Genomic DNA, 54,184 nt, shown 5'->3' with positions numbered 1-54,184 from the left:
CCGCGTAGTTGAGCGCGTCCTGCAGATTGGTGGCGCCCTGGTCGACCATCTGGTCGCGCGTGATGACGGTCACGGCCTGGGGCGTCTCGGACAGCGGCGTGTCGGTCTTGGTGGCAGTGACCGCGTTCTTCGCGCGGTAGCCGATCACCGGCGTGGTGGCCGTCTCGGCCTCGGCATTCGCGTCGACCCGCACTTCCGGCAGCGAGACTGCATTCGTCGTCTGGGCCAGCACCTGATGCTGCGTGTAGATCGCCAGGCATCCCGCCAGTACCGATGCAGCCTTGCGCCGCGCCACCAAACTCTTCATCCCGCTCCACTCCATTGAAATTAATAAGAACGATTCGCATTTTAGGCGTGACAAATTTCCGCTTCCGCGAATCACCGCCCTCGCCGAAGGGCGTTGCGTTGCGAAATTGCGTCTTCGCGCCCGAGGTGAACCGGCTACGATGCCGCCCGCACGCTCCCCCTGCGTTGGCAGCCCTCATGCTCAAGCTCATTGCCTTCCTGTTTCCCGCGCTGCGCGGTCCGGCTCTGCGGCTGATGGCCCTCCTGGCTGCCGCTGCGCTCACCGGCTGCGCCGGCCTTCCGCCGCGAACGCCCGAACCGCCCACCCTGGCCATCGCGGGCTCGCCGGCCACCGAGCTCGGCCGTGCGGCCATCAGCCTCAACTCCCCGCCCGATGGCCTGACCAGCATGCGGCCGCTGATCGAGGCCTCCTTCGCGCTCGACGCCCGGCTGGAGCTGATGCGGCGCGCCAGGTCGTCGCTGGACATCCAGACCTACCAGCTGGGCAACGACAAGACCGGCCGCCTGCTACTGCGCGAGATGCGCAACGCCGCCCGCCGCGGCGTGCGCGTGCGGCTGCTGCTCGACGACTTCTACACGGCCGGCATGGACCGCCTGCTGCTCGGCCTGGCCGCAGAGCCCAACGCCGAGGTGCGGCTCTTCAACCCCTTCGTGAATGCGCGCGACCACTCCTCGGGCCGATGGCTGGAGTTCTTCTCCGACTTCCGGCGCCTCAACCACCGCATGCACAACAAGCTGTTCGTGGCCGACGGCGCCATGGCCATTGCGGGCGGCCGCAACCTCGCGGACGAATACTTCCTGCGCAGCGAAAGCGCGAACTTCATCGACTTCGAGCTGCTGCTGGCCGGCCCGGTGGTGCCCGAGTCCGCCGCCATCTTCGACACCTACTGGAACAGCGACGTGGTCTACCCCCTGCAGCGGGTGGCCAGCACCAGCCGCTCGCCGCAGGCGCTGAAGGACGACTTCGAGGAAGCGACCTCCCCCGCCCACGCGCCCGCGCCCGACCCGCTGCCCGTCACCGACCTGCTCGGCGACCCGCCCCTGGCCACCCAGCTCGCCGACATCGACGAAGCCAAGTGGATGCGCGCCGAGGCCCATGCCTCCGCCGACAGCCCCAACAAGGCATTGGGCGTGATGACGCACCCCGTCCCGTCGCTGGCGCAGCGCTTCCACCAGATGCTGGCCACCGCGCAGTCGAACGTGGTGGTGATCTCGCCCTACTTCATTCCCGGCGACGAAGGCATGGAGCGCATCCGGATGGGCCGCGAGCACGGCGTGAACATCACCGTCATCACCAACTCGCTGGCCGACAGCGACGAGCCGCTGGTCAACATCAACTACAACCGCTACCGCGTCGACATGCTCAAGCTGGGCGTGAACCTGTACGAAGTGAGCACGCAGCAGCTCAAGCGCAGCGACCAGTTCCGCACCCTGCTCAAGAAGGCGCGCGGCCGCCTGCACGCCAAGCTGGCGCTGGTCGACCGGCAATGGGTGCTGCTCGGCTCGATGAACCTCGACCCGCGCTCCGCGCGGCTGAACACCGAGTTCGGCGTGCAGGTGCGCAGCTTCGACCTGACGCAGGCGCTGCTCTTCGCCTACCAGCTCGACGACATCGAAGGCGTCTACCGCGTCACGCTCAAGCCCGACGGCCAGAACGTGCAATGGGTGGGCACCGGTGACGTCAACAACGAAGTGCTAGACAGCGAACCCGATTCGAGCATGCTGACGCGGCTGCAGTTGCTGCTGTTCTCGTGGTTCGTGCCGACGGACCAGCTCTAGCCGGCCGGCGGCTCAGAGCAACCGCAGCAAGAGCCTGTAGCCCTCCGGCCAGTCGCCAAGTCCGCTCGCGCCGTTGATGTGCCCGCGCGCACCCACCTCGACGAATTCGCTGCCCCAAGCGTTTGCGCGCTCCCTGGCGTAGGCCGCGCTGCCGTACGGGTCGTCGCTGCTGGCGACCACGATGCTCGGAAACGGCAGCCGTGCGGACGGCAGCGGCTCGAACCCCAGCGAAGTCTCCGCGGGATAGGCAGCGGCCCGAGGGTCGGGAACGGCGACGAGCAAGGCGCCGCGGATCCGCGGCGAACACCGCACGGCCCAGTGCGCGACGGCCAGGCAGCCCAGGCTGTGCGCAACGACCACCAGGTCGCTGCCCATCGCGCCTGCCTGCCGGTCCAGCGCCGAGACCCATTCGTCGCAGACCGCAAGCTCCCAGTCGTCGACCTGCAGCCGGCGCCATTCAGGACGGGTCGACTGCCAGATGCTCTGCCAGTGCGCAGCGCCCGAGTTGCCGTGCCCCGGCACGATGAAGACTGGATTTCCCATTCGCTGGACTTTCTCTCTGAACGATGCGAGCCAGTCTATGAAGCAGGGCTGCCTGGGCGGAATGGCAAGGCATTCGAAGACGCCTGTGAAAACCTTCAACTCATCGGCCGGGCGAACGCCCCCGAGCTGGCGGCCCTGCCTAGCCCGAGGCGCCTTCGCCGTGCAGCCCCACGATCAGCGAGCGCAGCCAGCTGATCGCCGGATCCTTGTGGAAGCGCCCGTGCCAGAACAGGTTGATCGCGATCTCGGGCAGCTTCGCGGGATGGCGGACGTAGGAAAGATCGAAGGGCCCGGCCAATGCCTGCGCGAGCTTCTCGGGTACGGTCGCGACGAGGTCCGAGTCGTGCAGGATGTGACCGACCGCCACGTAATGCGGCACCGTCAGCACCACCTTGCGCACGATCTTCTTGCGGTCGAGGAACTCGTCCGCGTTGCCGTGGCCGGTGCCCGCCGAGATCACCACCACATGCTCGGCGGCCGAGAACTCCTCGAGCGAGACCCGCCCCCTCTTCCTGTCGAGCGGATGGCCTCGTCTGAACACGCACACATAGTCCTGATTGAACAGCCTGCGCTGGAAGTACCCCGCCTTCAGCTGCGGCAGCAGCCCGATCGCCAGGTTGACGTGGCCCGCCTCCATCTCGTCCTGCAGGTTGACCGCGGTGTTGCGCACGGTGCTCAGCGAGACGTTGGGCGCGACCCTCGCGATCTCCTTCATCAGCCTGGGCAGGAAGTAGATCTCGCCGATGTCCGTCATGCCGACGGTGAATGCGCGCTTCGATGTGGCCGGGTCGAACGAGGCCTTGCTGTTGATCGCCGCGTGGATCACCTGCAGCGCGCGCGCCGTGGGCTCGGCGAGCTGCTGCGCGTAGGGCGTGGGCTCCATGCCGTTGGGCGTGCGCAGGAAGAGCGGATCGTCGGTGAGCTTGCGCAGGCGCGCCAGCGCGTTGCTCACGCCCGGCTGCGAAAGGCCGAGGCTGCTCGCCACCTTGGACACCCTGCGGTCGACGAGCAGCTGCTGGAAGACGACCAGCAGGTTGAGATCGATGTCCTTGAGCTCCATGCGCGTCGTCTCACATTCTTGAAATCAATATGAACTATTGATCACATTCTATTGAGCGATGGCGTTCGAATGGGGATCATCGATGCACCCACGAGACGCAGCCCTCCACGGGCGGCACAGGAGACAAGAACATGGACGACACATCGGCGGTCTTCCCCCGGAAGATCCATTGGGAAAGCCAGGGCACCAGCCGCATTCCCTTCATGGCCTACACCGAGGCCGACCAGCACCGCCAGGAGCTGGAGCGCTTCTTCTATCGCGGCCACTGGAGCTACGTCGGTCTCGAGGCCGAGATCCCGCAGGTCGGCGACTTCAAGCGGACCGCGGTCGGCGAGCGCTCGGTGATCATGGTGCGCGACGCGGAAGACTCCATCAGCGTCGTCGAGAACGTGTGCGCCCATCGCGGCATGCAGTTCTGCCGAGAGCGGCACGGCAACCGCAAGGAAGGCGGCTTCACCTGCCCCTATCACCAGTGGAACTACACGCTCACGGGCGACCTGCAGGGCGTGCCCTTCCGCCGCGGCGTGAAGCAGGACGGCAAGGTCAATGGCGGCATGCCCGCCGACTTCAAGACCGCCGACCATGGCCTCAACAAGCTCAAGGTGGCCAGGCGCGGCGGCGTGGTCTTCGCTTCTTTCGACCCCGAGGTCGAATCGCTCGAGGACTTCATGGGGCCGGAAATCCTCGGTTACTTCGACCGGCTCTTCAACGGTCGCAAGCTCACCATCCTCGGCTACAACCGCCAGCGCATTCCGGGCAACTGGAAGCTCATGCAGGAGAACATCAAGGACCCGTACCACCCGGGCCTGCTGCACACCTGGTTCGTGACCTTCGGGCTCTGGCGCGCGGACAACAAGTCGGAGCTGAAGATGGACCGACACCACCGGCACGCCGCCATGATCTCCACGCGCGGCGCGAGCGGCAAGGCCGACCAGGTGACCCAGGTGTCGAGCTTCAAGGAGAGCATGAAGCTCAACGACGACCGCTTCCTCGACATCGTGCCCGAGCCCTGGTGGGGCGGCCCGACGGCGGTGATGATGACGCTCTTTCCCAGCGTGATCCTGCAGCAGCAGGTCAACAGCGTCTCGACGCGCCACATCCAGCCCAGCGGCCCCGGCGCCTTCGATTTCGTGTGGACGCACTTCGGCTTCGAGGACGACACCGAGGCCATGACGCAGCGCCGCCTGCGGCAGGCCAATCTCTTCGGCCCCGCGGGCTTCGTCTCGGCCGACGACGGCGAGGTGATCGAGCTCTCGCAGAAGGGCTTCGAGCAGAAGCCCTTCCACCGCACGCTGGCCGAGCTCGGCGGCCGCGAGGTCGGCGACACGGACCACATGGTCACCGAGACGCTGATCCGCGGCATGTACGAGTACTGGCGCAAGGTGATGGAGGCTTGAGATGGACTTCCAGGACTACTTCGAGCTCTCGCAGCTCTACGCCAGCTACGCCCATGCGGTGAGCTCCAGCCAGTGGGAGCTCTGGCCCGAGTTCTTCACCGAGGATTGCAGCTACCGCCTGCAGCCGCGCGAGAACCACGAGCGAGGCTTTCCGCTCGCCACGCTTTCGTTCGAGAGCAAGGGCATGCTGAAGGACCGCGTCTACGGCATCCGCGAGACCCTGTTCCACGACCCCTACTACCAGCGCCACGTTGTGGGCTCGCCGGTGGTGCGGAAGGTCGAGGCGGGCCGCATCGAGTCGGAGGCCAACTACGCCGTCTTCCGCACCAAGCTCTCTGAACTCTCGACGGTGTTCAGCGTGGGCCGCTACATCGACGTCGTCGTGCGCACCGAACAGGGCCTGAAGTTCGCCTCGCGCCAGGTCATCTACGACAGCGAGATGATCCCCAACTCCGTCATCTACCCCTTGTGAAGCGAAGAGAAAAACCATGAGCGATGGATCCAACACCGGCTGGACGAATGCCGCGAATTTCGACGACGTGCCCGCCGACGACGTCATCGGCCTGGTCGTCGAAGGCCGCGACCTGGCCCTCTACAACGTGGACGGCAGCATCTACGCGACCGACAACATCTGCACGCACGGCCACGCCCGCCTGTGCGAAGGCTTTCTCGAAGGCCACGAGATCGAGTGCCCGCTGCACCAGGGCAGGTTCGACGTGCGCAACGGCGCGTCCACCTGCGCGCCGGTGACCGAGGCGATCCGCTCCTACCCCGTGAAGATCGAGGGCGGGCGGGTGTTTCTCTCGCTGGGCTGAGCTGCCGCGGAGAAGCCATGAGCAAGCAAGACGGCACGATCGCGATCGTCGGCGCCGGCCAGGCCGGCGGATGGGCGGCGCAGACGCTGCGCGCCGAGGGCTTCGGCGGCAGGATCGTGCTGATCGGCGACGAAAGCCATCGCCCGTACGAACGCCCTCCTCTGTCGAAGTCGGTGCTCGCCGGAGAGGCCCCTGCCGAGACCACGCGCCTGCAGAAGCCCGAAGCCTTCGATGCGCTGAACGTCGACTGGCGCCCCGACGTGAGCGCGACGCGCATCGACCGGACAACGAAGCAGCTGCACCTGAGCCACGGCGAGCCCGTCCGCTACGACAAGCTGATCCTGTGCACCGGTGGCCGGGCACGGCGGCTGGCCATTCCGGGCGCGGACCTGCCCGGCGTGTTCACGCTGCGAAGCATCGACGATGCCGCCGCGCTGGGTGCGGCGCTCGTCGCCGGCAAGCGGCTGCTGGTCATCGGCGGAGGGTGGATCGGCCTGGAAGTCGCGGCGACCGCCCGCGGGAAAGGACTCGACGTCACGGTTGCGGAGGCCATGGACCGGCTGTGCGAGCGCACCGTGCCGCCGGAAATCTCCGGCTACCTGCTGCGGCTCCATGCCTCGCACGGCGTTCGCCTCGAGCTGGGCACGGGCATCGAGCGGCTGGAGCAAGGAGCGGATGGCGAGAGCCTGAAGGCGACGCTGAACGATGGGCGGACGCTTGCCTGCGACGTGGTTCTCGCCGGCATCGGCCTGGTCGCCAACGACGAGCTGGCACGAGAAGCGGGCCTCGCGTGCGAGAGCGGCATCGTGGTCGATTCGCGATGCCGGTCTTCCGACCCCGACATCCTTGCAGCAGGCGACGTGGCTGTCTGGCATTGCGAGCGCGCCGGGCGCCGGATGCGGCTGGAATCGTGGCAGAACGCCCAGGAGCAAGGCATCGCGGCCGCGCGCTCCGCCCTCGGCATCGAGGTGAACCACCAGCCGCTTCCGTGGTTCTGGTCCGACCAGTACGGCATCAACCTCCAGATATTCGGCATGCCGGCGCCGCGGCACCAGACAGTGGTGCGCGGCAACCCGGAGAGCGACAGCTTCGTCATGTTCTTCCTCGACGGCGACAAGGTGGCCGCCGCGCTCGGGCCGAACTCGGCGCGCGACCTGCGCTTCGCGCGGCGGCTGATCGAGCGCGGCACCGGCGTCGATCCGCTGCAGCTCGCCGACGTCGAGCTTCCGCTTTCCAGACTTTGAACGGTCGAAGGACCGGGCCGATCGCACGAAAGACGCGCCACGGCTCGCGGCGTCTCCTCAACGCGGCGGGCTCTGCACCGTCGCCGCGACGATGCGGCGCACGACCGGCAGCACCACCAGCAGCGACGGAAACGCGACCAGCCACGAAACGCCCCAGGCCGACATCCACATCCGCAGCAGCCCCTCGGCGAAGCCCATGCTCCTGAGCGTGGCGATGCCGGCCACGATGCACGACATGAAGATCGACAGCAGCAGCGGCATGACGATGGCCGCGTAGCGCGCGGGCAGCTTTCCGATGTTGCGGCTCATGATGCGGCCAGCTCGCCGATGTATTGCGCCAGCGTGCGCGGCGTCCGGCCGAGGATGGCCTCCAGCACGAGGGCGTTGCCGCCCAGCCCGTGCGTCGCATAGTGCGCGTGCACCTTGGACAGCAGCTGCAGCTGGCGCGCGTCGTAGGGCGGGCGCGTCAGCTCGACCCAGTCGTCGAAATCGATCTCCCGCGCCGCCACTGGCCGGCCGAGCACCTCGCCCGCCATCGCGACGATCTCCCGGCGGTTGAAACGCCCGGGCGCGCACAGCTCGAACGAGCCGTAGGCGAGCCGGTCTTCGGTCAGCGCAATGGCCGCGACCTCGGCGACGTCGCGGTAGTCCACGCGCGCGATCCGCGTGTCGACCGGATAGGGCTCGGCGAAGACGCCGTCACGCACGATGCCAGGCCACGCTCCGCGCAGGTTCTGGAAGAAGTTGGCCGGATGCAGCAGCGTGTATTCGAGCTCGGACTCGAACAGCGCGGTCTCCACCGGCACCTTGCTCGCATGGTTCGCGAGCGTGCCGTGCGTCGGCTGGATCACCGACGAGAACACGAACTTGCGCACGCCCGCCTCCTGCGCTGCGGCGACGAGGTTGCAGCCCATCCGTGCCTCGTCCGGCTGGAAGGCGGGGCCGATGTGGAATACGCCGTCCGCGCCTTCAGCCGCGCGACGCAGGCTCGCCGGATCGCGCAGGTCCGCGACGACGGCCTCGGCCGCGCCGTTGTCGATCGCCTTTTGCCGGCCTCGCTCGTCGCGCACCAGTGCGCGCACCGTGGCGCCGCGCCTGGCCAGCTCGGGCACCACGAGCCCGGCAACGCGGCCGGTGGCGCCGACCACCAGCACCGTGGGTCTATGTTCTTCCATGGATGATTCCTCGATCAATCAGTGAGTGAGCGGCACCGGGCCGCGGTGTCCCAAAGATACGAACGGACCCGGCGCGCGTGAATGCGCGGCCGCCGCCAAAGACCTTCATCCAGATCGGAAGAATCCATGGACCAGATTCAGGACATCCGCGCCTTCGTCGCCATCGTCGAGCTCGGCAGCCAGAGCGCGGCGGCGCGCCAGCTGGGGCGCTCGGTGCAGTCCATCAACCGCTCGCTGAACGAGCTCGAGCGAAGCCTCGGCGTGCAGCTGATCCGGCGGACCACGCGGCAGTCGTCCACCACCGAGGTAGGCCTGGCCTACCACCGGCGCGTACAGGCCGCGCTGGCGGAATTCGACGCGGCCGCGGAGGACGCGAGCAGCCAGTCGAGCGCGCCCCGCGGCCTGCTGCGCGTGGCCGCGCCCGTGCAGTTCGCGCCGGCCTTCGTGGTGCCGCTGATCGGCGCGTTCATGCAGCGCTATCCGGGCATGGAGGTGGAGCTCACCGCCTCCGACCGCTTCGTCGACCTGATCGAGGGCGACATCGATCTCGCGATCCGCATCGGCGAACTGCCCGACTCCGAACTGGCGGCTCGGCGGCTCGGCGAACTGCGGCTCGTGGTGTTCGGTGCGACCGGCTACTTCGAGCGACACGGCCGCCCGCAACGACCCGAGGACCTGGCCGAACACCAGTGCCTGGTGCGCACGACGCACGGCAACGATGCCAACTGGCCGTTCACCATCGAAGGCCGGCTGCGGCGTGTGAAGGTGTCTGGGCGCTTCAGGTCCGACAACACGGCCGCGCTCTATGCGGCGGCCACCGGCGGCCTGGGACTCTGCTTCACGCCGCTGTGGCAGATCCGCCATCTGCTCGACGGCGGCGGTGTCGAGCTGGTGCTGACGGAGTTCGAGTCACCGAAGACTCCGGTTCACGCGGTGTGGCCCTCGGCCCGGGGCAGCTTCGCCCGCGCGAAACTGTTCGCGGATTTCGCGGCCGAGAACCTGCCGTCGCTGGGACTCGCGGCCTAGGGCAATGCGACTCGCGCATCACCTGCCGGTGCGCGCTCGCCGCCGGCCGGCCTGCAGCTCCCTCTCGGTGAGCACGTACTCCGAGCGATCGCCGAGTCGCTGGACCGCAAGGTCGATGAACGCGCGTGCGCGCATCGGCTGCGAAGACCTGCTGCCGAAGTACACGAAGTAGTTGGCGTAGTTGGGCATGTGGTCGACGAGTACAGGAACCAGCTGGCCCGAGCGGATATAGGGCGCGGCCGTAACGCCTGCGAGCTGGCCGAGCACCTTGCCCGCCAGGACGGCCTGCAGTTCGAACAACTCGTCGTTGCTGCAGATCGCCGGCACGACGGGCTGGTCGGCAGCCTGGTCGCCGATCCTCACGCGCCATGGAAGAACCTTCCCCGTGCTCGGATGCCGATAGGCGCTGCAGCGGTGCGAGGCGAGGTCAGCCAGGGAGTCCGGCACGCCGTGCCGCTGGAAGTACGACGGTGCCCCGCAGATCGGCAACTGCACGGGAAACAGCCGCCGCGCGATGACCCCTTCATGGGGTGACGGCCCGAGCCGGAAACCCACGTCGACACGGTCCTCCACCCAGTTGCCGATCCGGTCCTCCAGCAGCACGTCGGGCTGTATGCCCGGATGCAGGTCGCAGAACTCCTCCACCAGACGCCAGAGAATCGGCTGGAACGTCGTGCGCGGCCCCGTGATCCGGAGGGGGCCGGCGAACTCGTCCTTCGCGGTCCTGGCCGTCTGCAGCGCCCGCTGCATCCCCAGCACCGAAGGCTGCACGTCTTCGAACAGACGTTGCCCCGCATCGGTCAGCGACATCACGCGCGTCGTGCGATGGAACAGGCGCGCATCCAGATGCGCCTCCAGCTGGGCCAGCGCCTTGCTCGCCGCCTGGGGGCTGATGCCCAGCGCGAGCGCCGCCTTGCGCAGGCTGCCCAGCTCCGCCGCCTTGATGAAGGTCGTGATGGACCGAAGTTCGTTGATTGCCATGAAGGGGTTCCTCTTCCGCGGCATTGTCATCATTCGGATGCCAATCAATCAACCTGGATGTCACTATTCAGATGCCAGTGGCCTACCTAAAGTTCGACCCAGCGAACTATCGAAGGCAGCCACTCATGCAACACGTCACCCTGAACAACGGACTCCGGATGCCCATCGTCGGCTACGGCGTCTTCCAGATTGCGGACGCCGACGAGTGCCAGCGCAGCGTCGTCGACGCCATCGAAGCAGGCTACCGGCTGATCGACACCGCCGCCTCCTACATGAACGAAGAGGCGGTAGGCAAAGGGTTGCGCTCCAGCGGCATCGCGCGCGAACAGCTCTTCGTCACCAGCAAGCTCTGGGTCCAGGAGACCGGCTACGAACGCACCCGGCAGGCCATCGAGAAGTCCCTGCGCCGGTTGCAACTCGACTACCTGGACCTCTACCTGATCCACCAGCCCTTCGGTGACGTCCACGGTTCATGGCGCGCCATGGAAGAGGCCTGCCGTGCCGGCAAGCTGCGCGCCATCGGCGTCAGCAACTTCCACCCGGACCGCCTGATGGACATCAAGGCGTTCAACGAGATCGCGCCGGCAGTCAACCAGATCGAAGTGAACCCTTTCCAGCAGCAGCTGGAAAGCATCCCCTTCATGAACGACATCGGCGTTCAGGCCGAAGCCTGGGCTCCGTTCGCCGAAGGGCGCAACGGCCTCTTCCAGAACGAGGCGCTGCTGGCCATTGCCGAGCGGTACGGCAAGTCGGTCGGGCAGGTCGTGCTGCGGTGGCTGGTGCAAAGAGGTGTCGTCGCCCTGGCGAAGTCGGTGCGCAAGGAACGCATGGCCGAGAACATCGCCATCTTCGACTTCGCGCTCGACGACACGGACATGGCTCGCATCGAGGCGCTCGACACCGACACGAGCAGCTTCTTCTCGCACCGCGATCCGGCCATCGTCAAGTGGATGTCCGAACGCAAGCTGGACATCTGAGCAAGGGCCATGAACGTCGTCGACACCCCCACCCCTCTGCCGGGCCGGAAGGCCGGCACCGTGCTGGCGATCATCGTGGCCAGCTACCTGATGATCGTGGTGGACATCTCCATCGTCATCACGGGCCTGCCTCGCATCCAGGCAAGCCTCGGCTTCAGTGCCGCACAGCTTTCGTGGGTGACCAATGCCTACACCCTGGCCTTCGGCGGCCTGCTGTTGCTGGGCGCGCGCGCGGGCGACATCATGGGCCGACGGCGCATGTTCGTCGTCGGGCTCTCGTTGTTCACGCTGGCATCGCTGGCGATCGGCGTGGCCCCGTCGGCAGCCTGGCTGCTCACGGCCCGCGCCATCCAGGGCGCCGGTGCCGCCGTCCTGGCCCCTTCGACCCTGGCGCTGCTGTCGACGCATTTCGCCGAAGGCCCCGCGCGCAACCGCGCCCTGTCCATGTACGCCGCGGCGGCCGGCGTGGGGGCCACGCTGGGACTGGTGCTGGGAGGCCTGTTCGCAGACCTGGTTTCGTGGCGCGCCGGCTTCTTCATCAACCTGCCCATCGGCCTGCTGCTGATCGTCGCGGCCTGCCGGCACATCTCGGAGACGCCAAGGCAGGCAGGCCGTTTCGACCTGGGCGGAGCGGTCAGCTCCACCCTGGGAATGACGGCGCTGGTCTACGGGCTGGTGCGCGCGGCCGACGCTGGATGGGCCGACGCCGGGCACAGGCAGCACTGGTCGGCGGGGTCCTGATGATTGCCACATTCGTGTGGATCGAGCGCCGCGTCCGCCAGCCGATCCTGCCCCTGCGCCTGCTGGCGAGCCGCGCACGCGCGGGTGCCTATCTCGCCCGCATGCTCTTCCTTGGCGGTGCCGTCGGCTTCTGGTTCTTCTCCACGCAGTTCCTGCAGGGCGTGCTGCACCTGCGGCCCCTGCAGGCAGGCCTCGCTTTCCTGCCCGTCACGCTGCCCAACTTCGCTTCGGCCATGGCCGTTCCCAGGCTGGCCCGGCGCTTCGGCAACGAGAAGCTGCTTCTCGTGGGCTTGCTGCTGGGTGTCCTTGGCCTGCTGTGGCTGGGGCTGGCCGATGCCCACTCGAGCTACTGGATGCACGTTGCGCCACCTATGCTCCTCATCGGCCTGGGCCAGGGCCTGCTGCTGGCACCGCTGACCGCTGCAGGCGTGGCGGGGGTCGCTCCAGAAGACGCCGGTGCGGCATCGGGAATGGTCAACGTCGCACATCAGCTGGGCGGGGCCCTGGGGCTGGGCTTGCTGGTGCTCGTCTTCGCGAGCGCGGCGCCCCCCGCCGCACACGACAGTGCCGCGGCTCTTGCCCACCGGATTTCAGCGGTCATGAACACAGGCGCCTTGCTGCTCGGGCTGGCGCTGCTCGTGTCCTGGGCCTTCATCGTCTTGCCGCGCCGCGGCGCTCAACCAAAGCCACAGGAGGCGCTCTCGTGAAATCACTGCTTTGCATGGCCATCAGCGGCGCGGCAGCTGCCGCCGGAGCGCAGGCTCCCGCCGATGCCGTCGCGCCGCCGGTCGTGGAGGTGCGCAGGGCGTCGTCCTCGCCGGTCGCCACAGGCGCAACGGAGAACTTCACCGGCATCGCGCGCATCAGCTCGCCGTTCCAGGCGCTGCCGCCCGGAAGAGCCAGCGGCGCAACGGTGAGCTTCGAGGCGGGGTCTCGCACGGCATGGCACACCCACCCGCTGGGACAGACGCTGATCGTCACGGCCGGGCTGGGCATGGTGCAGCAGCAGGGGCAAGCCGCCCAGGCCATCCGTCCCGGCGACGTCGTCACCATTCCCGCCAATGTGCGCCACTGGCATGGTGCCGGCCCCGACGGCGCGATGACCCATGTCGCCATCGCGGAGAAGGAAGATGGCATCTCGGTGACCTGGCAGGACAAGGTCTCCGATCAGGACTACCGGGCCGCCCTGGCCAGCGCCGGTATTGGTGCTGCCGCCGGCGACACGCCACGGGCGGCGGCACGTGCATATCCCCGGTCCGAAACGCTGTCCGCCAGGCAACAAGCCCTTCCGCTGATTGCCGCGTTCACTGCAACCAGCGACATGCCCAGGCTCAACGCCGCGTTGAATCGCGGCCTGGATGCGGGGTTGACCATCAGCGAGGCCAAGGAAGTCCTGGTGCAGCTGTATGCCTACGCGGGTTTCCCCAGAAGCCTCAACGCGCTTGGCGAACTGCTGAAGGTCGTGGAGGCGCGCAAGCAGCGAGGCATTCACGACGCGTGGGGCCGGGAAGCCGCTCGGGTGGTTGCCGCGGGCAATGAACTGGTCTCGGTGGGACGGGCGAACCAGACCGAGATTTCCGGCGGGCCGGTTCAGGGCGCCGTGTTCGAGTTCGCGCCCGTCATCAACCAGTTCCTGCAAGCTCACTTGTTCGGCGACATCTTCGAGCGCGACAACCTCGACTGGCAAAGCCGCGAGCTGGCCACTGTCGGCGCGCTCGCTGCAACTCCGGGCGCGCAGGCGCAGTTGCGCTCGCATATGCGGGCGAGTCTGCGCGTGGGCTTGAGCGCCGCGCAGTTGCGGCAACTGACACAAGCGCTGGCCGACGGGGTCGGTCCCGAAGTCGCCGGTCGCGCGAACGAAGCGCTCGTGCAGGCACTTGCTGCCGCATCGAAGGATGGAACATGAGCGCCATCCGCACCCTGTTGAGCGCAAGCATCGCCACGACGTGCCTGCTGACCGGTTGTGCCATGCATCGCGGCAACGTCTCGGGCCCGCTGACGATCCAGGCCCAGGGGAGCTTCGCCGTCGGCGGCACGGTCCTGAAGACTCCCGGCAGCTACGACAACAACAAGCCGGCTGCCGCGGGCCAGAGCTTCCACGGCGATCATCTCTACGCCTTCTATCAAGTCCCGCAGAACCCGAAGGCGTTGCCCATCGTGATGCTGCACGGCGCCTTCCAGTCGGCACGCAGCTGGGAGAGCACCTCGGACGGCCGCGAGGGATTCCAGACCTTGTTCCTGCGCCGCGGCTTCCCGGTGTATCTGGTCGATCAGCCGCGCCGCGGGCGCGCCGGCAACAGCACCATCCCGACAACGATCGAGCCGACGCCCAACGATCAGCTGTTCTTCGACCAGTTCCGTATCGGCAAATGGCCGAGCTACTTCGACAACGCGCAGTTCGACCGCAAGCCGGAGACCCTGGAGCAGTTCTTCCGCTCGGTCACGCCCAACACCGGCCCCTACGACGCCGCCGTGATTTCCGACGCCATGTCGGCACTGTTCGCGAAGACCGGCCCGGCGATCCTGTTCACGCACTCCCAGGGCGGTGGGCCAGGCTGGCTGACGGCGATCAGGAGCCCCAACGTCAAGGCCATCGTCGCGTTCGAACCTGGCAGCGGCTTCATCTTTCCGCAGGGCGAATTGCCGCCGGCAATGCCCAGCGCTGCCGGCACGCTGACGCCCGAGGCGGTGTCGCAGGCGGAGTTCGAGAAGCTCACCCGCATTCCCATCGTCATCTACTACGGCGACAACTTCCCCGTGGAGCCGACCCCGGAGCGCGGCCAAGACAACTGGCGCGTGCGGCTGGCCATGGCACGGCTCTGGGTGGACGCCATCAACAGGCACGGCGGCGATGCACGCCTGGTGCATCTCCCGGAGATCGGGGTTCGCGGCAACACCCACTTCCTGATGTCCGATCTGAACAACGTCGAGATTGCCGACCTGGTGTCGAAGTTTCTGGCCGAGAAGAAGCTGGATTGATTGCTCTTGCCCAGCCGCACGGTGCGGCGAGGCTGCATGAAGAACTGGAGTTTGAATGAATCACGAAACCGTCGACGAAAAGAGGCGCGAGTTCCTCGGAACCTCTGCGCTCGTCCTCTCGATCGCAACCGCTGGAGTCTCCGCAATGACCATGCCCCTTTCCGCAGTCGCTGCCGACTACAGGAAGAATCCCTTCACGCTGGTGTACGACGGCGCCATCACGGCCAACGAACCCGGCAAGGTCAACATCCACCCGGTGAAGTACAAGCTCGACGGCCTGGACATCGTCGCCAACGTCTACACGCCTGCGAACTTCGATCCGAAGAAGAAGTACGCCGCGGTCGTCGTCGCGCACCCGAACGGCGGCGTGAAGGAGCAGACGGCCGGCCTGTATGCGCAGCGGCTGGCGGAGTCGGGCTACGTCACCATTGCCGCCGATGCCGCATACCAGGGCGGAAGCGGCGGGCAGCCGCGTTCGGTGGACAAGCCGGCGAACCGCATCGAGGACATCCATGGCATGGCGGACTTCATCACCGCCTATCCGGGCGTCGATGCCGAACGTCTCGGCCTGCTGGGGATCTGCGGCGGTGGCGGCTATTCGCTGTCCGCGGCAAAGACCGACAAGCGATTCAAGTCGGTCGCGACGCTCAGCATGTTCAATTCGGGGCGCGTTCGTCGCAACGGCTTCGCCGATTCGCAACTTGCCACGATCCAGCAGCGCCTCAGGCAGGCTTCCGACGCGCGCGCCCGGCAAATGGCAGGGGGAACGCCTCTTTACTCAGGCGATGCCGACATGACCGACGCGCAGATCGCTGCACTGCCCTTCGAGATGTACCGTCAGGGCTACGAGTACTACTGGCGGACGCACGCCCATCCCGGCTCCACCTTCAGGTACACCACGAGCAGCCTGCTGGACCTGATGCGTTGGGACGCGACCGACCAGATCGAACTGATAGAGCAGCCGCTGCTGATGATTGCCGGCAGCAAGGCCGACAGTCTCTACATGACCGAGGAAGCGTTTGCGAAGGCGACGGGTGCGAAGAGCAAGGAACTGTTCAAGGTCGAGGGCGCCACGCACATCGAGACCTACTGGGTTCCCAGGTATGTGGACACCGTGGTTGGCAAGCTGGCGCCGTTCTACGCCAAGAACCTCTGACGACCGGCGGCGAATGAGGGCCGCATGGCTCCCCTGGCACCTCAGGGGGCCATCTTTCCGCCGGCCCGTCGGACTCTTTTCGATCGCATTTCTTATCCGGGTGAACTCTCCGGCTGGCGCTCGGCCCTTCTCGTCGCTGTGGCCTTGAAGTGCTGAAGAAAGCAAGAGTCAACGCTTCGGAGAGTCCGACGGTCCGAGGGAAGCATCCGCTCAAGTGCGCAGCCCATACTTGAGTGCTCGTGTGCTAGCCCTTCCTGGCCCAGGCGCTGCACCAGCCTTTGGCACTCACCTGTTTCCCCGCGAACAGCGCGCAATTTCCCTGCGCCTCCGTTGGCTTGGATTGCCAGAGTGCGCAGCCGTTGCACAGCTGCGCGTTGTCGTGCTTCGGGTATTTCCTTGCGTCGGCCTTGGCCGAGTCTGCGACATATCCGAGGGCTGCGGCCTGCGGGTCCTTTTCATCTAGCAGTGCCTGCGCAAACGAACTGGAAGCGCAAGCGACCGCCCCCGTCGCTGCAAGCGTCAGCATGAAAATGCGACGATCGGATTTCATCGTGGATCTTTCATCGTGTGTGTGAGATGGGCGCCGAGTTCTCCGGCGCTGCATTGCGCTCGCTCAGACCTGCCAGTACGAGAACACCGGTTGCCAGGAGTGTCGCGATGCAGAACCCGAGAACTTGCAGAGCTGTGTTCAACGTGATGTTCATTGGAGCCTCGTGACAGGTAATTGATGGAGCCTGCGGTCATTCTTGAATGAGCGGCTGTACGCGGCCTTGCGCAAGATCAATTGCGCAAGGGCCGGGAGGTGATCCGGGCGCCGCATCGACGGGCCCGACTTCGTACGACAACTGCCCGTGGATGCCGGCCAGCGAAAGCGCCTGCGTCAGTACCGCGACAAGGCTGGGTGCGCAAAGCTGCGGCAACTGTTCGAATGCGGCCCAGCGGAATCCGTCCACCTCGGGACGCCGTCGCCCGTGGCGATCCGTATAGAAGCTGGAGCAGACGCAGGACTTCGCCTCGAAATGACGCACCAGCACCGCAAAGAGCCAGAGATCCTTGCCCCTGCGATAGGGAAGAAGTCCGATCTCCCTCAGCTGCGCGGGCAACAGCCGCAGGCCGCACTCCTCGAACGCCTCGCGCGCGGCAGCCTGTGCGCCCTGCTCCTGCCCTTCCCGGATGCCCTTGGGGATGTCCCAGTACCGGCTGTCGCTCGCATGGCAGAGCAGCAGCCGGCCCGCCGGATCGAGCACGAGAACGCCGCAGCTGATCGATCTTTCCATCGCGAGAGCCTCAGGGGGTCGACACTGCGCCGTCGCTCGCGTGCCGTGCAATCGGGGCATGCGGCGAGCTGCGCGGAAGGATCGGCACGTAGCTTCTTGCCGACCCGCGCACGACCAGCAGCGCGACAGTGTCGCTGTCGCGGACGGTCCGTATCGCCGCGTCGAAGTCCGCGAGGTCGGCCACTTCCACGTCGTTGACCGCGACCAGCATGTCGCCATAACGCAGCCCCGCAAGCTGGGCCGAGCCCGACACCGATTGCACGTAGAGCCCGGGCGGCGGCAGGCTGATGCCGAGCACGCCCTTGCGCTGCGCGAGCTCAAGCCCGAAACGCGTTTCCTGCATGACGGCAGGCCCGGCCGGCCGAGGCCTGACGTCCGGCTGGTTTTCCGCCACGCCCACCTGCACCGTCAACGCAGCCCTGTGGCGCCAGATCTTCAGCGCAATCCGGCTGCCCTTGCGCGCTGCCGCCACGCGATTCTGGATGTCGGCGTAGCTCATAGCGACATCGCCCCCGACGGCCAGCACCACGTCGCCGCTGCGAAGCCCCGCTTCCGCGGCCGGGCTGTCCGCGTCGACCCGCACCACCAGCGCGCCCAGCGCGGCGCCGAGGCCGAAGGCCGGCGCCAGTTCGGCGGTCAGCGGCTGGGTGCGCGCGCCGATGTGCCCTCGCCTCACGTACCCGGCAGTGCGAAGCTGGTCCGCGACCTGCATCGCCGTGTCGATGGGCAGGCTGAACGACACGCCGAAGTACCCGCCGCCGGGGGAATAGATCATCGAGTTCAGGCCCACCACCTCACCCCGTTCGTCGAAGAGCGGCCCACCCGAGTTGCCTGGATTCAGCGCGACGTCGGTCTGTATCAGCGGCACCCCGCTTCCCCCGGGCACGTAGCGCGGATTGGCGCTCACCACGCCCGCGGTCACGCTGCGCTCGAAGCCGAACGGGGCACCCATCGCTGCGACCCACTCGCCCGGGCACAGTTCGCTGCCGCGGCCGAGGACGACGACCGGCAGGCCCGTGGCGGCAACTTTCAGCAGGGCCACGTCGGAGAGACGGTCGGTCCCCACCACTTCGGCATCGAAGCGGCGCTGGTCGGCGGTGGCGATGGAGATCGACCGGGCGCCGCTCACCGCATGCGCACTGGTCAGGATGTATCCGTCGCTGTCCACGATGAACCCCGACGCGAAGCCGCGCCCCCAGCCCCTTTCCCACGGCGTCGAGGGCCGCGTGTCGCCGGCAACCGGCCGCTCGCCGCCGTTCTCCGTGACCATGATGCTCACCACCGCGGGCGACTGCCGCGCCGCGGCCGCCGCGAAATCGACCGCCTGCGACTGCGGCCTCCCGCGCTCCAGGCACGATCGCGCCTGCGACCACGCACTCGTCTGGCCCGTCAGCACGAATGCGGCGACGGCAGCGACGATCAAGCCTTTCGCGACGGTCGCGGCGCTCATTCAGCGCACCAGCAGGATGGGCACCGTGCACGCGGCCAGCACCTTGGTGGCGACCGAGCCCAGCACCAGGTTCGTCAGGGCGCCATGTCCCCGCGAGCCCATGATCACGAGATCGAACTGGCCCTTCTGCGCGAACGCGGCGATCTCCTCCGCGGGGTGCCCGATCCGGTGCTCGAAGCGCGCCTCGATGCCGCTGCCGGCCAGCAGTGCACGCACGGGTTCGAGCACGATGCGCGCATCGTCCTCGTAGTAGCCGTGCACGATCTCCGGCCCCGCGAAGGCAGCGGCGCGATGCGGCACGGGCAGCACCACATGGAAGACCGTGAAGGCATGGCCCGCGTTCGCCCACTCCTTGTGCCTGGCCAGGTAGGAGAGCATGCGGGTCGTGTAGTCGCTGCCGTCCACGGCGAGCAGGATTTTCATGATGGTTCCTTCGGCGGGATATGTCCCGGTGCCCCGATGGTCCTCGCGCCCCCGGCCCCGGGCCTTGCGCTGCATCAAGGATCGAAGGCCCGCGGCGCGCCGGCACGCCGTGGGCGGCCCTTGATGCAGCGCAAGCCCGTGCCGCCCTGCGCTGCCTACATTGGTTGCCATCAACCCAGCAGAGGCAGCCATGAACAACGTCCTTGTGATCGTCTATTCCTACACCGGCACTTCGCGCCGGGTCGCGGAACTCCTGTGCAGCCAGCAGAACTGGCAGCTCGCGACCGTCACCGAGGTGCGTCCCCGCAGCGGCGCCATGGGCAGCCTGCGCTGCGTGCTCGATTCCATCCTTCGCCGCCAGCCCGCCATCGGCTACGACGGCCCTCCTCCCGGCGACTTCGACGCAGTGGTGCTCGTCTCGCCGATCTGGATGCTGAGGCTCGCCGGCCCCATGCGCAGCTTCGTCGCCCGCCAGCGCGGCAGGCTGCCCGACATCGCCGTGCTCTCGGTCATGGGAGGCCAGGGGGCACCGAACGCGGCGGCCGAGATCGCCGACATCCTGGGCCGCGCTCCCATCCTGAGTTCCTCCGTCACGATGCGCGAGGTCGACGACGGCAGCTGTGCCGCGCGACTGCAGGCCTTCGGCACGGCCGTCGGAAACGCCAGGAACCCGCAGGCAGTGGCCCGCCCGGCCACGCTGTCGCCGCAGTCGATCTGAGAACGCCGCAACCGGGATCGACGTGACCGTTCCTCTGCTCCAGGCTGGTGCGATGCACCGCACCGCCCTCACCGCTCGCTTCGCCTGTGCACTCGTCGCCGGCGCCTGCCTGCTCGGCGCCTGCGCCGCGCCGGGGTCCACGCCGACTCCGGCGCCCCCGGTCACGGCCGGAAGTGCAGGGCCGACGCCACCGCCTGGCTTTTCATCGCTGGTCGCAAGCCGCGGCGCATCGGTGGTCGACATCGCCACGCTGCGCGTCGGGCGCGACGAGAACCCGCAGGACATCGAGCTCGAGATAGCACCGGAGCGCGACTTCGCCGACCGGCTGGCCTGGCCCCTGCCGGCGAGCGCACGAATCAGCCAGATCCGCGACCTCGCCTCGGGCGTGATCATCCGCGACGACGGGCTGATCCTCACGAGCGCCCACGTGGTCACGAACATCGACGAGGTCCAGGTCCGGCTCGACGACGGCCGCCGCTTCACCGCGCGCGTGGTGGGCGTCGACAGGCGCACCGACGTGGGCCTGCTGAAGATCGACGCGACGGCCCTGCCGGTGGCCGTCATCGGCGATTCCTCGACGCTCGGCCCCGGCGACTGGGTGGCCGCCATCAGCTCGCCCTTCGGCTTCCATGGCAGCGTGACGGCGGGCGTGGTCAGCGCCATCGACCGCGTGATGGGCGGCGCGGGCGAGATCCCGTTCATCCAGACCGATGTCGCCATCAACCCGGGCAGCTCGGGCAGCCCCCTGTTCAACAGCCGGGGCGAAGTCGTGGGCATCAACTCGATGATCTACAGCGGCAGCGGCGGCTACATGGGCCTTTCGTTCGCGGTACCGATCAACCTGTCGATGCGCATCGCCGACGAGCTGCAGGCGCACGGCACGGTGCGACGGTCCTACCTCGGCGCGGAGTTCCAGGAAATGACACCCGCGCTGGCACAGTCGTTCGGCCTGCCGGCGGCCACGGGGGCGCTGGTCGTGCGCGTCGAGGCCGGCAGCCCGGCGGAGGCGGCCGGCCTGGCGCAGGGCGACGCCGTGCTGGCCCTGGACCGCAAGCCGCTCGCGCGCTTCATCGATCTTCCGCGGCAGATCACGCAACGCCCTCCCGGCAGCCGCCTGCGGCTCGAGGTGTGGCGTGAAGGCGCCGCGCGCATCCTGCAGGCGACGCTGACGGCCCAGCCGGCCTCCGCAGCGACGACCTTCGCGGCCGCGCCAGCCGAGTGGAAGGACGGCCTGGGCCTGAGCCTGGCCGACATCTCCCCCGCGCAGCGACTGCAGCTGCGCATGGAAAGCGGGCTGATGGTGCGCGAGGCCGAGGGCCTCGCGCGCAGCGAAGGCATTCGTGCAGGCGACGTGGTCGTTGCCCTGAACACCACCAGGCTGTACCGCGCGGACGACTTCAGGCGGGCCCTGGGCCGGGTGCCGGCGGGAAACACCGTGGCGCTGCTGGTGATGCGCGACCAACGGCTCGCCTACGTGGCAATCCGGCTTCCGGCCTCGCGCCGAGGCCGCTCCTGATCGGCAAGCGAAAACGACACCCACCAGCAGTTTCCCCATCGCAAGGACAACACGCCATGAGACACCTCGACACCGCAGACCGCCGCGCACTCGGCCAGCAGCTCGAACTGATGAAGCGGCAGGTTCTGGAAGAACTCCGCGCCTCGGCCCCCACGGCCGAACTCCTCTCGGCAGGGGCCGACCGCGAAGTCACCACGCATGCCGACGAAGCCGAGACCGAACGCGCCGCCGACGTGCACCTGGCCGAGATCGAGATCGACCGCACCAGGCTGGAGGAAATCGAACTCGCGCTCGCACGCCTTTCGGACGGACGCTACGGGGTCTGCGAAGACTGCCGCGCGGAGATTCCACGCACCCGGCTGTTCGCCCAGCCCACGGCCATTCGCTGCGCGGCCTGCCAGACGGCGATGGAAGCCCACCACCGGCGCTGAAGCCACCGGAGCCGGAAAGCCGCCCCCGAGGCCGCGCCGGCCTACAGGGCCGGCCCCAGCCCGATGGGTGCCGGAACGATGTTGACGATGCGCGTGAAGAGCGCGTTGTACTCGAGGTCCGGCACATGCCCGGTCATCGGGTCGCGGTTCTGCGCGAAGGCCTCGTCCAGTTCCCGCCAGTCGTCCTCGGTCAGCACGCGCTCGGCCAATGGCAGGATCTCCCGCTCCTCCTGCGCCATGTGGTCCAGGTAGAAGTCGACGTACTCCCCCACCGTGCGCTCGAAATCCTCGCGCCTCGATTCGCCGAGCATCTCGAACGCGAGCAGCGCGTGCTCCACGTTGCGGATCCTGCGCTCGCCCTTGGCATGGTCGCCGTCGAGCTTGTCGAGCAGGTCGCGCGAGATCGGCGTCCTGGCGCGCAGCTTCGGGAACAGCAGCTCCGTTTCCTTGCGGTGATGGCGCTTCTCGGGAAACTCGTCCACGTAGAAGAGCATGGCCCTGAGCGTCGCGAAGTCGGGCAGCGTGCCCTTCTTGCGGTGCTGCTCGAGCAGCATGACGATGGAGCGCAGCATGGCGGCGAGCGCGGCGTGCTCCTGGCGGATGATGCGGATGGTGGCGTGGGGCATGTAGGTCTTCCTGTGCATGCCCCGAGGGTCGCTCTTTCATGGCGAGCGGGCTTGCTCCAGATCAAACCCGGGCCGGCCGCGGGTTGCGGGCTTGATCAATGTCAAGCCGCGCGCGCTTCCTCTCCGGATACTGGACCGATCCAATCAACAGACCGGAGTCGTGCCATGTACCAGCGAATTCTTGTTCCCATCGACGGCAGTTCCACGTCCGCCCGCGGCCTGGCCGAGGCCATCCAGCTCGCGAAGCTCACGGGCGGGTGCCTGCGAGTGGCGCATGTCATCGACGAGCTGTCTTTCGCCCTGGCGATGGATGCGTATGCGGGCTACGCGGGCAACTGGCTCGAGGAGCTGCGCGGCAACGCCGGGAAGCTCCTCGAGGACGCGCGCTCCAAGGCTTCGGCCGAAGGCGTCGAGGCCGACATCGTGCTGCTCGACAGCCTCAAGGGCACCGTTCACGACCAGGTCATCGCCGCGGCACAGGCCTGGAAGGCCGACCTGATCGTCATCGGCACCCACGGCCGCAGGGGCATCGGCCGCTGGGTCATGGGCAGCAGCGCGGAGCACATCCTGCGCATGTCGCCCGTGCCGGTGCTGCTGGTGCGCGCACCCGAGAGCGCGAAGACGGAGCATGAGCGCTTCACCCTGCCGAGCGGAGAGCTGGCCAGCCAGTGACGGGCAATCAGCGCGGCCCCTCTACGGTCGCTGCGAGCCAGCGGGCTGCGAGCAGGGCCATGTCCACCGGCTCTTCCGTGGAGACCTCGATGGCCGCCGCCCGTTCGTCGGCCTCCAGCGGTTCGTGCCACGCCAGCTGGCGCTCCAGCACCACGGGCCCGGCTTCGGATGCATCCGCACCGGTCGCGTCCCTTTCGGCTACGCGGCGGCGCAGCGTGGCCGGCGAGGCGCTGCAGTCCAGGATCGTGAAAGGCACGCGCAACTCCGTAGCCAGGGCCTCGAAGCTGCGCCGCTCGGCAGCGCGCAGGAAGGCCGCATCCACGATCACCGGATAGCCCGCCAGCAGCGCGTCGCGGGTGCACGCATGCAGCCTTTCGAAGGTCTTCCTGGTGGCATCGCTGCCGTAGATATCGAGCCCGTGTGCGGCCGAGCGCGCCAGCGGGGCCAGGCCGTACAGGCGCTTGCGCTCCACGTCCGAGCGCACGCGCACGGCACCGGTGGCGCACAGCAGCCGCAGTGCGACGCTGGACTTTCCCGAACCAGAGAGGCCGTGCGCGATCATCAGGCGGGCTCCCCCTTCAGGTTGCGCCATCAGCCGTGTCGCGCACGCCAGGTAGTCGGGGCGGGGGCCTCCTGCGGCAGCCGCCGCCGGCCCCAACCCCGAGGCCATGGCCCGCACCAGGGCCCTGTAGACCTCGTAGAAGCGCAAGACCTGCAGCCCCGGATAGTCGCCGACGTGCTGCAGCCATGCATCCAGGAAGCGCGCCGCGAGGTCGCCGCGGCCATGGGCCTTCAGGTCCATGGTGAGGAAGGCGACGTCGCTCATGACGTCGATCCAGCGCAGCGCCGGATCGAACTCGATGCAGTCGAAGGGCGCGAGCGCGCCGTCGACCAGCACCACGTTGGCCGTGTGCAGGTCGCCGTGGCATTCGCGCACCGCGCCGCCCTGCTGGCGGGCGATCCAGGCCATGCGCAACGCATCGCCCTGCTCGCCGATCCATCTGCCCAGCTCGGCGAGGGCGACGACGCAGCCGTCGCCCTCGCGTGCCTGCGCATGCGCCTGCAACGCGGCCAGCACGTCGGTCGCCGTGCGAGCGATCAGGTCGGGACTTCCGAAGCCCGACAGCGGTGCTGCCCGCTCCGCCTCCCGGTGCAGCGACGCCAGCCGCTGCGCGAAGCCGTCGAGCAGTGCCGGCTGCAGCGCGTCCGCGACCAGCAGGTTGCGCAGAAGCGAGGACTCGGCAAAGCGCCGCATGCGCACCACATGGTCGATCGGCTCTCCCTGGCCTGCGATGCGCGGCGCCTCGCGCGTGCCGCAGACCGGCGCCACGTCGATGTACAGCGATGGGGCAAAGCGCCGGTTCAGTCGGAGCTCCTCCTCGCAGAAGTGCTTGCGGGCCTCGACGCTGCCGAAATCCACGAACGGCAGGCGCACCGGCTTCTTGAGTTTGACGGCCAGCGCATGCGTCAGCAGTACCCAGGAGATGTGCGTCTCCACCAGCGCCACGGGTTGCCCTGTTTCTCGCTGGAGTTCATTGCGCAAGGCGTCGACGAGCGTGGTGTCCATGAGGGCACAGGGAAGTGGCGAAAGGACGAAAGGACGAGTTGGCGCCATCCGCGCCCGGCGCGGCTCAATGCGCGATCAGGACCGGCACCGTCATCTGCGCAAGGATCTGCTGCGTCACGCCCCCCAGTATCCGCTCGCGCAGGCGCGAATGGCCGTAGCCGCCCATCACCAGCAGCTCGGCGCCCAGGTCGGCGACCCTCGACAGCAGCGCATCGGCGATGCCTGTCTCGGTCACTTCCGACTCCGCGCGCGCCTGCGCGCCGTGGCGCAGCAGGAACTGGATCATGTCGGGCAGCAGCAGCCGCTGCGCGTCTTCCTCGTCGCGCGGATGGCGCAGCGACAAGAGCGTGACTCGCGCGCCGCGCAACGCCGGCAATGCCGCATGCATCGCCACCGCCGCCTCGCGCGAGCCGTCCCAGGCCACGACGACGCCCTTCGGCACGCCGGAGAACTCGCCCACGGACGGAACGACCAGCACCGGCCGGCCCACGTCCATCAGCACCTGCTCGGCGAGGCCGTGCACGGTGGTGTCCCCACGGTTCGAGCCGTCGCTCTGCCCGATCACCACCAGGTCGCTCGCGTGCCCGTGACGCACAACGGCGTCCACCGTGAGGCCGTCGACCAGTTGCACCTCGTACGACAGCGGCCCGGACGCGGCGATGCCCTGCCGGAACTCCCGCGCGATGCCCTCGGCGCGCCGGCGCAGGTAGTCGGCGGACTCGGCGATGTAGTCGGTCATGCCCGTGGCGATGGCACTGGCGGGAATCACGCCGTCGTAGAGGCCCGTGGGAATCAACCCGGTGAGGTGGCTCTCGTGCGAACGCGCCCACCGTGCCGCCAACGCGGCGCGCTCGGGGCAGCGGGTCGATGGGTCCAGGTGGACGAGGATGGTTCTGAAGTTCATGGATGGCCCCGCAGGGTGGCGCGCCGCGTCCCGGCGCAGGAATCGAGATCGGATGGATGTTGGGCGAATGCCGGGTGGATGCTCGCCCGCCTAGCCGTCCAGCGGCACGCCGCCGCCGAAGCGGCAGATCCATTGGTCCACCAGCTCGTGCTGTGCGGCGGCTGTTCCGCGCCACCAAGCTGCGAGGATTTCCCACTGCCCCAACTGCGCCAGCAGGACGCTCCTGGCGACGGCCATCTGCCAGCTCGTCGCCGCCTGAAGGTATCGGGCGCCCAGGGGCTCCGGTGTCGCCGGAATTGTCGAGAAGGAATCGTTGGTCATGCGAAGCGTCTCCAGGGTCGGGGATCCACAAGGGGTGTGCTTCCTGTGCTCTTCATCGGCGCCACTACGCCTCGATGATCACCTTGAGCGCGTGCGTCTGCGCCGCGCGCGCGAAGGTGTCGTAGGCGTCCAGGACGCGGTCGAGCTTGAAGCGGTGCGTGATCAGCCGTGCCGGGTCCACCTTGCGCGACTGCACCGTCTTCAGCAGCATGGGCGTCGAGACGGTGTCGACCAGGCGCGTGGTGATCGCGACGTTCTGCGACCACAGCCGCTCCAGGTGAAGGTCTGCCGGGTGTCCATGGACACCGATGTTCGCGATGATGCCGCCGGGTGCCACGATGTCCTGGCACAGCACGAAGGTAGCCGGTATGCCCACGGCCTCGATCGACACGTCGACGCCCCGGCCGCCGGTCAATGCGAGCACTGCCTCGGCCGCCCGTCCGTCGGTGCTGTTGATGGTGTGCGTCGCGCCGAAGCGGCGCGCGACCTCGAGCCGGCCGTCGTCCAGGTCGATCAGGATGACCTGCGACGGCGAATAGAACTGCGCCGTGAGCAGCGTGGCCAGGCCGATCGGCCCGGCGCCCACGATGGCCACGGTACTGCCGGGCGCGACCTTGCCGTTGAGCACGCCGCACTCGAAGCCGGTCGGCAGGATGTCGCTGAGCATCACCAGCGCCTCTTCGTCCGCGCCGGGCGGCACCGGGTAGAGGCTGGTGTCCGCATGCGGGATGCGTACGTACTCCGCCTGCGTGCCGTCGATGGTGTTGCCCAGGATCCAGCCGCCGCTCGCGCAGTGCGAATACATGCCGCGGCGGCAGCTCTCGCACTTGCCGCACGAGGAGATGCACGAGATCAGCACGTGATCGCCAGGACGGAATGCGCTCACGGCCGCGCCGACGCTCTCGACCACGCCCACGCCCTCGTGCCCCAGGATTCGGCCTGGCGCGCAGCTGGGCACATCGCCCTTGAGGATGTGCAGGTCCGTGCCGCAGATGGTCGTCTTCAGGATGCGCACGATGGCGTCGCCCGACGCCTGGATCCCGGGCATGGGACGGTCCTCGAGCGACTTGAGACCGGGGCCCTGGTATACGAGTGCTTTCATGCCCACACGTTATGCGCGCCTGCGTTGCCCGCCCTTGAGCTAGCGCAAGGAATCGGCCCGGGACAGCCTTGACGCGACATGGCCGCCGGGGACACTGGTTGCATGAACAACCTCAGTCCTTCGTCGGCGATTGTCGGGCTGGCCGTGGCACTGGGCATCGGGCTGGTGGTCGGCATCGAGCGCGAGCGCCGCAAGGGCGACGGCGACCGCCGGGCGGCCGCCGGCCTGCGCACTTTCGCCATCGTGGCGCTGGCCGGTGCGATTGCGCAGACCTTGCCCGTTGCGGCGCTCGTTCCCATCGGAGCAGCGCTCGTCGCCACGCTGGCAGCCGTGTCGCACTGGAAGAGCCGCTCGCCCGACCCGGGCATGACCACCGAGATCTCCCTGTTCGCCACCTATCTGATCGGTGTGCTGTGCGTCATGTCGCCGTCGCTCGGCGCGGCCTGCGGAACCGGCCTCGCGCTGCTGCTGGCTGCAAGGCGCCGGCTGCACCGCTTCGCGACGGAGCTGCTCAGCGAGCAGGAGCTGCACGACGGCGTGCTGCTGGCGGCGCTCGCCCTGATCGCGCTGCCGCTGATTCCCGCGCACCCCATCGAGATGCTCGGTGGCATCGCGGCACGGCCTCTGGCGGCGATGGTGCTGCTGATCATGGCGATACAGGCCGCGGGCCAGGCCGCGGTGCGCTGGCTGGGCGCGCGCGGCGGCCTGCTGGGCCTGGGCTTCGCGTCCGGGTTCGTGTCGAGCACGGCCACCGTGGCCTCGTTCGGCAACCGTGCACGCGAGCAGCCGCAGCACGCGGGCCTGCTGGCCGGCGCCGCGGGCCTGTCGGCCGTGGCCACGTGGGCACTGGCCCTGACGATGACTTTCGCGCTGTCGCCGCGGGCCGGTCTCGCGCTATTGCCCGTGGCCCTTGCCGGTGCGGCGGGCGCAGGGGCCGTGGGCCTGCTGCCGCTGCGGTCCGCTCCGCCGCCGGTGCCCTTCGAAGCGCCGGCCAGCACGCGCAGCGCGCTGCGTCCCCGCGAAGCGCTGGCCATCGCCGTTGCCCTGGCTCTGGTCGCGTTGCTGGTGGGCTCGGCCCAGCGGTACTTCGGCGACACCGGCCTGCGGATCGGCATCGCGCTCGCCGCATTGGCCGACGCGCATGCACCCGTGGCCTCGCTCGCCTCGCTGCATGCGGCGGGCACGCTGTCGACGGATCACTTCGTCCGGGGCATGCTGCTGGCAGTCGGAACCAACACGCTCACACGCTGCGCCGTGGCGCTGGCGACCGGTGGCCGGGTCTACGCCCTGCGCGTGGCAGCCGCGCTGGCCGCGAGCCTGGCGTGCGGCTGGATTGCGGCTGCCGGTTTCCGGTTGCTGCATTGAGCAGCGAGACGCCGTCAGCCCCAGGACGTCTTGGCGAACGCCTCGACGAAGCGCGACAGCTCCCCGCGTGGCAACCGGTCGATGCCGGCGGCGCGCGAACGGCCGGCGCCGCCGAAGCGGCTGCACAGCGCGTGGGCGCCGCCCGGAAGCACCAGCGGCGCACGCACGCTCGCGACATAGCCGTCGCCCTCCACCTTCAACACCGCATGGGCCAGCTCGGGCTCCGCGTTGGCCAGCTCGTTGGCAAGGCAGCCCATCACGCGCCGGCTCCAGGGCGAATCGGGCAGCACGCGCACGCTGCCACGGGGCCCATGCCAGAGCGTGGCGGCGCTGGAGGCCTTGCGCAGGTCGTCACGGCGCAGCGCATCGATCTCGTCGACGATGCTCTCGTGCGCCAGCATGTCGCGCGGGTCCCGATAGCGCGCCATCAGCGGGAACAGCAGCCTGGGCGCGATGCAGACGTCCCGTTCATGGTCGCCGTAGGCGTTGTAGTTGATCAACACGCCCAGCCGCCGCAGCCCTGCGCAGTCGCCGGGCTCGAAGCCGCTGCCGAGCGCGAGCCCATCGGCCACGGTGCCCATGTTGTCGCCGTAGATGCCGACCAGCGCCCAGGCGCGATGCGCGCCGCCCAGGTGGCGATCGACCAGCAGGCTGCTGCAGACGTCGCTCGCCTCGTCGATGTGCGCTTCCAGGCGCGGATGCGAGGGCATCTCGCCGGCCGCGTGGTGGTCGAAGTAGCGCACGCACGCCCCCTCTTCGAGCAGGCGCATCAGGTCGGCGCGGTTGCGCTGCATCGAGATGTCGAACACGTTGACCTCGTCGCCCACCCGTGCGGGAACTCGGCCGAGCAGCGTGATGTCGCGCTTGAGCCCCGTCACCAGCTCGGCCTGGCCGGGATCGTGCAGCCGCCATTGCACCGCGGCGCAAAGCCCGTCGGCATCGCCGTTGCAGACGTCGAACCGCCGGATCATGGCCGGACTCCGGACTGCCGGGCCTCAGCCCGGGATGCGCCAGGAACCATCGGGCTGCCGGCAGGCGCTGCCGCCGATGCTGTCGGGCCGCCCGCCGGCGACCACTTCGAGCCTGAAGTCGCGGCACCGTTCGCCGCGTCGCTCGACGCTGCTCGTGGGAGTGAACACGAAGCTGTCTCCGGTCTCGCGATTGCGCCAGGCCGACGACTCGCCGTTCGCCAGGGTCTCCAGTGCGCTCGCGGCGCGGCGGCGGTCGCCGTCGTCCATCGCCCTGGCTGCCACGCTGCCCGGCGCGGCACCCGCCAGCGATCCGGTGAGCGTGCCGCCGGCCGGCGCCTGCGAGGAAAAGCCTGCGCAGCCGGCCAGCGCCATCGCCATCGCGGCACACGAAACGCAAATAGCCGGCACGAGCTTCATCCGCATCTCCTTGGCGCCGCCTCGCTCAGGCGTAGGAACGCAGGCGGCGCGAAAAGTCGACCAGCGGCACGATGCCGCTCGCCTCTGCGCGCTGGCACCAGTCCTGCAGTTGCCTGGCGAGCTGGTCGCCGGTGGAGGTGGAACGGCTCCACAAGGCCGTCAGCTCCCCGCGCATCGAATACATCGTAGCCAGCGCCTGCGATGCATTCAACGCCTGCACCACCTGCCTGTAGCGGGACGGACCGAGCAGCGCCTGGTCCTTGCCGAGCCACGGCTTCACCGTCTTCAGCGCGCGCGCGGCCTCCGGCGACATGCGGCGCAGGCGGTCGAGCTCGGCCACGCAGGCCTTCTTCAGCGAGCGCGTGTAGTTGGAAAGCACGTCGTAGTGGCAGCGGATGACCGCCTGCACCGTTGCGAGGTCGATGTTCGCCTTCGGCGCGACGAGGCGCGGCACGGGTGCCACATGCTTCACCTTCGCCAGGCCGAGGGCCTGCAGCACGCGGATGTAGAGCCAGCCGATGTCGAACTCGAACCACCTGTTCGAAAGCTTGGCCGAAGCGGGAAAGGCGTGGTGGTTGTTGTGCAGCTCCTCCCCGCCGATCAGGATGCCCACCGGAAAGATGTTCGTGCTGGCGTCGCGCGCGGGCCAGTTGCGGTAACCCCAGTAGTGGCCGATGCCGTTGACGACGCCCGCTGCCCAGAAGGGAATCCAAGCGATCTGCACGAGCAGGACCAGGCCGCCCGGCACCACGCCGAAGAGCGCCATGTCCGCAAGGCCCATCAGCACGATGCCGAGAATCTTGTGCTTCGAATAGAGCCTGCGCTCCAGCCAGTCGTCGGGCGTGCCGTGGCCGTAGCGCTCCAGGGTCTGCGCCTGCCTCGCCTCGCGCATGTAGAAGAACACGCCGCCCCACAGCACGCGGTTGAGCCCGTGCACCTGGGGGCTGTGCGGGTCTTCCGGGGTCTCGCACTTCGCGTGGTGCTTGCGGTGCACGGCGGCCCATTCCCGGGTGACCATGCCGGTGGTCAGCCACAGCCAGAAGCGGAAGAAATGGCTCGCCGCCGGATGCAGCTCGAGCGCACGATGCGCCTGGTGGCGATGCAGGAAGATGGTGACCGAAGCGATGGTGACGTGCGTGAGCGCCAGCGCGGCCAGCACCGTGCCCCACCATGGAAGATGGAGAACGCCGGAATAGAGCAATGAATGCATGGGTACCTCGTGAACAGAGTGCGCGCGATTCTGCGGAGCGCGCCCGGCACCGGCCTTGATGTGGCGCAAGGCCTGTGCGAGACCGCGGCGGAAGAATCTTCCCGCCCACCGCGCCGGAGCCGGTGGCAGGCCCCGTTTCAGGAGGGCGCGACATGCCGGAGATCTGGAACTGCCGATGGTCCCGCCGACACCGCAGCCTGGCACACGGCCTTCCACGGCTCTTGCAGGGGATGCCGCAGCAGGGCGTGCGTGCTACGCTCCCGGCGATACAGGGTGCCCACGACATCCGAATTCCATTTCCTTCCTGCCATCGCATGAAACAAGCCTCCCACATTGCGGTGCTCGACGACGAGGTTGACATCACGCTGCTGCTGGCCAACTACCTCCAGAGCCACGGTTTCCGCGTCACACAGGTCCACGATGGACGATCGCTCATGTCGCTGATGAGCTCGGACCCTGCGGATCTCGTGCTGCTCGATCTCGGCCTGCCGGGCGAAGACGGCTTCTCGATTGCGCGCCGGCTGCGCGAGAGCTTCCGCTGCGGCCTGGTCATCGTCACGGGCAGGGGCGACGCGGTGGACAAGGTGGTCGGCCTCGAGGTGGGTGCCGACGACTACGTGACCAAGCCCTTCGACCTGCGCGAGCTGGTGGCGCGCGTGAAGGCAGTTCTGCGGCGGATCGCGCCCGAAGTGCCGGCACCCGCCGCCGCAACCTCGGCGGGCTCTCCCGACAGGCTGCGCTTCGCCGGCTGGCAGCTCGATACGGCCGCGCGCAGCCTGAGGAATCCGCAAGGAGAGGAAGTGGCCCTCACCGGCGGAGAGTTCGACCTGCTGCAGGCCTTTGCCCGCCATCCGGGTCGCGTGCTCTCGCGCGACTTCCTGCTCGAACAGACGCGCGGCCGCGAGGCGGCGCCATTCGATCGCACGATCGACGTGCAGGTCGGCCGCCTGCGCAGGAAGATCGAGGCGGATGCGGAAGATCCGCAGCTCATCAAGTCGGTACGGGGCGCAGGCTACATCCTGGTGCCGCCGGTCTCCAATGGCTGACAACGCGGACAGGCCGTCGCTGCCGCCCGGCGCGCCCATGCAGGGCCCATCGCCAGGCTTCGAGGGCTTCGACGAAGGCAGCGTGTTCCGCTCGCTCTTCGTCGCCTACCCCGACTCGCTGCTGGTCGTGGACCGCTCGGGCAGCATCATGCTGGCCAACCCATCGGCGGCCGCGCTGCTGGGCTACGCGGCGGACGAACTGGTGGGCCTGAACGTCGACGTGCTTGTGCCCGACAGCATCCGTCCGCGCCACGCGTCGTACCGCGAGGCGTATGGACACGCACCCCGCCCTCGCCCGATGGGCACCCACATGGAGCTGGTGGCCAAGCGCAAGGACGGCAGCGAGGTCATGGTCGAGATCGCGCTCAGCCCGCTGCAGAGCCACGGCCTGCCGTTCGTGGTGGCCGCCATCCGGGACATCGGCGCCTACCCGCGCGTGAAGCAGGCGCTGCAGCGCGCGCGCTACAGCGAGCACCTGGCCCAGCTGGGACGCCTGGCGGTCGACACGCGCGACCTGCAGGTGGTGCTGGAGCATGTACCGGCCATCATCACCACCGCGCTGCAGGTCGAGGTCGCGATGGTGTGGCTGCTCGACAGCACCCGCCCCGAGTTTCGCGTGGCCAGCGGCGTCGGCCTGGTCGCCGGCGAGGAGATCGGCGCGCGCATCGCCAACCGGCCCGACACTCCACCAGGTTTCGTGTTCTCGCAGGGCCGGCCGGTCGTGGTGCAGGACTACGCCCAGGAAAGCCGCTTCAGCGTGCCCCCTGCCTATCTCGAGGCCGGGCTGGTCAGCGCGCTCGCCGTGCCGCTGTCCGACCGGGGGCGCGTGATCGGCATGCTGTCGGTGCGCTCGAAGGAATCCAGGCGCTTCGGCGACGAAGAGGTGCGCTTTCTCGATTCGCTCTCCAGCCTGATCGCCACCAGCCTGCAGCGCATGCAGACCGAGGAAGCGCTCAATCATTCGCAGCGGCTCGAAAGCGTCGGCCAGCTCACGGGCGGCATCGCGCACGACTTCAACAACCTCCTGACCGTGATCCAGGGCAACCTCCAGGTGCTGGAAGAGCTGCCCGTGCTCGCACAGGACGGCTATGCGCAGCAGCTGCTGGCGGCCGCGGCCCGCGCCACGCGAAGGGGCGCGGAGCTCACCGGCAAGCTGCTGGCCTTCTCGCGCCGCCAGATGCTGCAGCCGAGCGCAGTCGACACCCGCGCGCTGCTGCACTCGCTGGCCGACATGCTGCGCCGCACGCTCGACCAGCGCATCCGCATCGAGATCGACACCGCCCCCGGCTGTCCACCCGTGGTGGCCGACCCGGGGCAGTTGGAGTCGGCGCTGCTCAACATCGCGATCAATGCGCGCGACGCCATGCCCGAGGGCGGCACGCTGCGCTTCCGCACCGAGCCGTGCGGGGCCTTGCCGACGGCGCTGCGCGGCCAGCGCAACGAGCCGCAGGGCGATACCTCCACGCGCTTCGTCGCCATCTCCATTGCCGACAGCGGCACGGGCATGTCCGAGGCAGTGAAGGAGCGCGCGTTCGAGCCCTTCTTCACCACCAAGGAGGCCGGCCGCGGCACAGGCCTGGGCCTGAGCACGGTGTACGGCTTCGTCAACCAGTCGCGCGGCGCGGTCGCGATCGACAGCAAGGCTGGCCAGGGCACCACTGTGACGCTCTACCTGCCGCAGCAGGAGGAAGCACGGCCAACGGCCGCGGCGGAAGAACCGACCGACGAGACCGTGCCGGCCGGACTGCGCGTGATGCTGGTCGAAGACGACGCGGAAGTCCGCAAGGTGGTGCACACGTTCCTGTCCACGCTGGGCTGCGAGGTCTTCACTGCCGCCACGGCCGAGCAGGCGCTGTCCGCGCTCGACGCGGGCACCGGGCCGTTCGATCTGCTGCTGAGCGACATCGCGCTGGGCGCCGGCATGCGCGGCACCCGGCTGGCCTACGAAGTCCAGCAGCGGCTTCCGCGACTGGCGGTGCTGCTGATGTCGGGCTTCTCGTCGGAACTGCTGGACGCCGACCGCGAAGTGCCGCAGAGCTGGGAACTGTTGCGCAAGCCCTATACGCGCTCCGAACTAGCGCGGGCCATGGCCAGGGTGCTGGCCAGCCGCGCCTGAACGCGCTGGAGACAGGCTCTACTGGAGCATGGCCGGCGCGGGCGCCAGGCAGCGCTGCACGAAGGCCGACAGGGCGCCCACGTCGGGAATCTGCACGTCGCGCCGCCCCTTCGTTGCGAATCCGATGACGTTGTCGCGGGCCAGCCGCGACAGCGCGCGGCTGACGCTCTCGAGCGTCATGCCCAGGTAGTTGCCGATCTCGGCGCGCGTCATGCGCAGCGTGATTTCGTCGGTGCGCATGCCGCGCTCGGCCAGCGTCTCCGCCCAGTAGCGCAGGAAGTCGGCCACGCGAGCGTCGGCCGGCAGCGTGCAGACCGACATCAGCGAATCCCGGTCGTGCGCGATCTCGCGGCTCATGGCGGCATGCAACACCTGCAGCAAGGCGGGATGCGCGGCGCAGGCCGCCAGCAGGGCCTCGTACGAGACGACCCAGATCTCACCGGTGTCCATGGCGACGGCGTCGCACGAGTACCGCCCGCTTGCGATGCCGTCGAAGCCGAGCCAGTCGCCGCGGAACTTGAGGCCCACCACCTGCTCGCGCCCGTCGGCCGAGAGATTCACGATCTTGAAGAAGCCGGAGTTCAGGATGTAGAGGTTGCCGAAGCGCTCGCCCGCCTGGTAGATCGTGTCGCCCGCGTGGACGACGCGGCGCTGCGGCCTGAGCTGTTCGCAGAGCAGCTTCAGCGTGTCGGCGGTGCTTTGCTGTCCCGTGCAATCCCGGCCGATGCCGACCTGGGCCTGCACGGTCGGGACCGCGGCGTTCGTCGAGGGGATGGCGGCGTTGAGCATCTGGGACTCCTTGGTGGTCTTCGCGTTTCGATGCAGGAATGCTAGGAACCCATCGGCAATGCAATGACAACGGCCGGAATCGGCGCGTAACGCTCGGTGAATGCAATGTGTCCGGTGTGTATCAACGGAGTGCGACATGCAGCAAGTCACGCAGTCGCGTCTCGTGCCTTGACCTGCATCAAGCCCGGGACCTCCGGCCGGCTTAGCCTCGGCGAGTCACACATTGACCATTGACATGCCCCCATCCAACAACGCCTGCAGTCCCGAGGCCGAACTCCAGCTCTCCCCGCTGAACGTGGCGAGCCTGCTCAGCCACGCGCGCATCCTCCAGCGCGCGGCGCTGGACGGGACCACGCGCCAGTTGCTGCGCGGCAAGAACCTGGGGTTGTTGTGCGAGACGCAGCCCGACGAGGCGCAGGCACTGTTCCGCCGGGCCGCCGAGGAACTGGGCGCCCACGTCGCCGTGATGCGCTCGAGCCTGTCCCGCGCGAGCACGCCGCAGGAAGTGCAGCACACGGCACGCATGCTCGGCCGCCTCTACGAGGCGGTGGAATGCCAGGGCCTGGACCCCGTGCTCGTGCGGCACATCGGGCTGCATGCGGGAATCCCGGTGTTCGACGGAGCCGCCACGAAGGACCATCCGGCCGACCGGCTCGCGGAACTGCTCGGGGACGCGATGCCGCTGGCCGACAACCGGCGCTTCGTGCTGCAGGCGCTACTGCTGGACGCCATCGCCTGAGCCCGGCGGGCACGTCCCGCGCCGCGCGCTCGCCGCCCCCATGCCCCTTGATCCAGCGCAAGACGGACCGGGCGCGCCCTTCCTACAGTGGATTCCACGGTTGCCACGGCTTGCGCGACGACCGCCCTTCATCCATCCATTGCAAGGAATCTTCATGAAGACCGATACCCAACTGCGCGACGACATCCAGGCCGAACTCACCTGGGCACCCGACGTCAAGTCCTCCGACATCGGCGTGATCGTCAAGGACGGCGTGGCCACCCTCACCGGCCACCTCGCCAGCTACGCCGAGAAATATGCCGTCGAACGCGCCGCGCAGCGCGTGCACGGCGTGAAGGCACTGGCCGTCGAGCTGACGGTGAAGCTGCCCTTCGACAACCAGCGCACCGACGCCGACATCGCCCTTGCGGCCGAGCGCGCGCTCGAATGGAACGTGCTCGTGCCCGACGGCAAGATCCGCCCCATGGTGGAGAAAGGCTGGCTCACGCTCAGCGGTGAGGTCGAGTGGGAGTACCAGCGCAGCGCCGCCGAGATCGCAGTGCGCAACCTGATGGGCGTGACCGGCGTGTCGAACCTCGTGAAGGTCAAGTCCAAGGTGACGCCCGCCGACGTCGAGCAGAAGATCCACGAGGCGCTCTCGCGCCAGGCCGACCGCGAGGCCCGCAAGCTCTCCATCCTGGTCGACGGCTCGCATGTCACGCTGCGCGGCACTGTGCACTCCTGGACCGAGCGCGACGCGGTGCAGGGTGCCGCGTGGGCCACCCCGGGTGTCACCGTGGTGGTGAACGACCTGCTCGTGGACGCCTGAATCCGGGCGAGCCGACATGCGTGCGACCTCCTCCGTGCAGGCCGCCCCGGCCCACGGCTTGCGAAGCGTGCCGACCATGCGCGCCATGACGCTGAGCGCCGCACTGCTCCCGCTGGAGATGGAGAGACGCAACATCCCCGAACCCGGCCCGGGCGAGTTGCGCCTGCGCGTGCTGGCCTGCGCGGTCTGCCGCACCGACCTGCACATCGTCCACGGCGAACTGCCGCTGCCGGTGCTGCCGATCGTTCCGGGCCACGAGATCGTGGGCGTGGTGGAGGCCATCGGTTCCGGCGCAACGGGCTTCAGGCTGGGCGACCGCGTGGGCGTGCCCTGGCTGGGCCACAGCTGCGGCTGCTGCGCGTTCTGCGAGGACGGCCACGAGAACCTCTGCGACGCGCCGCGATTCACCGGCTACCACCGCGACGGCGGCTTCGCGAGCCACGTGATCGCCGAGGCCGCGTTCTGCCTGCCGCTGGACATGCATGAAACCGATGCCGCCCGCATCGCCCCGCTGCTCTGCGCGGGCCTGATCGGCTGGCGCAGCCTGAAGGCGGCAGGCGAAGACGCGCATCGGCTGGGCATCTACGGTTTCGGCGCCGCGGCGCACCTGATGACGCAGGCCGCAGTGGCGCAGGGGCGCACGGTCTTCGCCTTCACCCGCCCGGGAGACCCGAGGACCCAGGACTTCGCGCGCCGCGTCGGCGCCGCATGGGCCGGCGGCTCGAACGAGCACCCGCCCGAGCCGCTTGACGCGGCCATCGTCTTCGCGCCCGCCGGCGAGCTGGTGCCGGCCGCATTGCGCGCGGTGCGCAAGGGCGGCCGGGTCGTGTGCGGAGGAATCCACATGAGCGACATTCCGGCCTTTCCCTACCGGCTGCTGTGGGAGGAGCGCAGCGTGGTGTCGGTGGCGAACCTCACGCGCGCCGATGCAAGGGAGTTCCTCGACTTCGCGCAGGCGCATCCGCTGCAGGTGCACGTCAGGACCTATCCGCTCTCGCAGGCCAATGAAGCGCTGGCCGACCTGCGCGCCGGCCGCATCGAGGGAGCCGCAGTCCTGGTGCCCTGACCGGGAAAAGCCCCGGCATGCTTCAGAGTTCGCGCGACTCGCGATAGTCGGGCACGGTACACGGCCAGCCGTGGCGTTCCTCGATGGCCAGCCGCAGGGCATCAGCGGCCACCGGCTCCCCATGGGTCACGAACACCCGGCGGGGCGCGCGCTGGGTGCCGAGCCAGGCGAGCAGCTCGTCGCGGTCGGCATGGGCCGACAGCGTCTCGAGGTTCGCGACCTCCGCGCGCACCGGCACATAGGCGCCGTGGATCTTGATCGCGTCGACGCCGCCCACCATGGCCGCGCCTCGCGTGCCCGCGGCCTGGAAGCCCGCGAACAGGATCGTGTTGCGGGCATCGGGCGCATAGGCCTTCAGGTGATGCAGTACCCGTCCGCCGGTGGCCATGCCGCTGGCCGAGACGATGATCGACGGAAAGCCCAGGCTGTTCAGCCGCCGGGACTCCTCGATCGTGTTGACGATGATGGTCTTTCCCTGCATCGCGGCGCACTGTTCGGCGCTCAGGCGGTGTTCATCCAGATGCCTGCGGTAGATGCGCGTGGCGTCCGCCGCCATCGGGCTGTTCAGGTAGACCGGCATGTCGGGAATGCGCCGCGCCTGCTTGAGCAGCTGGGTGCAATGCAGCAGCGTCTGCGCGCGCCCCACGGCAAAGGCCGGTATCACCACGATGCCTCCGCGCGCGGCCGTGCGGTTGATCACGCCGGCCAGCTCGGAGAGCGTGTCCGCGGCGGGATGCCTGCGGTCGCCGTAGGTCGACTCCACCACCACGTAGTCCGCGGCAGCTGCCGCCTCGGGCGGACGCATCAGCAGGTCGTCGCTGCGCCCCAGGTCGCCCGAGAACAGGATGCTGGAGCCTTCCCAGCCGATGCGCAGGCTGGCCGCGCCGAGGATGTGGCCGGCCCTTCGCAGCTGCCAGGACCAGCCCGGCCACGGGGAGCACTCCTGTGCGAACCCGACGGGCTCGAAGCGCTTCAGGGCGGCACGGGCGTCCTCTTCCGTATAGAGAGGCAGCGCGGGCTTGTGCTTCGAGCGGCCGTGGCGGTTGGCGAAATCGGCGTCTTCTTCCTGCAGGCGGCCCGAGTCGGGCAGCAGCAGTTCGCAGAGTTCACGGGTGGCCGCGCTGCAGTACACCCTGCCCTTGAAGCCGAGCCGGACCAGCCGCGGCACGAAGCCGCTGTGATCCATGTGCGCATGCGTCAACAGGACGGCGTCGATGCCGGCGGGGTCGACCGGCAGCTCGTCCCAGTTGCGCAGGCGCAGCTGCTTCAGGCCCTGGAACAACCCGCAGTCGACCAGCAGCCGCCGTCCTTCGTGCGTCAGCAGGTACTTCGAGCCGGTGACGGTGCCCGTGCCGCCGAGAAAGTCGATGCGCACGGCGGCCTCAATGCGATATCAGCACGGGCAGCGTCATCCACTGGAGCATGGACAGCGTGGCTCCGCCCAGCACCCATTCGCGCGCCCGGCTGTGGCCGTAGCAGCCCATCACCAGCATGTCGGCCGACACGTCGGAGGCGAAGGACAGCAGCCTGTTGCCGACATCGTCTTCCTTGTCGCCGCCGGGATGCAGGGAGAGGTCGTGAACACCCTGCATCCGGAGATAGTCCTGCAGGCGCCCGAGCGATGCCTGCGCGCCCTCGCCGTAGGCCACGGCATGCACGCGGGCCGCCTTGCGCAGCCATGGCAACGCGGCCGTCACCGCGCGCGCGGACTCGCGGGTTTCCTTCCAGGCGACAAGCACGGTGCGGCCGATGGGACCGACCGGGCCCGCATAGGGCAGCACCAGCGCCGGCCGGCCGCTGTCCACCAGCACGCTGGGCAGGAAGTCGCCGGGCAGCTCTCCGTCCATCGGGTCGTTGCGGTCGCGCTGGCCGAGGACCAGCAGGTCGGCATAGAGGGCACGCCGCGCGAATGCCCAGGGGCCGTCGCTCTCAGGTTCGGCCCAGTGCAGGCGCGGCGAGCCCGCGCCGTGCGTCATGAATGCGGCATGCATCCTGTCGCGCGCCTCCTTGTCGATCTCCTGCATGATCGCGACCGCCTCGGCCGCCGCCTCGATGGCGTACGGGTAGCGCATGAGCGCGGACAGGGTGCACGGCTGCGCGGTCACCTCGGCGTCGAAGGCCTCGGCGAGCTGCCGGGCCAGCCTGATGCGCTCCGCCGTGCGGGCCGAGCCGTCGAGGTGAAGCAGGATGGATTTCGGGGTCTGCATGAAGGCTCTCCTTGGACGCGCGGAATGCGATGGGAGCGACCTTAGGCCCGCGCGTCCCGCGCGGGCTTGCGCTGCATCAACCGCCGCATGCCGCGAGGCGATGGCGCGGATGCCGGTGCTTGATCCATCTCAACATCACCCGATGCCCGCGCGCGCAAGATGTTCTCCACACCGCCCAAGGAGAAAGTCCATGCCCTTCCTGTCGAACAATGTCGGACTCCTCGACCGCGCGCTGCGCATCGGTGCGGGCGTGCTGCTGATCGCGCTGGCGGCCAAGGGAATCATCGGGTTCTGGGGCTACTTCGGCGTGGTGGCGCTGCTGACGGGCGTGGTCGGCAATTGCCCGGTCTACTCCCTCTTCGGCTTCAGCACCGGGCCGCGCGACGGGCGCCGAGGGCGGGAATGAACCCGCACCGACGTACCAAGGGAACCCGGATGTCCATCTACCTCGTGCTTCTCGCCGCCGTCTGCGCCGCGCTGGGCGCGGCCTTCCTGTGGTTCGTGCTGCAGCTGTTCATCCGGTGGATCACGCTGGACTGACGTCGGCAGGAATCACCCGCAAGGCTCCTTCAGCGGCACCAGGCGTCGATCTGCCGGACGAGATCCGACCACAGGGCATGCACCGCCACGCCGGCCAGCAGCATGCCGGCCACCCGGGTACCCCAGCCCTGGCGCATGCCGTTGCCGGCCAGGCGCAGGCGCTGCCAGAGCCATGGCCCGGCGAGCAGCGAGATGCCGCTGCCGGTCGCGAACAACGCCATCAGCGCAGCGCCCTGCAGCGGCCCGTTGCCCAGCCCCGCCAGCATCAGCGCCGAATAGAGCAGCCCGCACGGCAGCGCCACCCACAGAAGTCCGGTCGCAAGCACGCCCAGCCAGGTGCCGCCCGCGTGCGGGCGAAGGCGCGATTCGAGCGAACGGCCGATGCGCTGCGCCCACAGCGGCTGCCGTCCGGTGGCGGCCAGCATCGCACCCCAGGCGAACACGAAGACATGCAGCAGCACCCAGAGCGGCCGCAGCGCGGCGACCCGGGTGCTGGCCAGCGCCAGGCTGTCGACGCTCGCCGCGGCGATGGCGCCTGCGATCGCGTAGCTCGCGATGCGCCCCAGATGGAACGCCCCGGGCGCCGCGAATGCCGTCGCCCCGCCCTGCCCCGCCGGCGCGAGCGGCACGATCCGGATCACCGCCGACGAAGCCGCGCCGCACATCGCGACGCAGTGCGGTCCTCCTGCGAGGCCCATGAGAAGCGCGGCACCGGCAAGCGCGAGTTGCATGCTCAGACCACTCGGGAAAAGCGCGAGCGGTTCGCGCGGCAGTACCGGTCGAACACCATGGCGACCGCGCGCACGAGGAACCAGCCCTGCGGCGTGACGACGAGGTCGTGGTCGCTCAGCCGCACCAGGCCATTGGCGACCAGCGGCCCGAGCGCCGCGAACTCGACCGCGAAGTAGCGCCGGAAGTCGATGGCGAACGACTCGCCCATGGTGTCGAAGTCGATCCGGCCGCGGCACATCAGCGCCATGATCACCTCGCGCCGCAGCAGGTCGTCGCGCGAGAGCGCGAGGCCCCGCACCACCGGCAGGCGGCCCTGGTCCAGAAGATCGCGGTACTCGTCGAGGCTCTTGGCATTCTGGCTGTAGGTGGCGCCGACTCGGCCGATGCCCGAGACGCCCAGGGCGATCAGGTCGCCGTCGGGCCGGGTGCCGTAACCCTGGAAGTCGCGATGCAGCCGGCCTTCCTTCCTGGCGACGGCCAGGGGATCGTCGGGCAGCGCGAAGTGATCCATGCCGATGTAGACATAGCCTGCCTCGGTGAGCCGCGCGATCGCGCTTGCGAGCATGCGCACCCGTGCGGCGGCGTCCGGCAGCTCCGCGACGGAAATGCGCCGCTGCGGCTTGAAGCGCTCGGGCAGGTGCGCATAGGCGTAGAGCGCGATGCGATCGGGCCTCAGCTCGCGGATCTGCGCCAGCGTGCGCGCGAACGAAGCGTCGTCCTGGCGCGGCAGGCCGTAGATCAGGTCGACGTTGATCGACTCGAAGCCCAGCTCGCGCGCGGCGGCCATCAGTGCGAAGACCTGGTGCGCCGGCTGGATGCGATGCACGGCCTGCTGGACCGCCGGATCGAAGTCCTGCACGCCGAAGCTCAGGCGGTTGAAGCCCAGCGCGGCGAGGTTCGAGAGCCGGCTCGCGTCCACCGTGCGCGGATCGATCTCGATGGAGCGCTCGCCGCCGGGCACGAAGGCGAAGGACCGGTGCAGCAGCGCCATGAGTTCGCCGAGCTCCGAATCGTCCAGGAATGTGGGCGAGCCTCCGCCCAGATGCAGATGGCCGACGGTGGCGCCCCGGCCCAGCTGCGCGGCCTGGAGTTCCGCCTCGCGCGCCAGGTCGGCCAGGTACTGGCGGCCGCGCTCATGGTGCCGGGTGACGATCTTGTTGCACGCGCAGTAGTAGCACAGCGACTCGCAGAACGGAATATGGACGTACAGCGACAGCGGCGGCGCCAGCGTGCCCGCCTCGCGCCGTCGGCGCAGCGCCTGCGCGTATTCGTCGGCCCCGAAGGCCTCGACGAACCGGTCCGCCGTGGGGTAAGAGGTGTAGCGCGGTCCGGGAACGTCGAACTGCCGCAGCAGGTCGACGGGCAGCGCAACCGGTCCGGCATCGGCGGTGGCGGCGGGAACAGGAGCGAAAGCGGCGGAAGTCATTGCAGGGGCGTCCCAAGGGAAGCTTCGGAGCCTTCAGGCGCAAGAGGGCCTGCGAGCAGCGCGGTGCATGCGCTCGACGCCGCCGCCATCAGCCAGAAGACGAAGAAGGCACCGGTGTAGATGCCCTGGCGCGACATGCGCAGCGCGTCGGCGCCGCAGAACGTGTTGATGGGATCGACGAGCGCGAACACCAGCACCTCCATGCCGCAGGCCACCAGGAAGGAAGGCCACAACACGGCCGCGAACTGGCGAAAACCGTTCATGGCGCCGCCTTCCGGGCCGGCAGCGGCACGTCGTCCGCCGGCGTGGTCGCGTGGTTGCGGCCGGCCAGCGCGGGCAGAAGCTTCTTCGCGGCCAGCGTCCTGTTGATCTCGACGCCCTCGCGGTAGTAGTCCTCGGACACCAGCGCGTCCGGGCTGCGCCATGCGAGCCAGAAGGTCACGAAGCTCGCGACCATCACGGCCAGCGGGCCGCCGATCACCATCCACAACAGCGGATAGCGCCACCAGGGCCGGGCTGCCGGCCCTTGCGTGCTGTCCTTTGCCTGTGCGTTCATCGTGGTTGCTGCTGCATTCATGTCGACCTCTCAGCGCGGCACAAGGAAGGCCGCCTTTTCGGAAACCTGCGCTCCACCGCCCTCTTCGCGGATGCTGAAGTGCACCGCGTGAGAGCCGGCAGGAACCGCGCCATACGGCACCTGGAGCCGCACGGCGACCCACCGCGACTGGGCCGCATCGACGGTCACCGGCTCGTCCGGCGACACGCTCAGCCCCTCCAGGCCCGTGGCCGCGATGCGGTAGCGCTGCGGCTGCTCGGTGGCGTTCATGATCTGCAGGCGGTAGACGTTCTCCAGCCGCCCGCCCTCGGCGATGCGCGCCAGCGAGGCGCGGTCGCGCACCACGTCGACCTTGAACGGCGTGCGCACGACGAGGCTCGCCAGCAGCCCGGCCACCAGCACCACCAGGATCGCCGCGTAGACCAGCACGCGCGGCCGCAGCACGCGCCGCAACAGTTGCCTGCGCGACCAGCCGGCTTCCATGCCGTTCTGCGTGTCGTAGCGGATCAGCCGGCGCGGATAGGCCATCTTCTGCATCACGGTGTCGCACGCATCCACGCAGAGGCCGCAGCCGATGCATTCGTATTGAAGACCCTTGCGGATGTCGATGCCGGTCGGGCACACCTGCACGCACAGGCCGCAGTCGATGCAGTCGCCCAGCGCCAGCGTGCGCGGATCCGGGCCCTTGCGGCGCGGAGCGCGAGGCTCCCCGCGCTTCGGGTCGTAGCTGACGATCAGCGTGTCGCGGTCGAACATCGCGCTCTGGAAGCGCGCGTAGGGGCACATGTACTTGCAGACCTGCTCGCGCATGAAGCCCGCGTTGCCGTACGTCGCGAAGCCGTAGAAGAAGACCCAGAAGACTTCCCACGAGCCCATCTGCGTCTGCAGGAAGGCCATGCCCAGCTCGCGGATGGGCGTGAAGTAGCCCACGAAGGTGAAGCCGGTCCACATCGCGATGCCGATCCAGACGATGTGCTTGAACCACTTCTTCACCAGCTTCTCGAGCGACATCGGCTCGGCGTCCAGCCGCATGCGCGCGACGCGGTTGCCCTCGATCCGGTGCTCCACCCACATGAAGATTTCGGTGTAGACGGTCTGCGGGCAGGCATAGCCGCACCACAGCCGTCCCGCCACCGCGGTGAACAGGAAGAGCGACAGCGCGCTGATGACCAGCAGGCCCGAGAGATAGATCAGGTCCTGCGGATAGAGCACCAGCCCGAAGATGTAGAAGCGCCGCGCCGCGAGGTCGAACAGCACCATCTGGCGTCCGCCCCACTCCATCCACGGCATGCCGTAGAACACCAGCTGCGTGAGAAAGACCATGGCCCATCGCCAGCGCGCGAACATGCCGCGCACGGTGCGGGGGTAGATCTTCTTCGTGGCCTCGTAGAGGCCGACCTCCTCGCCGCCGCCCGCGTTCACGCTCGTGCTTGCAATGGGAATGATCTTCCGGGTCATGGCTGGCCGCCGGCTTCAGGGCGTGGACGCGACCGCGCTGTTGTTGGAGAGCCCCCAGACATACGACGCGACCATGCGGATCTGCGCTTCTGTGAGGCGGCCTTCCTGCGCGGGCATCTCGTTGTGCTTGCCCGAGTTGATCATCTGGATGATGGCGGCCTCGCCGTAGCCGTGGAGCCAGATCCTGTCGCTGAGGTTTGGCGCACCGAGCGCCTGGTTGCCGACGCCGCCGATGCCGTGGCAGGCGGCGCAGGCCGTGAACTTCGACTTCCCGAGGCCGGCGCGCACCGAGTCGTGCGGCTCGCCGGACAGGCTCAGAACGTAGTTGGCGACGTTCTTCACGTCGTCGGGCGAGCCGACGGCGGCCGCCATGGGCGGCATCATGCCCACGCGCCCCTTGGTGATCGTCTCGATGATCTTCTCGGGCGTGCCGCCGTGCAGCCAGTCCTTGTCGGTCAGGTTGGGAAAGCCCTTGCTGCCGCGCGCATCGGAGCCGTGGCACTGGGCGCAGTTGCCCATGAAGAGGCGCTCGCCGATGGCCCGGGCCTGCGGGTCCCTGGCGACCTCCTCGACCGGCATGGCGGCGTACTTCGCGTAGACCGGCGCGAGCTCCTGCGTGGCCCGGGCGACTTCCGCCTCGTACTCGCCGCGCGAAGTCCAGTCGGACTGCCCGCGAAAGCTCCCCAGGCCCGGAAAGACCGCGAGGTAGCCCAGCCCGAAGACGATGGTCAGCACGAACAGGCCGACCCACCACATGGGCAGCGGATTGTTGGCCTCGCGCAGGTCTTCGTCCCACACGTGGCCGGTGGTGTTGTCGGCGCTGGCCGCGACGCGCTTGCGGGCCGTGAGCCACAGCAGGATCACGCAGCCGAGGATGCTCAGCAGCGAGACCACCGCCACGTAGTCCGACCAGAAACGGTTGATGAAATCGCTCATCGTGCTTCTCCCTTCAGTCCTGCTCGAAGGGCAGCCGGGCCGCTTCCTGGAAGCGCGACGCGTTGCGGCGCGAGTACGCCCAGATCACGATGCCGATGAAGAGCGCGAAGCAGACGACTGTGGCGGCGATGCGCAGTGTTGTGAGGTCGATCATGGTTTGGTTCCTTTGCCGCCTTGCTTACTTGAGGGCCAGGCCCAGCGACTGCAGGTAGGCGACCGTGGCTTCCATCTCCGTCTTGCCCCGGACTTCTTCCGTGGCTGCGGCGATCTGCTCGTCGGTGTATGGCACGCCGACTCGGCGCAGCGCGCGCATGTGGGCCGGCAGCGCCTCGGCGTCGACCGGGGTCTTCTCCAGCCAGGTGTAGGCCGGCATGTTCGACTCGGGCACGACGTCGCGCGGGTTGTTCAGGTGGATGCGGTGCCACTCGTCGCTGTACTTGCCGCCCACGCGGTGCAGGTCGGGACCGGTGCGCTTGCTGCCCCACTGGAACGGGTGGTCGTAGACGAACTCGCCCGCCACCGAGTAGTGGCCGTAGCGCAGCGTCTCCGAGCGGAAGGGGCGGATCATCTGCGAGTGGCAGTTGTAGCAACCCTCGCGCAGGTAGACATCGCGCCCGGCGAGCTGCAGCGGCGTGAGCGGCTTGACGCCCTGCACCGCCTCGGTGGTCGACTTCTGGAAGAACAGCGGCACGATCTCGACGAGGCCGCCCACGGCCACCACGACGAGGATCAGCACGATCATCAGCAGGTTGTTTGTCTCGATCTTCTCGTGCGTGAAGCCGCCGGAACTGGAGCTCGAGCTGGAGGTGTTCTGGTTCATCGTGCGTCCTCAGGCATGGGCCATGGCGGGGGGCGGAATCTCGGCGCGCACCGCGCGGCCGGAGATGACGGTCATCCAGACGTTCCAGGCCATCAGCAGCATTCCGCTGAGATAGAGCAGGCCGCCGATCACGCGCACCAGGTAGAACGGGAAGGTGGCCTTCACGCTCTCCACGAAGGTATAGGTGAGCGTGCCGTCGGGATTGATGGAGCGCCACATCAGGCCCTGCATCACGCCGGCGATCCACATCGCCGCGATGTACAGCACGATGCCGATGGTGGCGATCCAGAAATGCGCCTCGATGGCCCTCGTGCTGTACATGGCGGTACGGCCGTACATGCGCGGGATCAGGTAGTAGAGCGAGCCCATGGTGATGAAGCCCACCCAGCCGAGCGCGCCGGAGTGCACGTGGCCGACGGTCCAGTCGGTGTAGTGGCTCAGGGCGTTGACGGTCTTGATGGACATCATCGGCCCCTCGAAGGTCGACATGCCGTAGAACGACAGCGCCACGATCAGGAAGCGCAGGATCGGGTCGGTGCGCAGCTTGTGCCACGCGCCCGAGAGCGTCATCACGCCGTTGATCATGCCGCCCCAGCTCGGGGCCAGCAGGATCAGCGAGAACACCATGCCCAGCGACTGCGTCCAGTCGGGCAGCGCCGTGTAGTGCAGGTGGTGCGGGCCCGCCCACATGTAGGTGAAGATCAGCGCCCAGAAGTGAACGATGGACAGCCGGTACGAATACACCGGCCGGCCCGCCTGCTTGGGGATGTAGTAGTACATCATCCCGAGGAAACCCGCCGTGAGGAAGAAGCCGACGGCGTTGTGGCCGTACCACCACTGCACCATCGCGTCCTGCACGCCGGCGTAGGCCGAGTAGCTCTTCATCCAGCCCGCCGGGATCTCGGCGCTGTTGACGATGTGCAGCAGGGCCACCGCGATGATGAAGGAGCCGAAGAACCAGTTCGCCACGTAGATGTGGCGCACCTTGCGCATGCCGATGGTGCCGAAGAACACGACGGCGTAGGCCACCCAGACCACCGCGATCAGCAGGTCGATGGGCCACTCCAGCTCGGCGTATTCCTTGCCGCTGGTGTAGCCCATGGGCAGGCTGATGGCGGCAGCCACGATCACCGCCTGCCAGCCCCAGAAGACGAAGGACGCGAGCCTCGGCGCGAAAAGGCGCACCTGGCAGGTACGCTGGACCACGTGGAAGCTCGTCGCCATCAGCGCGCATCCGCCGAACGCGAAGATCACCGCGTTGGTGTGCAGCGGCCGCAGCCTTCCGTAGCTGAGCCATGGGATGCCGAGGTTGAGCTCGGGCCACGTCAGCTGGGAAGCGATGACCACGCCGACCAGCATGCCGACCACGCCCCAGACCACGGACATGAGCGCGAATTGCCGCACGACGGCGTCGTCGTATTCCGCGGCGGGTGGGTTCGGTGGTTGCATCGTGGTGCCCTTGATTGAGTTGCGGGCAGTTTCCGTGGGCACCCTGCCCTGTGGGTTGATGCAGATCAATCGCCGTGCAGGATGCGCTCGCCCTCGGCGTCGACGTCGTCGAACTGGCCACGCTCGATGGCCCACCACAGACCGCCGAGGATCGCGAGGACCAGCGCCACGGACAGCGGAACGAGAAGGAAGAGGATGTCCATCAGTGCGCCTCCCCCGTACCGGATGCGAGCCGCGTCGCATTGAGGACCACCACGAGTGAACTCGCGGCCATGCCGAGGCCGGCAAGCCATGCCGGCAGCCAGCCGGCGATCGCGAGCGGCACGCACAGCGCGTTGTAGCCCGCCGCCCACAGGAGGTTCTGGCGCACCACGCGCAGCGTCCTGCGCGCCTGCGCGATGGCCTGCGGGATGGTTGCGAGCCTGTCGCCCAGCACGACGAAGTCGGCATGTGCGCGCGACAGCGGCACGCTGCGGCCGAAGGCGAACGAGGCGTTCGCGCGCGCCAGCGAAGGGCCGTCGTTGAGGCCGTCGCCCACCATCGCGATCTGGCGCCCCTCGGCCTGCAGCCGCCACAGCACGTCGAGCTTGTCCTCGGGCGTGCAGCCGCCCTGCGAGAAGTCGATGCCGCAACGCGCACCGATCTCCCGCGCGGCCGACTCCCTGTCGCCCGACAGCAGGCGCACCGTGAGGCCCTGCTCGCGCAGCAACGCCACGGCAGCCGCGGCATCGGCGCGCAATTCCTCGACCAGCACGAAGCTGGCGAGCCACCCCTGCTCGTCCGCGAGATGGACCTGCGCGGCATCGACATCCAGCGGCGCCACGCCGCAAAAAGCCGGCGAGCCGAGGCGCACGCGGCGGCTCGTTTCGACAGCCGCGCGCACGCGCAGCATCCGGCCTTCGATGCCCTGGCCCGCCGTCTCGGCGACCTTGTCCGCTGTCCAGCCGGGCGCAGAACGGAATTGCGCGTTCCACGCGTTCACCAGCGCCTGCGCGACAGGATGCAGCGACTGCGCGCCGAGCGCGGCAGCCATCTCCAGCGCATCGCCGGGCCGCATGCCCTGGCGGCAGTAGATGCGCTCCAGCCGCGGCATGTCGCCGGTCAGGGTTCCCGTCTTGTCGAACACGACGGTGTCGACCGACGCGAGCGCCTCCAGCGCCTGCAGGTTGGAAGTCATCACTCCGCCGCGCGCCAGCGCACCGGCACTGGCGAGCATGGCGGCCGGCGTCGCGAGCGAGAGCGCGCATGGGCAGGTCACGATGAGCACCGCCACGGCGACCATCAGCGCCTTGCCCGGATCCGTCGGCCACCAGAACGCCGCCGCCATTGCCGCCGATGCGAGCACCGCGACGAGGAAGGGACGCGCCACCCGGTCGGCAAGCAGCGCGAGCCGAGGCTTGCGCGAGGCGGCGCTCTCCATCAGGCGGACGATCTGCGCAAAGCGCGTGCCCTCGCCCACCGACTCGATCCGCACCCGGACCGGCGCCGAGAGGTTGTGGCTGCCGGCCAGCACGCGGTCGCCGCGAGGACGCGGCACGGGCCGGGACTCGCCGGTCAGCAGCGCCTCGTCGGCGCTGGTGTCGCCCTCGATCACTACGCCGTCCGCGGGAAAGGCTTCTCCGGGGCGCACGCGCACCACGTCTCCCGCCACCAGCCGCCGCACGGCCACCCGGCTCCAGCTGCCGTCGGGAGCGAGGCGGTCGATGCTGTCGGGCAGCCGGTTCATCAAGGCGTCGAGGGCGCCGGCGGTGCGCTCGCGCAGGCGCGCCTCGAGCCAGCGGCCCGTGAGCAGGAAGAAGACGAACATGGTCAGCGAGTCGAAGTAGACCTCGTGGCCGAGCGGTCCCGTGGCATCGAAGGTGGCGGCAGTGCTGACCGCGAAAGTCGCGAGCACGCCGAAGGCCACCGGAAGATCCATTCCGACCCGGCCCATGCGCAGGTCGCGCCAGGCGCTGCGGAAGAAGGGGCCGCAGGAGAAGAGCACGACGGGCAGGGTCAGCACCCACGAAGCCCAGCGCAGCAGCTGCGCCGAATCGGCGTTCATGTCGCCGGGCCGTGCGACGTAGGCCGGATAGGCGTACATCATCACCTGCATCATGCAGAAGCCCGAGACCAGCCAGCGCCACAGCGCCAGCCGCGATTCGCGCCGGCGCAGTTCCCTGGCGGAACGGTCGCCGCCCGGCAGCAGCGGATGGCCGGCCTTCGCGCAGGCCTCGAACCACCGCGAAGGACGGGTCTGCGCAGGCGACCAGACAACGCGGGCGCGCCGACTCGCCGCGTTGACCTGCGCATCGATCACACCCGGCACCTGGCGCAGCGCGGCCTCGACGGTGAACGCGCAGGCCGCGCAGTGCATGCCCTCGACCACGACCTGCGACTCCCAGCGGCCGCCGTCGGCGGCATCCAGCTCGCGGCCGAACGCGGGCCATTCGGCCGGGTCATCCAGCACCTGCCAGGCCGGGTCGCCGGCTGGGGCAGGAAGTACGGGGATCGCGGCGCGGTCGGGGGCGAGCGTGGCATTCATCGGCCGAGCCTAAGAGGCGCACCACGCGAGGCGCTTGATCTGAATCAAGCCGCATGGCGCGGTGCCTGCCTAAGCTCGGCCGCACACAACGTGGAGCCCCTCATGTTCAAACGCATCCTCGTCGCCACCGACGGCACGGCCCTTTCCAAGAAGGCCGTCGACAGCGCCATCGCGCTGGCGGTGCAGAACGACTCGGACCTGGTCGCATTGACCGTCGTTCCCCGTTACCCCAAGAGCTATTTCGAAGGTTTGATGAGCTTCTCCGCCGAGGACATCGGCCGCATCGAGAAGCAGTGGGCGGACAAGGCGCAGGCGATGCTCGACAAGATTCGGGACCGCGCGCGGGAACGCGGCGTGCGGATCAGGACGGCTCAGGCCAGCTCCGACCTGGTCGCCGAATCGATCGTCGCCGCGGCGAAGAAGCACAGGAGCGACCTGATCGTGATGGCCTCCCATGGACGCAAGGGTCTCAAGCGCCTCCTGCTGGGAAGCGAGACGCAGCAGGTTCTCGTTCGATCATCGCTGCCGGTTCTGGTATTGCGGTAGGGCTGGCTGAAGGGAGCAGGCCTGCGCAGCGCCGGCGGCTTTCCTCTGGCTCCAATTTTACCCGGGCAAATTAAAGCCAAGATTGGACGGCCCAATGGCGCCCGCAACCACCCCGCATCCTTGAAACGTCATCGATTGCCCTTATGATTAGCACTCGCTGCTGATGAGTGCTAACAGCCCTCGCTTCCAGCCGATGGGCTGCCGGGCTCCGGTCCGGCACCCGACCACAAACCCGTTTCTTATCCATACATCCAGGAGATGCAATGAAACTTCGTCCTTTGGCCGATCGCGTGATCGTCAAGCGTGTTGACAGCGAAACCAAGACCGCATCGGGCATCGTGATCCCCGACGCAGCCGCCGAGAAGCCCGATCAGGGTGAAGTCCTGGCCGTGGGCCCGGGCAAGCGCAACGACAAGGGCGAACTGGCCGCACTGACCGTGAAGGTCGGCGACCGCGTCCTGTTCGGCAAGTACAGCGGCCAGACCGTCAAGGTCGGCGGCGACGAGCTGCTCGTCATGAAGGAAGACGACCTGTTCGCAGTCGTCGAGAAGTAATTCAACAGATCCCCATTCGGAGTAATAGAACATGGCAGCAAAAGACGTAGTCTTCGGCGGCGAAGCCCGCGCACGCATGGTCGAGGGTGTGAACATCCTGGCCAACGCAGTCAAGGTGACCCTGGGCCCCAAGGGCCGCAACGTGGTGCTCGAGCGCTCGTTCGGCGCCCCCACCGTCACGAAGGACGGCGTGTCGGTCGCCAAGGAAATCGAACTGAAGGACAAGCTGCAGAACATGGGCGCCCAGCTCGTGAAGGAAGTGGCCTCCAAGACCAGCGACAACGCTGGTGACGGCACCACCACCGCGACCGTGCTGGCACAAGCCATCGTTCGCGAAGGCTTCAAGTACGTGGCCGCCGGCATCAACCCGATGGACCTGAAGCGCGGCATCGACAAGGCCGTGTCGGCCCTGGTCGAAGAGCTGAAGAAGGCTTCGAAGCCCACCACCACGTCGAAGGAAATCGCTCAAGTCGGCTCGATCTCGGCCAACAGCGACGAAACCATCGGCAAGCTCATCGCCGACGCGATGGACAAGGTCGGCAAGGAAGGCGTGATCACTGTCGAAGACGGCAAGTCGCTCGAAAGCGAACTGGACGTCGTCGAAGGCATGCAATTCGACCGCGGCTACCTGTCGCCCTACTTCATCAACAACCCCGAGAAGCAATCGGCGCTGCTCGACAACCCCTTCGTGCTGCTGTTCGACAAGAAGATCAGCAACATCCGTGACCTGCTCCCCACGCTGGAACAAGTCGCCAAGGCTGGCCGTCCCCTGCTGATCATTGCCGAAGAAGTCGAAGGCGAAGCCCTGGCTACGCTGGTCGTGAACACGATCCGCGGCATCCTGAAGGTCGTGGCCGTCAAGGCTCCTGGCTTCGGCGACCGCCGCAAGGCCATGCTGGAAGACATCGCCATCCTGACGGGCGGCAAGGTCATCGCTGAAGAAGTGGGCCTGACGCTCGAGAAGGTGACGCTGGCCGACCTGGGTCAAGCCAAGCGCATCGAAGTGGGCAAGGAAAACACCATCATCATCGACGGCGCCGGCGCTGCTGCCGACATCGAAGCCCGCGTGAAGCAAGTGCGCGTGCAGATCGAGGAAGCCACCAGCGACTACGACCGTGAAAAGCTGCAAGAGCGCGTGGCCAAGCTGGCCGGCGGTGTTGCCGTGATCAAGGTTGGCGCTGCCACCGAAGTCGAAATGAAGGAAAAGAAGGCTCGCGTCGAAGACGCCCTGCACGCCACCCGCGCTGCAGTGGAAGAAGGCGTGGTTGCCGGCGGCGGCGTGGCTCTGCTGCGCGCCAAGCAAGCCGTGGGCGACAAGGTCAAGGGCGACAACGCCGACCAGGACGCCGGCATCAAGCTGGTGCTGAAGGCCATCGAAGCTCCCCTGCGCGAAATCGTGAACAACGCCGGCGGCGAAGCCTCGGTGGTGGTGAACGCGGTTCTGGCCGGCAAGGGCAACTACGGCTTCAATGCCGCCAACGACACGTACGGCGACATGCTCGAGCTGGGCATCCTGGACCCGACGAAGGTCACCCGCACCGCACTGCAGAACGCCGCCTCGGTGTCCTCGCTGCTGCTGACGACCGAAGCCATGGTGGCTGACGCTCCGAAGGACGACGCTCCTGCCGGCGGCGGCATGCCCGACATGGGTGGCATGGGCGGCATGGGCGGCATGGGCATGTAATTGGCTCGCCCCCAGGCTGCGCGGACACTTCGTGTCCGCTACGCCTACCCCCTACCGGGGGCGACACCTGCGGACCGGCCAAGCCGGATCCGCGGTGTCCCGCGAAATGAAAAAAGCCCGTCTCCGACGGGCTTTTTTCATGGTCGTGGCAATCGTGCCGTTTACTGAAACTGGTCTCGCAGTGACTTGTACAGCGCCTGGAAGCGCGCGTGCCTTGTCCTGCGGACATCGGCACCCTCGGTCGACGGCATCAACTGCTGCTTCACCGGCGGCAGCGTGCACACCTTTGCGACCTCGCCGCCATCGGCCAGCCATGCCAGCCGCGCCGCCCCCAGCGCCCCGCCCGTCTCGCTGCCCGCGTAGAGAGTGAGCGTCACGCCGAAGATGTCGGCCAGCAGCTGCCCCCACCACACGCTGCGCGCACCGCCGCCTACAAGCGCCATCTCGCGTAGCGGCATGTCGGCAGGCAGCCGCAGGGTGTCGAAGCCGTCGCGCAGGCCGAAGCTCACGCCCTCGACCACGGCGTAGGCGATCTCCGCCGGGCCATGCGCGTGCGTGAGGCCGAAAAGCACGCCCTGCGCGTTCGGGTTGTTGTGCGGCGATCGCTCGCCCGAGAGGTACGGCAGGAACAGCGGGCAGCGTTCTCGCTGCGCCGGAGAAACGCTCGCCGCCGCTTCGAGCAGCGCTGCCTCGTCGGCGAACTTGAATGTCTTCGCGGCCCAGCTCACCGCGCTCGCGGCCGAGAGCATCACCGACATCTGGTGCCAGCGCTTCGGCAGCGCATGGCAGAAGGCGTGCATCGCCTGCGCGGGGTTCGGCAGGAAGCGGTCGGTCGACACGAACACCACGCCCGAAGTGCCGAGCGACACGAAGCCCTGCCCCGGCTCGACCAGCCCCATGCCGACCGCACTCGCTGCGTTGTCGCCGGCGCCGCCCGCGATCTTCACGTCGTCGCGCAGGCCCCAGCGCACCGCAAGTTCGGGCTTGAGCCGCGCCGAAACCTCGCTGCCCTCGACCAGCCGCGGCATGTGCGCGCGCG

The 54,184-nt window shown here is 68.4% G+C and carries 57 protein-coding genes and 1 pseudogene (2 of these 58 cut by a window edge); 25 read left to right on the top strand and 33 right to left on the bottom strand.

Going from position 1 to position 54,184, the window contains the following annotated elements; all coding sequences use genetic code 11:
* Positions 1-307: the start of a TonB-dependent siderophore receptor gene (locus ABL840_RS07860; protein WP_093196441.1), read on the bottom strand. The gene continues 1,793 nt to the left of window position 1, outside the view; only the first 307 of its 2,100 coding nucleotides appear in the window; it begins with the start codon at positions 305-307; its stop codon lies beyond the left edge, outside the window.
* Positions 308-483: 176 nt separating this feature from the next.
* On the opposite strand from ABL840_RS07860, the gene ABL840_RS07855 reads away from it, so the two are divergent.
* On the top strand, positions 484-2,085 hold the full coding sequence (locus tag ABL840_RS07855) for a phospholipase D family protein (protein ID WP_093196443.1): 1,602 nt from the start codon (positions 484-486) through the stop codon (positions 2,083-2,085).
* Positions 2,086-2,097: 12 nt separating this feature from the next.
* Here the strand turns inward: ABL840_RS07855 and ABL840_RS07850 are convergent, their stop codons facing one another.
* Entirely contained in the window at positions 2,098-2,628 is a 531-nt protein-coding gene (locus ABL840_RS07850; RefSeq protein ID WP_093196444.1) for an RBBP9/YdeN family alpha/beta hydrolase, read from the bottom strand.
* A 139-nt stretch (positions 2,629-2,767) separates the two neighbouring features.
* Positions 2,768-3,688, bottom strand: coding sequence for a LysR family transcriptional regulator (locus ABL840_RS07845; protein WP_093299800.1), 921 nt, complete (start codon positions 3,686-3,688; stop codon positions 2,768-2,770).
* Positions 3,689-3,819: 131 nt separating this feature from the next.
* On the opposite strand from ABL840_RS07845, the gene ABL840_RS07840 reads away from it, so the two are divergent.
* The 4 genes from ABL840_RS07840 to ABL840_RS07825 are packed head-to-tail and all read left to right on the top strand — an operon-like array spanning position 3,820 to position 7,144.
* Positions 3,820-5,085, top strand: a complete 1,266-nt coding sequence (locus tag ABL840_RS07840) for an aromatic ring-hydroxylating dioxygenase subunit alpha (protein ID WP_093196448.1) — start codon at positions 3,820-3,822, stop codon at positions 5,083-5,085.
* 1 nt (position 5,086) lies between these two features.
* Positions 5,087-5,557, top strand: coding sequence for an aromatic-ring-hydroxylating dioxygenase subunit beta (locus tag ABL840_RS07835; protein ID WP_093196450.1), 471 nt, complete (start codon positions 5,087-5,089; stop codon positions 5,555-5,557).
* A gap of 16 nt (positions 5,558-5,573) precedes the next feature.
* Complete coding sequence (locus ABL840_RS07830; protein WP_093196452.1) at positions 5,574-5,900, top strand: non-heme iron oxygenase ferredoxin subunit; 327 nt, start codon at positions 5,574-5,576, stop codon at positions 5,898-5,900.
* Positions 5,901-5,917: 17 nt separating this feature from the next.
* Entirely contained in the window at positions 5,918-7,144 is a 1,227-nt protein-coding gene (locus tag ABL840_RS07825; protein ID WP_093196454.1) for an NAD(P)/FAD-dependent oxidoreductase, read from the top strand.
* A gap of 57 nt (positions 7,145-7,201) precedes the next feature.
* On the opposite strand, the gene ABL840_RS07820 is transcribed toward ABL840_RS07825, so the two are convergent.
* Positions 7,202-7,453: a DUF2798 domain-containing protein gene (locus ABL840_RS07820; protein WP_093196455.1), complete on the bottom strand. Its 252-nt coding sequence runs from the start codon at positions 7,451-7,453 to the stop codon at positions 7,202-7,204.
* Positions 7,450-8,319 carry an NmrA/HSCARG family protein gene (locus tag ABL840_RS07815; protein ID WP_093196457.1) on the bottom strand — a complete coding sequence of 290 codons (870 nt, stop codon included), beginning with the start codon at positions 8,317-8,319 and terminating at the stop codon, positions 7,450-7,452. Before ABL840_RS07815 ends, ABL840_RS07820 begins: the two co-directional genes overlap by 4 nt.
* Before the next feature lie 126 nt (positions 8,320-8,445).
* On the opposite strand from ABL840_RS07815, the gene ABL840_RS07810 reads away from it, so the two are divergent.
* Positions 8,446-9,345, top strand: coding sequence for a LysR family transcriptional regulator (locus ABL840_RS07810; protein ID WP_093196458.1), 900 nt, complete (start codon positions 8,446-8,448; stop codon positions 9,343-9,345).
* A gap of 18 nt (positions 9,346-9,363) precedes the next feature.
* On the opposite strand, the gene ABL840_RS07805 is transcribed toward ABL840_RS07810, so the two are convergent.
* Entirely contained in the window at positions 9,364-10,326 is a 963-nt protein-coding gene (locus tag ABL840_RS07805; protein WP_093196460.1) for a LysR family transcriptional regulator, read from the bottom strand.
* Positions 10,327-10,451: 125 nt separating this feature from the next.
* On the opposite strand from ABL840_RS07805, the gene ABL840_RS07800 reads away from it, so the two are divergent.
* The 5 genes and pseudogenes from ABL840_RS07800 to ABL840_RS07780 all read left to right on the top strand — a co-directional run bounded on the left by ABL840_RS07800 (position 10,452) and on the right by ABL840_RS07780 (position 16,179).
* Positions 10,452-11,303, top strand: a complete 852-nt coding sequence (locus ABL840_RS07800; protein WP_093196462.1) for an aldo/keto reductase — start codon at positions 10,452-10,454, stop codon at positions 11,301-11,303.
* A 9-nt stretch (positions 11,304-11,312) separates the two neighbouring features.
* Positions 11,313-12,751: pseudogene (locus ABL840_RS07795) on the top strand (MFS transporter).
* A complete protein-coding gene (locus tag ABL840_RS07790) occupies positions 12,748-13,950 on the top strand; it encodes a cupin domain-containing carboxymuconolactone decarboxylase family protein (protein ID WP_218152976.1) in 1,203 nt (400 codons plus the stop codon). Before ABL840_RS07795 ends, ABL840_RS07790 begins: the two are co-directional and overlap by 4 nt.
* Positions 13,947-15,023: an alpha/beta hydrolase gene (locus ABL840_RS07785; protein ID WP_176947387.1), complete on the top strand. Its 1,077-nt coding sequence runs from the start codon at positions 13,947-13,949 to the stop codon at positions 15,021-15,023. Before ABL840_RS07790 ends, ABL840_RS07785 begins: the two co-directional genes overlap by 4 nt.
* A gap of 151 nt (positions 15,024-15,174) precedes the next feature.
* The gene (locus tag ABL840_RS07780) at positions 15,175-16,179 is read left to right on the top strand and encodes an alpha/beta hydrolase (RefSeq protein WP_371287142.1); all 1,005 of its coding nucleotides are present in this window, start codon (positions 15,175-15,177) and stop codon (positions 16,177-16,179) included.
* A gap of 244 nt (positions 16,180-16,423) precedes the next feature.
* Here the strand turns inward: ABL840_RS07780 and ABL840_RS07775 are convergent, their stop codons facing one another.
* The 4 genes from ABL840_RS07775 to ABL840_RS07760 form a co-directional block, all read right to left on the bottom strand.
* Complete coding sequence (locus ABL840_RS07775) at positions 16,424-16,729, bottom strand: high-potential iron-sulfur protein (RefSeq protein WP_176947386.1); 306 nt, start codon at positions 16,727-16,729, stop codon at positions 16,424-16,426.
* Between the two features lie 190 nt (positions 16,730-16,919).
* On the bottom strand, positions 16,920-17,456 hold the full coding sequence (locus ABL840_RS07770; protein ID WP_093196466.1) for an NUDIX hydrolase: 537 nt from the start codon (positions 17,454-17,456) through the stop codon (positions 16,920-16,922).
* Between the two features lie 10 nt (positions 17,457-17,466).
* On the bottom strand, positions 17,467-18,879 hold the full coding sequence (locus ABL840_RS07765; RefSeq protein WP_418116224.1) for a trypsin-like peptidase domain-containing protein: 1,413 nt from the start codon (positions 18,877-18,879) through the stop codon (positions 17,467-17,469).
* A gap of 27 nt (positions 18,880-18,906) precedes the next feature.
* Entirely contained in the window at positions 18,907-19,329 is a 423-nt protein-coding gene (locus ABL840_RS07760) for a universal stress protein (RefSeq protein ID WP_093196468.1), read from the bottom strand.
* A gap of 190 nt (positions 19,330-19,519) precedes the next feature.
* On the opposite strand from ABL840_RS07760, the gene ABL840_RS07755 reads away from it, so the two are divergent.
* From ABL840_RS07755 to ABL840_RS07745, 3 genes are read left to right on the top strand one after another with little or no spacing between them, the layout of a single operon-like run.
* The gene (locus ABL840_RS07755; RefSeq protein ID WP_093196469.1) at positions 19,520-20,047 is read left to right on the top strand and encodes a flavodoxin family protein; all 528 of its coding nucleotides are present in this window, start codon (positions 19,520-19,522) and stop codon (positions 20,045-20,047) included.
* Between the two features lie 52 nt (positions 20,048-20,099).
* Positions 20,100-21,563 (top strand): trypsin-like peptidase domain-containing protein, encoded by a 1,464-nt coding sequence (locus ABL840_RS07750; RefSeq protein WP_093196471.1) that lies wholly within the window; start codon positions 20,100-20,102, stop codon positions 21,561-21,563.
* 56 nt (positions 21,564-21,619) lie between these two features.
* Complete coding sequence (locus ABL840_RS07745; RefSeq protein WP_093196473.1) at positions 21,620-21,994, top strand: TraR/DksA family transcriptional regulator; 375 nt, start codon at positions 21,620-21,622, stop codon at positions 21,992-21,994.
* 41 nt (positions 21,995-22,035) lie between these two features.
* On the opposite strand, the gene ABL840_RS07740 is transcribed toward ABL840_RS07745, so the two are convergent.
* On the bottom strand, positions 22,036-22,620 hold the full coding sequence (locus tag ABL840_RS07740) for a hemerythrin domain-containing protein (protein WP_093196475.1): 585 nt from the start codon (positions 22,618-22,620) through the stop codon (positions 22,036-22,038).
* 165 nt (positions 22,621-22,785) lie between these two features.
* Between ABL840_RS07740 and ABL840_RS07735 the strand changes: the two genes are divergently transcribed.
* Positions 22,786-23,292: a universal stress protein gene (locus ABL840_RS07735; protein WP_093196477.1), complete on the top strand. Its 507-nt coding sequence runs from the start codon at positions 22,786-22,788 to the stop codon at positions 23,290-23,292.
* Positions 23,293-23,299: 7 nt separating this feature from the next.
* Here ABL840_RS07735 and ABL840_RS07730 read toward each other — a convergent pair whose 3' ends face one another.
* The 4 genes from ABL840_RS07730 to ABL840_RS07715 all read right to left on the bottom strand — a co-directional run bounded on the left by ABL840_RS07730 (position 23,300) and on the right by ABL840_RS07715 (position 27,186).
* Positions 23,300-24,859, bottom strand: a complete 1,560-nt coding sequence (locus tag ABL840_RS07730) for an AAA family ATPase (protein ID WP_093299795.1) — start codon at positions 24,857-24,859, stop codon at positions 23,300-23,302.
* Positions 24,860-24,923: 64 nt separating this feature from the next.
* On the bottom strand, positions 24,924-25,763 hold the full coding sequence (locus ABL840_RS07725) for a universal stress protein (RefSeq protein WP_093196481.1): 840 nt from the start codon (positions 25,761-25,763) through the stop codon (positions 24,924-24,926).
* A 90-nt stretch (positions 25,764-25,853) separates the two neighbouring features.
* The gene (locus ABL840_RS07720; protein ID WP_093196483.1) at positions 25,854-26,084 is read right to left on the bottom strand and encodes a hypothetical protein; all 231 of its coding nucleotides are present in this window, start codon (positions 26,082-26,084) and stop codon (positions 25,854-25,856) included.
* A 64-nt stretch (positions 26,085-26,148) separates the two neighbouring features.
* Positions 26,149-27,186, bottom strand: coding sequence for a zinc-dependent alcohol dehydrogenase family protein (locus ABL840_RS07715; RefSeq protein ID WP_093196485.1), 1,038 nt, complete (start codon positions 27,184-27,186; stop codon positions 26,149-26,151).
* Positions 27,187-27,288: 102 nt separating this feature from the next.
* Here ABL840_RS07715 and ABL840_RS07710 point away from each other — a divergent pair, with 102 nt between their 5' ends.
* Positions 27,289-28,551 (top strand): DUF4010 domain-containing protein, encoded by a 1,263-nt coding sequence (locus ABL840_RS07710; protein WP_093197206.1) that lies wholly within the window; start codon positions 27,289-27,291, stop codon positions 28,549-28,551.
* 14 nt (positions 28,552-28,565) lie between these two features.
* Here the strand turns inward: ABL840_RS07710 and ABL840_RS07705 are convergent, their stop codons facing one another.
* From ABL840_RS07705 to ABL840_RS07695, 3 genes are read right to left on the bottom strand one after another with little or no spacing between them, the layout of a single operon-like run.
* Positions 28,566-29,522, bottom strand: a complete 957-nt coding sequence (locus ABL840_RS07705; RefSeq protein WP_093196487.1) for a hypothetical protein — start codon at positions 29,520-29,522, stop codon at positions 28,566-28,568.
* Between the two features lie 24 nt (positions 29,523-29,546).
* The gene (locus ABL840_RS07700) at positions 29,547-29,939 is read right to left on the bottom strand and encodes an RT0821/Lpp0805 family surface protein (RefSeq protein ID WP_093196489.1); all 393 of its coding nucleotides are present in this window, start codon (positions 29,937-29,939) and stop codon (positions 29,547-29,549) included.
* A 25-nt stretch (positions 29,940-29,964) separates the two neighbouring features.
* Complete coding sequence (locus ABL840_RS07695; RefSeq protein ID WP_093196491.1) at positions 29,965-31,149, bottom strand: fatty acid desaturase; 1,185 nt, start codon at positions 31,147-31,149, stop codon at positions 29,965-29,967.
* Between the two features lie 314 nt (positions 31,150-31,463).
* On the opposite strand from ABL840_RS07695, the gene ABL840_RS07690 reads away from it, so the two are divergent.
* The gene (locus tag ABL840_RS07690; RefSeq protein ID WP_093196493.1) at positions 31,464-32,195 is read left to right on the top strand and encodes a winged helix-turn-helix domain-containing protein; all 732 of its coding nucleotides are present in this window, start codon (positions 31,464-31,466) and stop codon (positions 32,193-32,195) included.
* The gene (locus ABL840_RS07685) at positions 32,188-34,311 is read left to right on the top strand and encodes a PAS domain S-box protein (protein WP_093196495.1); all 2,124 of its coding nucleotides are present in this window, start codon (positions 32,188-32,190) and stop codon (positions 34,309-34,311) included. The genes ABL840_RS07690 and ABL840_RS07685 overlap by 8 nt, the downstream gene beginning before the upstream one ends.
* A gap of 18 nt (positions 34,312-34,329) precedes the next feature.
* Here the strand turns inward: ABL840_RS07685 and ABL840_RS07680 are convergent, their stop codons facing one another.
* Entirely contained in the window at positions 34,330-35,100 is a 771-nt protein-coding gene (locus tag ABL840_RS07680) for a Crp/Fnr family transcriptional regulator (RefSeq protein WP_093196497.1), read from the bottom strand.
* Between the two features lie 235 nt (positions 35,101-35,335).
* Between ABL840_RS07680 and ABL840_RS07675 the strand changes: the two genes are divergently transcribed.
* The 3 genes from ABL840_RS07675 to ABL840_RS07665 all read left to right on the top strand — a co-directional run bounded on the left by ABL840_RS07675 (position 35,336) and on the right by ABL840_RS07665 (position 37,713).
* Positions 35,336-35,839, top strand: a complete 504-nt coding sequence (locus tag ABL840_RS07675) for an ornithine carbamoyltransferase (protein WP_093196499.1) — start codon at positions 35,336-35,338, stop codon at positions 35,837-35,839.
* A 154-nt stretch (positions 35,840-35,993) separates the two neighbouring features.
* Positions 35,994-36,647 (top strand): BON domain-containing protein, encoded by a 654-nt coding sequence (locus ABL840_RS07670; RefSeq protein ID WP_093196501.1) that lies wholly within the window; start codon positions 35,994-35,996, stop codon positions 36,645-36,647.
* A gap of 76 nt (positions 36,648-36,723) precedes the next feature.
* A complete protein-coding gene (locus ABL840_RS07665; protein ID WP_093197209.1) occupies positions 36,724-37,713 on the top strand; it encodes a zinc-dependent alcohol dehydrogenase family protein in 990 nt (329 codons plus the stop codon).
* A gap of 22 nt (positions 37,714-37,735) precedes the next feature.
* On the opposite strand, the gene ABL840_RS07660 is transcribed toward ABL840_RS07665, so the two are convergent.
* Complete coding sequence (locus ABL840_RS07660) at positions 37,736-39,088, bottom strand: MBL fold metallo-hydrolase RNA specificity domain-containing protein (protein WP_093196503.1); 1,353 nt, start codon at positions 39,086-39,088, stop codon at positions 37,736-37,738.
* A 7-nt stretch (positions 39,089-39,095) separates the two neighbouring features.
* Positions 39,096-39,920: a universal stress protein gene (locus ABL840_RS07655; protein WP_093196505.1), complete on the bottom strand. Its 825-nt coding sequence runs from the start codon at positions 39,918-39,920 to the stop codon at positions 39,096-39,098.
* Between the two features lie 190 nt (positions 39,921-40,110).
* Here ABL840_RS07655 and ABL840_RS07650 point away from each other — a divergent pair, with 190 nt between their 5' ends.
* Positions 40,111-40,326 carry a YgaP family membrane protein gene (locus ABL840_RS07650; RefSeq protein WP_176947385.1) on the top strand — a complete coding sequence of 72 codons (216 nt, stop codon included), beginning with the start codon at positions 40,111-40,113 and terminating at the stop codon, positions 40,324-40,326.
* Between the two features lie 163 nt (positions 40,327-40,489).
* On the opposite strand, the gene ABL840_RS07645 is transcribed toward ABL840_RS07650, so the two are convergent.
* From ABL840_RS07645 to ABL840_RS07595, 11 genes are all read right to left on the bottom strand, one after another.
* On the bottom strand, positions 40,490-41,191 hold the full coding sequence (locus tag ABL840_RS07645; RefSeq protein ID WP_093196507.1) for a sulfite exporter TauE/SafE family protein: 702 nt from the start codon (positions 41,189-41,191) through the stop codon (positions 40,490-40,492).
* A gap of 2 nt (positions 41,192-41,193) precedes the next feature.
* Positions 41,194-42,618: an oxygen-independent coproporphyrinogen III oxidase gene (gene hemN / locus ABL840_RS07640; RefSeq protein WP_093196509.1), complete on the bottom strand. Its 1,425-nt coding sequence runs from the start codon at positions 42,616-42,618 to the stop codon at positions 41,194-41,196.
* On the bottom strand, positions 42,615-42,881 hold the full coding sequence (locus tag ABL840_RS07635) for a hypothetical protein (RefSeq protein ID WP_093196533.1): 267 nt from the start codon (positions 42,879-42,881) through the stop codon (positions 42,615-42,617). Before ABL840_RS07635 ends, hemN begins: the two co-directional genes overlap by 4 nt.
* Complete coding sequence (locus ABL840_RS07630) at positions 42,878-43,174, bottom strand: FixH family protein (RefSeq protein ID WP_093196535.1); 297 nt, start codon at positions 43,172-43,174, stop codon at positions 42,878-42,880. Before ABL840_RS07630 ends, ABL840_RS07635 begins: the two co-directional genes overlap by 4 nt.
* A gap of 30 nt (positions 43,175-43,204) precedes the next feature.
* Positions 43,205-44,632, bottom strand: a complete 1,428-nt coding sequence (ccoG, locus tag ABL840_RS07625) for a cytochrome c oxidase accessory protein CcoG (protein WP_093196537.1) — start codon at positions 44,630-44,632, stop codon at positions 43,205-43,207.
* Positions 44,633-44,647: 15 nt separating this feature from the next.
* Complete coding sequence (gene ccoP, locus ABL840_RS07620; RefSeq protein ID WP_093196539.1) at positions 44,648-45,568, bottom strand: cytochrome-c oxidase, cbb3-type subunit III; 921 nt, start codon at positions 45,566-45,568, stop codon at positions 44,648-44,650.
* Positions 45,569-45,581: 13 nt separating this feature from the next.
* The gene (locus ABL840_RS07615; protein ID WP_240652107.1) at positions 45,582-45,722 is read right to left on the bottom strand and encodes a cbb3-type cytochrome oxidase subunit 3; all 141 of its coding nucleotides are present in this window, start codon (positions 45,720-45,722) and stop codon (positions 45,582-45,584) included.
* Positions 45,723-45,746: 24 nt separating this feature from the next.
* Positions 45,747-46,388 carry a cytochrome-c oxidase, cbb3-type subunit II gene (gene ccoO, locus ABL840_RS07610; RefSeq protein WP_093196541.1) on the bottom strand — a complete coding sequence of 214 codons (642 nt, stop codon included), beginning with the start codon at positions 46,386-46,388 and terminating at the stop codon, positions 45,747-45,749.
* Between the two features lie 9 nt (positions 46,389-46,397).
* A complete protein-coding gene (gene ccoN / locus ABL840_RS07605) occupies positions 46,398-47,837 on the bottom strand; it encodes a cytochrome-c oxidase, cbb3-type subunit I (protein ID WP_093196543.1) in 1,440 nt (479 codons plus the stop codon).
* A gap of 65 nt (positions 47,838-47,902) precedes the next feature.
* Positions 47,903-48,040, bottom strand: coding sequence for a cbb3-type cytochrome oxidase assembly protein CcoS (gene ccoS / locus ABL840_RS07600; protein WP_093196545.1), 138 nt, complete (start codon positions 48,038-48,040; stop codon positions 47,903-47,905).
* Positions 48,040-50,361 (bottom strand): heavy metal translocating P-type ATPase, encoded by a 2,322-nt coding sequence (locus ABL840_RS07595; protein ID WP_093196547.1) that lies wholly within the window; start codon positions 50,359-50,361, stop codon positions 48,040-48,042. Before ABL840_RS07595 ends, ccoS begins: the two co-directional genes overlap by 1 nt.
* Positions 50,362-50,463: 102 nt before the next feature.
* Between ABL840_RS07595 and ABL840_RS07590 the strand changes: the two genes are divergently transcribed.
* The 3 genes from ABL840_RS07590 (at position 50,464) to groL (ending at position 53,145) form a co-directional block, all read left to right on the top strand.
* On the top strand, positions 50,464-50,907 hold the full coding sequence (locus ABL840_RS07590) for a universal stress protein (protein ID WP_093196549.1): 444 nt from the start codon (positions 50,464-50,466) through the stop codon (positions 50,905-50,907).
* Between the two features lie 263 nt (positions 50,908-51,170).
* A complete protein-coding gene (locus ABL840_RS07585; RefSeq protein WP_007835162.1) occupies positions 51,171-51,461 on the top strand; it encodes a co-chaperone GroES in 291 nt (96 codons plus the stop codon).
* A gap of 31 nt (positions 51,462-51,492) precedes the next feature.
* Positions 51,493-53,145: a chaperonin GroEL gene (groL, locus tag ABL840_RS07580; protein WP_093196550.1), complete on the top strand. Its 1,653-nt coding sequence runs from the start codon at positions 51,493-51,495 to the stop codon at positions 53,143-53,145.
* A gap of 161 nt (positions 53,146-53,306) precedes the next feature.
* On the opposite strand, the gene xylB is transcribed toward groL, so the two are convergent.
* Positions 53,307-54,184, bottom strand: the 3' portion of a protein-coding gene (gene xylB / locus ABL840_RS07575; protein ID WP_093196551.1) for a xylulokinase. Its footprint extends 589 nt past the window's final position; only the last 878 of its 1,467 coding nucleotides appear in the window; its start codon lies beyond the right edge, outside the window; the stop codon is at positions 53,307-53,309.

The sequence above is a fragment of the Variovorax sp. NFACC27 genome (assembly GCF_048301545.1).
GTDB classification, from domain to species: domain Bacteria; phylum Pseudomonadota; class Gammaproteobacteria; order Burkholderiales; family Burkholderiaceae_C; genus Variovorax; species Variovorax gossypii.
This window is presented reverse-complemented; position numbering and strand designations above follow the sequence as displayed.

Coding starts and splice junctions, on each gene's coding strand:
- groL (WP_093196550.1), top strand. CDS start 51,493: ATGGCAGCAAAAGACGTAGTCTTCGGCGGCGAAGCCCGCGCACGCATG.
- ABL840_RS07830 (WP_093196452.1), top strand. CDS start 5,574: ATGAGCGATGGATCCAACACCGGCTGGACGAATGCCGCGAATTTCGAC.
- ABL840_RS07770 (WP_093196466.1), bottom strand. CDS start 17,456: ATGGAAAGATCGATCAGCTGCGGCGTTCTCGTGCTCGATCCGGCGGGC.
- ABL840_RS07665 (WP_093197209.1), top strand. CDS start 36,724: ATGCGCGCCATGACGCTGAGCGCCGCACTGCTCCCGCTGGAGATGGAG.
- ABL840_RS07705 (WP_093196487.1), bottom strand. CDS start 29,522: ATGATCCGGCGGTTCGACGTCTGCAACGGCGATGCCGACGGGCTTTGC.
- ccoG (WP_093196537.1), bottom strand. CDS start 44,632: ATGACCCGGAAGATCATTCCCATTGCAAGCACGAGCGTGAACGCGGGC.
- ABL840_RS07675 (WP_093196499.1), top strand. CDS start 35,336: ATGCCCCCATCCAACAACGCCTGCAGTCCCGAGGCCGAACTCCAGCTC.
- ABL840_RS07825 (WP_093196454.1), top strand. CDS start 5,918: ATGAGCAAGCAAGACGGCACGATCGCGATCGTCGGCGCCGGCCAGGCC.
- ABL840_RS07720 (WP_093196483.1), bottom strand. CDS start 26,084: ATGACCAACGATTCCTTCTCGACAATTCCGGCGACACCGGAGCCCCTG.
- ccoN (WP_093196543.1), bottom strand. CDS start 47,837: ATGCAACCACCGAACCCACCCGCCGCGGAATACGACGACGCCGTCGTG.
- ABL840_RS07690 (WP_093196493.1), top strand. CDS start 31,464: ATGAAACAAGCCTCCCACATTGCGGTGCTCGACGACGAGGTTGACATC.
- ABL840_RS07840 (WP_093196448.1), top strand. CDS start 3,820: ATGGACGACACATCGGCGGTCTTCCCCCGGAAGATCCATTGGGAAAGC.
- ABL840_RS07855 (WP_093196443.1), top strand. CDS start 484: ATGCTCAAGCTCATTGCCTTCCTGTTTCCCGCGCTGCGCGGTCCGGCT.
- ABL840_RS07595 (WP_093196547.1), bottom strand. CDS start 50,361: ATGAATGCCACGCTCGCCCCCGACCGCGCCGCGATCCCCGTACTTCCT.
- ABL840_RS07750 (WP_093196471.1), top strand. CDS start 20,100: ATGCACCGCACCGCCCTCACCGCTCGCTTCGCCTGTGCACTCGTCGCC.
- ABL840_RS07700 (WP_093196489.1), bottom strand. CDS start 29,939: ATGAAGCTCGTGCCGGCTATTTGCGTTTCGTGTGCCGCGATGGCGATG.
- ABL840_RS07735 (WP_093196477.1), top strand. CDS start 22,786: ATGTACCAGCGAATTCTTGTTCCCATCGACGGCAGTTCCACGTCCGCC.
- ABL840_RS07590 (WP_093196549.1), top strand. CDS start 50,464: ATGTTCAAACGCATCCTCGTCGCCACCGACGGCACGGCCCTTTCCAAG.
- hemN (WP_093196509.1), bottom strand. CDS start 42,618: ATGACTTCCGCCGCTTTCGCTCCTGTTCCCGCCGCCACCGCCGATGCC.
- ABL840_RS07635 (WP_093196533.1), bottom strand. CDS start 42,881: ATGAACGGTTTTCGCCAGTTCGCGGCCGTGTTGTGGCCTTCCTTCCTG.
- ABL840_RS07810 (WP_093196458.1), top strand. CDS start 8,446: ATGGACCAGATTCAGGACATCCGCGCCTTCGTCGCCATCGTCGAGCTC.
- ABL840_RS07805 (WP_093196460.1), bottom strand. CDS start 10,326: ATGGCAATCAACGAACTTCGGTCCATCACGACCTTCATCAAGGCGGCG.
- ABL840_RS07715 (WP_093196485.1), bottom strand. CDS start 27,186: ATGAAAGCACTCGTATACCAGGGCCCCGGTCTCAAGTCGCTCGAGGAC.
- ABL840_RS07850 (WP_093196444.1), bottom strand. CDS start 2,628: ATGGGAAATCCAGTCTTCATCGTGCCGGGGCACGGCAACTCGGGCGCT.
- ABL840_RS07710 (WP_093197206.1), top strand. CDS start 27,289: ATGAACAACCTCAGTCCTTCGTCGGCGATTGTCGGGCTGGCCGTGGCA.
- ABL840_RS07760 (WP_093196468.1), bottom strand. CDS start 19,329: ATGAAAATCCTGCTCGCCGTGGACGGCAGCGACTACACGACCCGCATG.
- ABL840_RS07630 (WP_093196535.1), bottom strand. CDS start 43,174: ATGAACGCACAGGCAAAGGACAGCACGCAAGGGCCGGCAGCCCGGCCC.
- ccoO (WP_093196541.1), bottom strand. CDS start 46,388: ATGAACCAGAACACCTCCAGCTCGAGCTCCAGTTCCGGCGGCTTCACG.
- ABL840_RS07680 (WP_093196497.1), bottom strand. CDS start 35,100: ATGCTCAACGCCGCCATCCCCTCGACGAACGCCGCGGTCCCGACCGTG.
- ABL840_RS07730 (WP_093299795.1), bottom strand. CDS start 24,859: ATGGACACCACGCTCGTCGACGCCTTGCGCAATGAACTCCAGCGAGAA.
- ABL840_RS07780 (WP_371287142.1), top strand. CDS start 15,175: ATGCCCCTTTCCGCAGTCGCTGCCGACTACAGGAAGAATCCCTTCACG.
- ABL840_RS07725 (WP_093196481.1), bottom strand. CDS start 25,763: ATGAACTTCAGAACCATCCTCGTCCACCTGGACCCATCGACCCGCTGC.
- ABL840_RS07740 (WP_093196475.1), bottom strand. CDS start 22,620: ATGCCCCACGCCACCATCCGCATCATCCGCCAGGAGCACGCCGCGCTC.
- ABL840_RS07670 (WP_093196501.1), top strand. CDS start 35,994: ATGAAGACCGATACCCAACTGCGCGACGACATCCAGGCCGAACTCACC.
- ABL840_RS07755 (WP_093196469.1), top strand. CDS start 19,520: ATGAACAACGTCCTTGTGATCGTCTATTCCTACACCGGCACTTCGCGC.
- ABL840_RS07815 (WP_093196457.1), bottom strand. CDS start 8,319: ATGGAAGAACATAGACCCACGGTGCTGGTGGTCGGCGCCACCGGCCGC.
- ABL840_RS07845 (WP_093299800.1), bottom strand. CDS start 3,688: ATGGAGCTCAAGGACATCGATCTCAACCTGCTGGTCGTCTTCCAGCAG.
- ABL840_RS07800 (WP_093196462.1), top strand. CDS start 10,452: ATGCAACACGTCACCCTGAACAACGGACTCCGGATGCCCATCGTCGGC.
- ABL840_RS07785 (WP_176947387.1), top strand. CDS start 13,947: ATGAGCGCCATCCGCACCCTGTTGAGCGCAAGCATCGCCACGACGTGC.
- ABL840_RS07835 (WP_093196450.1), top strand. CDS start 5,087: ATGGACTTCCAGGACTACTTCGAGCTCTCGCAGCTCTACGCCAGCTAC.
- ABL840_RS07655 (WP_093196505.1), bottom strand. CDS start 39,920: ATGCAGACCCCGAAATCCATCCTGCTTCACCTCGACGGCTCGGCCCGC.
- ABL840_RS07775 (WP_176947386.1), bottom strand. CDS start 16,729: ATGAAATCCGATCGTCGCATTTTCATGCTGACGCTTGCAGCGACGGGG.
- ABL840_RS07695 (WP_093196491.1), bottom strand. CDS start 31,149: ATGCATTCATTGCTCTATTCCGGCGTTCTCCATCTTCCATGGTGGGGC.
- ABL840_RS07615 (WP_240652107.1), bottom strand. CDS start 45,722: ATGATCGACCTCACAACACTGCGCATCGCCGCCACAGTCGTCTGCTTC.
- ABL840_RS07650 (WP_176947385.1), top strand. CDS start 40,111: ATGCCCTTCCTGTCGAACAATGTCGGACTCCTCGACCGCGCGCTGCGC.
- ABL840_RS07685 (WP_093196495.1), top strand. CDS start 32,188: ATGGCTGACAACGCGGACAGGCCGTCGCTGCCGCCCGGCGCGCCCATG.
- ccoS (WP_093196545.1), bottom strand. CDS start 48,040: ATGGACATCCTCTTCCTTCTCGTTCCGCTGTCCGTGGCGCTGGTCCTC.
- ABL840_RS07745 (WP_093196473.1), top strand. CDS start 21,620: ATGAGACACCTCGACACCGCAGACCGCCGCGCACTCGGCCAGCAGCTC.
- ABL840_RS07820 (WP_093196455.1), bottom strand. CDS start 7,453: ATGAGCCGCAACATCGGAAAGCTGCCCGCGCGCTACGCGGCCATCGTC.
- ccoP (WP_093196539.1), bottom strand. CDS start 45,568: ATGAGCGATTTCATCAACCGTTTCTGGTCGGACTACGTGGCGGTGGTC.
- ABL840_RS07645 (WP_093196507.1), bottom strand. CDS start 41,191: ATGCAACTCGCGCTTGCCGGTGCCGCGCTTCTCATGGGCCTCGCAGGA.
- ABL840_RS07585 (WP_007835162.1), top strand. CDS start 51,171: ATGAAACTTCGTCCTTTGGCCGATCGCGTGATCGTCAAGCGTGTTGAC.